This is a genomic window from Kribbella sp. NPDC050820 (genome assembly GCF_040653975.1).
In the GTDB taxonomy this organism is placed as follows: domain Bacteria; phylum Actinomycetota; class Actinomycetes; order Propionibacteriales; family Kribbellaceae; genus Kribbella.
The window spans coordinates 1-55,274 of the sequence record NZ_JBFAHB010000059.1; the positions used below are offsets into that span (position 1 = coordinate 1).

Below are 55,274 nucleotides of genomic sequence, written 5' to 3' on the forward strand. Positions count from 1 at the left end.
TCAACCCACCGGGGCGCTTCTCGTTCAGTGCTGGGTGGGGGCGAAGAGCTCCAGTTGGATGTTGTCTTGGTCGCGGAAGACGAGAACCGCGGCGTAGGGCTCGTCGGCGATCGGTGACTGGGTCAGGGGCTTGTCGGCGGTGTCTGCGCGGACGACGCCGTGGGCCTCGAGGTGGTCCTGCCACAGCTCGAGGTCGGCGCGGGTCGCGACGGCGAAGCCGGCGTGGTCGAGGCCGGTGACGGTCTCCTTGCACAGGGCGCCGTCGTTGGTGTCGTGGTGGTGCAAGGCGATCATCAGCTGCCGGCTCTCGTCGGCCAGGATCCGGCCGACGCCGCCCTCGTGCGGTACGTCGAGCACGGGTCGCACCCCGAACACTTCGCCGTACCACTGGACGCTGGAGTCCAGGTCGGTCACGGTCAGGGCGAGGTGGTGCAGTCTGGGCTGGGTCACGCTGGTCATGGTTTCCCCCTTGTCTCACTGGCGTCCCCGCGCGCGAACTGGGCGAGGAACATCCGGGTGACGTCCTCGGCGAGACGGCTCCACCGGTCGCCGCCAGGGTCGTTGGAGACCTGCTGGTCGACCAGGCCGGTCATCACTGCCGTCCAGATGTCGAGGTGCCGCGGATCGTGCACGCCGTTGCGTGCGAGGAGCTCGCGGGTGGCGTCGAGCGCCTGAACCGCCAGCCCGTAGGACTCCGCCGACGGCGTGAACCCGGGCACCGCGTGCTGGAACAGCAGTTGGTACCGCGGTACGTCGGAGACGCAGAACTCGATGAACATCCGTACGTCGGCCAGCAGATCCTGCTGTGGATCGTCCGTGACCGGCAGCGCGGCCTTCTGGTCGACGAACTCTCGCGCCGCTTGAGCGAACATCGCGTCCAGGATGGCGTTCTTGGACTCGAAGTACGCGTACACCGTCGGCGTGGTGATGCCGGCCCGCTTGGCCAGCTCGCGCAGCGACAACGCGGCCAGCCCGTCCTCGCCGACCAGCTCCCAGGCGGCGGTCAGCACCGCGGCCCGGGCGTTCTCCCGCCGCGCCTCCCGCCAGTTCGCCGCCGGTTTCTTTAACACAGTTCGAAGTATTTGCACGCCGTATAAATCTTGTCAACGGCTCAGCACATGCGACGGCGGCCGGACAATGGTGTCCGGCCGCCGTCAGAGGAACTCAGTGACTGGTTGCGCTGCGGTACTTGCGGACTGCGAGTGGCGCGAAGACGCCGATGATCGCCGCGCACCAGATCAGCGACAGCCACACCGGGTGCTGCGCCGGGAAGCCGTCCGGGCTGGCGAACGGGGACGGGTTGCCGAACAGATGCCGGCAGGCGGCGACGATCGAGGAGATCGGGTTCCACTCCGCCACCGGTTGCAGGCCCTCGGGCAGGTTCGGCGTCGGGACGAAGGCGTTGGACAGGAAGGTCAGCGGGAACAGCCAGATCAGGCCCGCCGACGCCGCCACCTCCGGAGTACCGACCGACAGGCCGATCAGCGCGCCGACCCACAGCATCGCGAACGCGAACAGCAGCAGGATCCCGAACGCGGCCAGCGCCTGGCCGAACCCGTTGTGCCAGCGCCATCCGACGATGAAGCCGCAGATCACCATCACGACCATCACGAACGCGTTGAACACCAGGTCGCCGATCACCCGGCCGGAGATCACCCCGGAGCGCGCCATCGGCAGCGACCGGAACCGGTCGATCAGCCCCTTCGACATGTCGTCGGCCAGGCCGACACTTGCCGACGCGACCGCGAACGCCATCGTCTGGGCGAAGATCCCGGCCATCAGGAACTCCCGGTACGCCTGGGCGCCCGGGAACCCCGGGATCGGGATCGCGTTGCCGAACACATACGCGAACAGCAGCACGAACATGATCGGCTGGATGGTCGCGTAGATCAGCATGTCCGGCGTCCGCGGGATCCGTTTCAGGCTCCGCCACGCCAGCACCCCGGCATCCGTGATCGCCCTGCCGGCCGGATTCACCTTGTCCGGCCGCTCCACCGGCGTAGTCACACCGTCTCCTTCTCTGCGGCCTCGTGCCCGGTCAGGGTGAGGAAGACGTCGTCCAGCGTCGGCCGCCGCAGCCCGATGTCGGCGATCCGGATGCCGGCCCCGTCGAGGGTGCGGATCACGTCGACCAGCGAGCTCGAGCCGCCCGGCGCCGGCACGGTGATCCGCCGGTTGTGCTTGTCCATCGAGGTCGAGTCCAGGTCGGTGATCTCGAGCGCGCCGGTGAGCAGTTCGAGCGCCCGGTAGGTCTCCTCCGGGTCGTGGACGACGACCTCGATCCGCTCACCGCCCACCTTCATCTTGAGCTCGTCCGCAGTACCGCGGGCGATCACCGAACCGTGGTCGACCACGGCGATGCTGTCCGCGAGCTCGTCGGCTTCCTCCAGGTACTGCGTGGTGAGCAGGATCGTCACGCCTTCGCTGACCCGGTCCCGGATGATCTGCCACAGGTCGAGCCGCGAACGCGGGTCGAGACCGGTGGTCGGCTCGTCCAGGAACAGCACCTTGGGATGTGCGATCAGTGAGCCGGCCAGGTCCAGCCGGCGCCGCATACCGCCGGAGTAGGTCTTCAGGATCCGGTCCGCGGCCTCGGTCAGGTCGAAGACCTCCAGCAGCTCCTCGGCCCGCTGCTTGGCCTGCTGGCTGCCCAGCCGGTACAGCCGGCCGAACATCCACAGGTTCTCCCGGCCGGTGAGGAGCTCGTCGACGGCGGCGTACTGACCGGAGAGCCCGACCAGTGAGCGGACCGTGTCGGCCTCCTTGACCACGTCGTGCCCGAGCACCCGGGCCGACCCCTCGTCCGGCGCCATCAGCGTGGTGAGGATCCGGACCGTGGTGGTCTTGCCCGCGCCGTTGGGCCCGAGCAGGCCGAGCACACTCCCTTCCGGCACGTCGAGGTCGATGCCGTCGAGCGCCTTCACCGTGTTCTTCCTGGACCTGAACGTCTTCACGAGGCCGGTCGCCTCGATTGCTGCCATGCCGCACGTCCCCCTTCTGGATGTGACGCAGGCCACCCATCCTTGCCGAGGCCGCCGACAGTTTCGACACCTTTATCCCTGAGCAGAAACTTGAGTCCAGGCGACTCAACTTTGTTGATAGTTGAGTCGACACCGCTCAACTATGCCCTTACCGTCCGGATATGACGCCCAGCGAGAGCATCCTCAGACACCCCGACTTCCGCCGCCTGTGGATCGCCGACCTGCTCAGCCAGCTCGGCACGCGGCTGAGCATGATCGCGATCCCGCTGCTCGCCGTGATCACCCTGGAGGCGACCACCTTCGAGGTCTCGCTGCTCCGCGCGTGTGAGACCGCGGCCTGGCTGCTGCTCGGTCTGTTCGCGGGTGCGTGGGTGGACCGGGTCCGCTGTCTGCCTGTGCTCGTCGTCGCCGACCTCGGCCGCGCGGTGCTCTTCGGCTCGATCCCAGTCGCCGCCCTGTTCGGCGTACTGACTCTCACTCAGCTGTACGTCGTCCTCGTGTTCACCGGTGTCCTCACAGTGCTGTTCGACGTCGCACACAGCTCCTACCCACCGCGATTGCTGGAGCCAGAGCAACTGCTGCCCGGCAACGCCAAGCTGGCCGCCAACCACTCCGTGGCCGCAGTGCTCGGCGCAGGCGCAGGCGGTGTGCTCGTCCAGTGGCTCAGCGCCGCAGTGACGATCGGAGTGGACGCTCTGAGCTTCCTGTGGTCGGCAATCTGGCTCCGCTCGATCCGTACGCCGGAGCAGCAGCCGGCCAAACCGGAGAAGCCGAACCTGCGCCGGGAGATCGCCGAGGGCATGCGCTACGTGTTCGGCCATCCCCTGCTGCGGCCGATCGCGCTGAACACGGCGACCACGATGCTGTTCCAGGCCGCCGCCGGCGCGGTGATGATCGTGTTCCTGGTCCGGGAGATCCACCTGCAGCCGAGCACGATCGGCGTACTGAGCATGATCGGCCTGGTCGGCGCCATCGTCGCGTCCGCGGTGACAGAGAAGATCAGCAACCGGTACGGCGATGCACGCATGCTGCTCGTGTCGTCGATCGGCATCGGCGTGGCTTTCACCGTGCAGGCGCTGACGGGCACTGGCTGGCAGGTGAGCTGGTATGTCGTGGCCATGCTGGTCGCGGGCTTCTGCATCATCGTCAGCTACATCCTGCAGGTCAGCACGCGGCAGCGCGTGTGCCCGCCGGAGCTGCAGGGACGCGTCAGCGCCACCATGAGCTTCGTCAGCTGGGGCGCAATGCCGCTCGGCAGCCTGCTCGGCGGCGCACTCGGTACGGCGTTCGGACTCCGCGCCACCCTCTGGGTCTCGGGCCTGGCAACTCTCGCCGGGACCGCGTTCCTGGTGTTCTCGCCGTTCCGCACCCTGCGCACGGTCCCCGCGACAGAGCAACGCCAGGCAAACCCGCAGGATCTGCCTGGCGCTCGAAACGACTAGTCGGAGACGATCTGGACCGTGCCGACCAGGACCTCGACGTCCAGGGCGGCGCGGCCGCGGCCGATCTCCACGTCCTTGGACTGGCCGGTGACCGCGCCCGTCCAGGCGACTCGGCCGAGCTGGGACTCGGTGTGCACGCGGACGTCGGACCCGCGGCGCAGGTTGACGTTCGCGGCGCCGGACTCGACCCGGACCCGGGACCGGCCCTTGGTGATCTGGGCGTCCAGGTTGGCCGAGCCTGCCTGGACCAGCAGGTCGATCGGCCCGGCGACGTCCGCGACCTTCGCCGTACCGGCGGTGACGCGGACCCGGGTCAGGCCGGGCAGGCGCTCGGCGTTGACGCTGCCGCCGGTGACCTCGACCTCGACCTGCAGCGCGGGGTTGACCCGGATGGACAGCTCCTTGGCCAGGCCGTTCACGTGCGACTTCAGGTCGGTCGGGTTGCGCAGCATGCTGAAACCGTCGATCGAGACGCCCATGTCGCCGTCGCTGCTGATCGCGAGCGTGTCGCCGTCCCGCTTGATCACGTGCGGCCCGTCCACTGCGACCCCGTTGATGGCCGGCTCGCCGATCAACCGCACCCGGCGGCCGATCGCGCGCACAGTCACCCGCTGCACCCCGGCCGGCATCGGCACATTGCTGTGCTCCTCCTCGACGTCCTCGACCTCGGCCTCGACCGGCGCCTCGTCGACCACGCTCTCCTGGCCCCCGTTCTGCTGAGCAACGGGCTCCGCCACAGGCTCCGCAGCGGGCTCGGCCGCGTGCCGGCCGGTCGGCGCATCCTCGGGGATGGCGGCATCCGGGGAGTCGACCGCATCCGCCCACACCGACGGCGACGGCAACTCGTCCGCAGCCGGCCAGCCGGTCTTGTCCTTGGTCGCCTCAGCAACCGGCTCCTGCTCGACCGGGCCGTCAGCAGGCGCGCTGCTCGAGTCGCCGGCGGACGCCGGCTGGAGGGCGGCGATCAGCGTGGCGCCCTCCGCGGTGGACAGGTGGCCCTTGGCGACCCGGTCGAGGATGTCCTTGACCCGCCGGTCGTAGTCGCTCTCGTTGCTCATACAGACAGTCCAGCACCCCGGAGGTTCGAAACCAATCGGGGATCGCCCCGAATACAGCAGTGCGGGCCACCTGAGTGACCCGCACTGCTCCATATCGACAACAGCCCAGAGCGGCTGGTTGTTGTCACGCGGCCGGGGTCATCTCCTCCTCGGCCAGTTCCTTCTGTACGGCGGCCAGCTCAGCCGCCTCGACTGCCTCAGCCTCCCGGCGAGCCCGCAGCCCCCGCAGACCGGTCAGCGCGATCAGCAGACCGAGCGCGGAGATGCCGGTCACGACGGCCAGACCCGGCTTGTACGCCGACAGCATCCCGGCCGGCGTGGTCACGCCCACCGACTGGCTGCTGATCACCGCGGTCACGATCGCGAGGACCACTGCGCCGCCGACCTGGTTCGACGTGTTGAACAGCCCGGAGGCCAGTCCCTGCTCGTGGTCCGGGACACCGGACACCGCCTGGATGTTCAGCGCCGGGAACCCGATCGCGAACCCGAGGCCGAGCAGCATGATGGTCGGGAACACCGTCGAGAAGTACGCCGCCTCCGGGCCGATCCGCAGCGACAGCGCGTATCCGGCGACGAACAGCGCCATCGCGGTGATGATCATCGTCTCGGTCCCGAACCGGTCCGCCAGCTTGCCAGCGTTCGGCGACAGCGTGGCCACCAGCAGGCCGGCCGGCAGGAAGGCCAGCGCGGTCTCGAAGGACGACCAGCCGAGCAGGTTCTGCAGGTACAGCGTGCCGATCAGCTGGAAGGCGACGTACGAGCCGAACACGGTCAGGATGGCCAGGTTCGCCCGCCGCAGCGAGGCGTTGCGCAGGATGCCGAGCCGGACCAGCGGGTGCTTCGACCGGAGCTCGATCGCGACGAACCCAGCCAGCAGTACGACGGCCAGCGCGAACATCCCGATGGTCTGCACCGAGACCCAGCCGGCGTGCTCGGCGCCGACGACCGCGTAGACCAGCGACAGCATGCCGGCCGTGACGGTGATCGCGCCGGGGATGTCGTACCCGCCGGCGGCGTTGTCGCGCGGGCTGTTCGGGATCAGCTTGATCGCGAACAGCAGCACGATCAGGGCGACCGGGCCGGGCATCAGGAAGGTCCAGCGCCAGCCGACCTCGGTCAGCGCGCCACCCAGGATCAGGCCCATCGAGAAGCCGCTGGCGGCGCAGGTGGTGAAGATGCTGAGGGCGCGGTTGCGGTCCGGGCCCTCGTGGAAGGTCGTGGTGATGATGGACAGGGCGGCCGGCGCGGTGAATGCGGCGGCGACACCCTTCACGAACCGCGCGGCGATGAGCAGTTCGGGGCTGGTGGCCAGTGAGCTCAGCATCGAGACCACGGCGAACACGCCGAGGGCGATCAGGAACACCCGGCGGCGGCCGAGCAGGTCGGCGGCGCGGCCGCCGAGCAGCAGCAGGCCGCCGTACCCGAGCACGTAGCCGGTGACCACCCACTGCAGGGAGGAGAGCGGGACGCCCAGGTCGGCGCCGATGGACGGCAGGGACATACCGACCATGGACACGTCCAGGCCGTCGAGGAAGATCACGCCGCAGACCACCAGGAGGGCGCCCCAGAGGCGCGCGTCCCAGGTCATGCGAGCCGGCGCAGTATCGGCTGGTGATGGGGTGTGCGTTGTCTGTGTCACAAGGGGAGACTATTCCATGCACATGCATCTAATGTCTAGGCATTAAATGCGCTTGCATAGATTGCGCATGCATGATAACGTCGCCTCCATGACCGCCACGAAGGTCAGCGCAGGTCCTGGTGAGACCCGCGCCGATGTCAGCACCGATGTCAGGGAGTGGCGCGAGCTGCTGGCCCGCCACGCCGACCTGACCTGCGCCCTCGACCGGGCGCTGCAGACCGACCACTCGCTGGGCATGAGTGAGTACGAGGTGCTCGAGCGGCTCGCCGAGCTGCCGGAGCAGTCGGCCAAGGTGGCCACGATCGCCAAGTCCGTGCACCTGAGCCAGAGCGCGCTGTCCCGCGTGATCGGCCGGCTGGAGACGGCCGGCCTGGTCGAGCGGCACATGTGCCCCGAGGACCGCCGGGCCGTGAACGTCCGGCTCACCGAGGAGGGCCTGCTCCGTCAGACCGAGGCGCAGCCGACCCAGCGCCGCGTCCTCGCCGAGCGCCTGCACGCGCCGCTGGTCAAGAGCTGCCAGCCGCTCTGATCACTCCCGTACGGCGCCTTCCAGCATGCCCGCGATGAAGTGGCGCTGCAGGAAGGCGTAGACGAGCACGACCGGCGTGCCGACGATCACCGCACCGGCAGCCAGCAAGGTGAACCCGGACGTGTACTGCCCGGAGAAGAAGGCCAGGCCCAACGGCGCCGTACGTAAGGACTCGCTCGTGACCATCACCAGCGGGATCAGGAACTCGTTCCACGTCCACATGAACACCAGCACGATCAGCGTCACCAGCGCGGGCCGGGCCGGCGGCACCAGCACCTGCCACAGCGTCCGCCAGTGCCCGGCGCCGTCCAGCCGCGCGGCCTCCACCAGCGACCGGGACGCGGACCGGAAGTACGCCCGCATCCAGAAGGTGCCGAAGGCAACGGACTGCGCGACCTGCGGGAGCGCGACAGCCCAGAAGGTGTCGGTCAGGCCGAGCGTGCGCAGATCGAAGTACAGCGGTACGACGATCGCCTCGGTCGGCATCATGATCCCGAGCAGGAACAGGTAGAACAGCACTCCGGCCCCGCGGAACCGCATCGTGCCGAACGCGTACCCGCTCAGGATCGACAGCAGCACGCTGGCCACCACGACCGTCACCGACACCGCGACGCTCATCCGCAGGTAGGTGCCGAAGTGGCCGATCTGCCACGCCTCGCCGAAGTTCCCGAACCCGCTCGTCCCGCCGCCGGCGTCGTCCGGGCCGAGCGCGGCGACCAGGATCGTCACGATCGGGCCGAGCGCGAACAACCCGAACACGGTCAGCAGCGCGTAATTCCCGATCCGCTCGGCCGCCGAGGCCCTCACGCCGTACTCCGATCTGCCAGCCGGTTGACGCCGAGCGTGATCACGAAGATCAGGATCGTCAGGCACACCCCGATCGCCGCCGCCGAACCGACCTGGCCGAGCTCGAAGGCCCGGTGGTAGACCTCGTACGACGGGACGCTGGTGGACGTCCCGGGACCGCCGCTCGTGGTGATGTAGACCAGGTCGAAGGTCCGCAGCGCCGCGATCACCGTCAACGTCACCGCGACCGCGATCTCGCCCCGGACCGCGGGCAGCACCACCGCGAAGAACTCCGCCACCGGACCGGCGCCGTCCAGCCGCGCGGCCTCGTAGCGCTCGCGGGGAATCCGCGACATCCCGGCCAGCAGCAGCACGGTCACCAGTCCGGTCTCGAACCACGTCCCGATCACGCCGACCGCCGGCAGGGCGAACGTGTAGTCCCCCAGCCAGCCCCGCGCGAGCCCGCCCAGCCCGACGGCTCGCAGTACGTCGTTCAGTGGGCCGTCGGGAGCGTAGATGTGCCGCCAGGCGAAGGCCACCACGACCATCGCGATCACCTGCGGCAGGAACACGACGGTCCGGAAGAAGCCGAGTCCCCGGACCCTGGCGCGCTGCAGCACCGAGGCCAGCGCGAGCCCGATCAGCACCGGAAGCACCGCGTAGAAGACGATCAGCACCAGCGCGTGCCCGAACGCGGCCCGCAGCCCGGCGTCCCGGACCACGTCCGCGTAGTTGCTCAGGCCAACGAACTTCCCGAGCGTGATCCCGTCCCACTCGAACAGCGACAGGTGCACCGACCGGACCAGCGGGTAGAGCAGGAACGCGCCGTACACGAGCAGTGCCGGCAGGATGTAGAGGTACCCGATCCGGCGCGGCTCGCCGGGCGGTGAGCTCACTTGCCGGCGAACTTGCTGTAGTCGGTCTCCAGCGTGGTCAGGAACTGTTGCGGGGTCGCCTTCTTCGCCAGCAGGTCCTGCAGCGCGGCGCCGATGGTGTCGTACATGGTCGGGGTCGCGTAGTCCAGGTACGGAACCATTGCCTCCTTGCTGACCGCCGTACCGAAGCTGCTGAAGATGTCGCTGGCCAGGCCGGGCGGCGCCTGCTGGGCCGAGGTGTCGGCGATCGGCAGGTTGCCGGTGCTGGTGAGGACCTTCATCGCGTCCGGGCTGGTGATGAAGTTGATGTACGCCGCGGCCGCGTCCGCGTTCTTCGCCTTGTTGGTGATCGCGAACGGAAGGCCGGTGCCACCGGTCACCACCGGCTTGGCGTCGGCCGACTCACCCGGCGGCAGCATGAAGCCGACCTTGTCGCCGAGCGCCTTCTGCAGGTCGGCCTGCAGCCAGGTGCCGGCGATCAGGAACACCCCGTTCCCCTTGCCGAAGTCCTGCCAGGCCGGGTCGTACCCCTGCCCGTTGAAGCCCTGGTTGAAGTAGCCCTTGTCCACCCACGACACCAGACCCTCGGCGGCCTTGGTGTTCTCCGGCGTGTTCCAGGACGCGCCCGGACGGCCGAACGCGAGCGTGGTGATCTGGTCGGCCGGCACGAAGTGGTCCTGCACGGTGCCGAACACGTGGATGGCCGGCCACTTGTCCAGGTTGCCGAACTGCATCGGCACCTCGCCGGCCGCCTTCGCCTTGGCCAGCGCGTCCTCGAACTCGGCCCATGTCTTCGGCGGCTGGACGCCGAGCTTGGTCAGCTTCTCCTTGTTGTAGTAGAGCCCGACCACCTCGCCGACCTGCGGCAACCCGTACAGGTTGCCCTCGCCGAACGTCTTGCCGTCGGCGGAGTAGCGCGAGTACTGCAGCACCGAGTCCGGGTAGCGGCTGCCCCAGTTGTAGGCCTTCGCCCACTCGTCCAGCGGCACGAGCTGACCGGCCTTGACGAACTCGCCCATGTCCGAGCGGCCGTTGTTGGCCTGGACGACGTCCGGCGCGTTGTTGCCGGACAGCGCCAGCCGCAACGTGGTCTTCAGGTCGTCGAACGAGCGGGAGACCCGGTTGACCTTGATGTTCGGGTACTTCGCCTGGAACTGCTTGACCAGCTCGGCCATCTGGGCCGCCTGACCGCCGCGGACCTCCTGGTCCCAGACCGTCAACTGGACCTCGCCGAGCGCGGCGGCATCCGTCTTCACCGTGCTCGGCGCGCTGGTGCTCCCGCTCGGGCTGTCGGATCCCGGCGCACAGGCGGTAGCCGTGAGCAACAAGGCCGCGGAGGCGGCGACGATCGTCTTCAACACGTCGAACTCCTCAGTTCAGCGGGTACCCATACCCGTTGCCGGTCAGACCGATCAATACCCGCGCGTTGTCCTCCTCACCCTACGGCGGCGACTGCTCACGCGCCGATCATTTGTGCAGGACTGCGAGGTGGTTGCGCATGACTCGGCGGACGGGTGGGTCGAGGTGGCGGTCCCAGGTCGGGTGGCGTTCGCCGCGGAGCCGGGCGTAGTAGGCGAGGGCCTCGGACAGGGCCTGCTCGCGAAGGTAGCCACGAGCCAGTGGCTGCTTGCCGCGGCCGTTCAGCCTGGGGCGACGTTCGTACGCCGCGTTGGCCGTGAAGATCCCGAGTCCGTAGAACACGGTGAGCAGGTCGGTCAGCGACTCGTGGTCGGGGCGGTGCAGGAACGAGATCCGGCCGGCGCCGAGCAGCAACTCGTGACCGGCCTCGTGGGCGAAGATCGCAACCAAGGCGACCGGGTCGGCGGCCAACGCGGGCGCGAGCTGGATCTCGTTGCGCTCGGCACCGCGGATCCACCGGCCGGACGGTTCCTTCACCACTCCTCGGTACGCCGGTCGCCGGACGCCGTCCGCGACGAGCCCGAAGCTGAGCGCGCACTGCTCTGCCGGCAGGTCCATCCGCTCGGCGACCCGCGCACACAACCCCGCCGCGGCTGCGACGCTGCCGTCGTACCCGGCCGGGATCAGCTCGGACGGCACCACGATCGGCCGGAGCAGGACCTCACGCCCGAACTCAGCGACCATCCAGTCCATCGACGACCTGATCCACCGCCGCCGCCCGCCCGGCAACCGCTCCCGCGGCGCCTTCAACTCGGCCCGCCGCCGCAACACCCCCATCGGATTCCTCACTCGCCGGATCATGCCAATCCGACGCCGGCATAAACACACCGGTTCCGGTTCGTTACCGTGCGCTACTTGAGCAGGAGCTTGCCCAGGCGGCGGGAGGCGACGTACATGCCGAGGGTGCCCATGGCCGCGAGGTAGAGGGCGTTGAGGAGGAGGGACCAGCCGACGACACCGGTGGTGAAGGCTCGCTCGAGGACCACGCCCTGGTAGAGCGGGGTGATCTCGACCAGCCAGCGGATCGCCGGCGGGTAGGTCTCGACCGGGTAGAAGGTGGCCGAGAACAGGAACATCGGGATGATCGCCAACTGCACGAACTCGAAGTCCTGCCAGCTGCGCATGAACGTGGTCAGGGCCATCCCGGCGCCGGCGAAGGCGAACCCGATCAGCACCGAGGCCGGCAGCGCGAGCAGCGCCCACCACGACGACACCAGGCCCATCCCGAGCATGACGAGGATGAACATCGCCGAGTAGCAGGCTCCGCGGAGCAGCGCCCAGGTCACCTCACCGGTCGCGACGTCCCACGGCCGCAGCGGCGTCGCCAGCATCGAGTCGTAGAGCTTGGCGTACTTCATCCGGAAGAAGATGTTGTACGTCGAGTCGAAGACCGCGCCGTTCATCGCCGAACTGGCCAGCATCGCCGGCGCGACGAAGGCGGCGTACCCGATCGTCGTGCCGTCGGACAGCGTGAAGTCGCCGACCAGCTGGGCGACCCCGATGCCGATCGACAGCAGGTAGAACACGGGCTCGAAGAAGCCGGACAGGAAGACGATCCAGGACCGCCGGTACATCACGAAGTTGCGCTCCACGATGTGCCGGCCGCCGCCGAGCCGCAGCGGGACCGGGACGACCCGCGTCGTCAGTGTCGCCATCAGCCCACCAGCTTCCGGGTGAAGCCGCGGACTGCGAGCCACGTGCCGACCACGAACCAGGCGAGCAGGTACCCGACGTTGAGCAGCGCCATCCAAGGATCGACCGTGCCCAGGCTGAGGTCGCGAGACAGCTCGACGCCGTGCCACAGCGGGCTGACGTAGGCGAGCCACTCGATCCAGTCGGGCAGCTGCGACACCGGGAAGAACGCACCCGAGAACAGGAACGCCGGGACCACACCGAACCGGAAGATCATCGCGAAGCCCGCGTCGTTCTCCAGCTTGGTCGCGTACGCCGCCACCGGAGCGGCAGCCGCCATCCCGACCAGCACCGCGACCGGCAGACCGAGCAGGCCCAGCGGCGACTCCAGCCCGCCGAACGCGGCGATCACCAGCAGGAACACCAGGCAGGTGCTGGTCACCCGGAACGCGATGAACGTGAGCTGCCCGTAGACGACATCCGCCGGGCGCAGCGGCGTCGCGATCATCGAGTGGTAGAACTTCTGCCACTTCAACCCGCTCATCACCGGGTACGTCGCCTCGCCGACGGCGATCTGCAGTCCGGTCGAGGCGAGCAGCCCGGGCGCGATGTACTGCAGGTAGCTGACGCCGCCCAGCGCGCCGGTCCCGTTGCTGTCCACGAAGGACCCGAGCCCGATCCCCATCGCGGCCAGGTAGAGCAGCGGCAGCAGGAAGCTGCTGACCAGCGTGCCCTTCCAGGTGCGTTTGTAGACGGTCAGCCAGTAGTCGAACTGGCGTCGCCCGTTCTCCAGTGCGAGGGCCATCAGTCCACCAGCGTCCGGCCGGTGAGCCGCAGGAACACGTCCTCCAGGGTGGAGCGCCGTACCAGAACTGCTGCCGGCTCGAGGCCGCGCTCGTGGACGGCGGCGACCGCGCGCTCACCGTCGTCGGTGTAGAGCAGCAGGCGGTCCGGCAGCACCTCGATGCGCTGGGCCAGGTCCTCCACCTTCTCGGCGAGCGCGTCGTGGTCCGACTGCATCACCTCGGGGCCGAAGCGCAGCTCGGTCACCTCGCGGGTCGAGTAGTCCCTGATCAGCTGGGCCGGCGAGCCTTCGGCTGCGATCAGGCCGCCGTCCATCACCACCAGCCGGTCGCAGAGCTGCTCGGCCTCGTCCATGTAGTGCGTGGTGATGATCAGCGTCACGCCGGCCTGCTTGAGCCGGAACAGCTTGTCCCAGAGCAGGTGCCGGGCCTGTGGGTCGAGGCCGGTCGTCGGCTCGTCGAGCAGCAGCAGGTCGGGCTTGCTGACCAGCGACCGGGCGATGGTCAGCCGCCGCTTCATGCCGCCGGACAGCTCGTCGACCTTGACCTTCGCCTTGTCGGTCAGCGCGACGAACTCGAGCAGCTCGTCGGCCCGCAGCCGGCACTCGGCCCGGCTGAGACCGAAGTACCGCCCGTAGATGACCAGGTTCTCCCGGACGGTCAGCTCGGTGTCGAGGGTGTCGTCCTGCGGGCAGACGCCCAGCCGGGCCCGGATCGACGGGCCCTCGGCCGCCGGGTCCATGCCGAGGATCCGCAACGTGCCGCCGCTGGCCGGCGAGACTGCGCCGATCATCCGCATCGTCGACGACTTGCCCGCGCCGTTCGGCCCGAGGAACCCGAACGCCTCCCCGCGCCACACGTCCAGCTCGATCCCGCGCACCGCCTCGAAGTCGCCGTACGACTTCCGCAGCCCGCGGACGTGGACCAGGGACTCCCGTTGCTCACTCACGGCTCCGACCCTAGTCCCGCCTCCCGACAGTTTCTTGTTGTTTTGGGCGCAATCAGCCGCGACCGACGTACCGCATCCCGGCGGCCATCACGGTGAGCGCCGGTACGGCGACCGACGTCGGCAGCTGCGCGATCCGGACCACGAAGTCCGCGACGACCTTCGGGTCGAACGTCGGCTCGGGCGCGATCGACCCGTCCGCCTGCAGCACGCCCTGCCCCATCCGTTCGGTCATCGGGGTGGCGGCGTTGCCGATGTCGATCTGGCAGGCGGTGATCCCGTGCCCCCGGCCTTCCAGCTCCAGGCCCTTGGTCAGGCCGCTGATCGCGTGCTTGCTGGCGGTGTACGCGATCCCATGCGGGCGCGGCACGTGCGCGGAGATCGACCCGTTGTTGATGATCCGGCCACCCTTCGGATCCTGTCGCAGCATCAGCGCGAACGCCGCCTGCGCACACAGGAACGAGCCGGTCAGGTTGGTGTCCACCACTCGCCGCCAGTCCTCCTCGCTGACGTCCTGCACCGGCGCGGCCGGCGCACCCGTCCCCGCGTTGTTCACCAGTACGTCGACCCGCTCGAGCCCACCGAACAGGCCGCGCACCGCGGCACCGTCGGCAACGTCCAGCACCGCAGGCACGACCCGCCCACTCGCCGCCGCGGCGGTTTCCTGGAGCTTCGCCTCGGTCCGTCCCGTGATGATCACCTCGAAGCCGGCGGCCGCCAGCGCGAGCGCCATCTCCCGGCCGAGCCCCGAACCGCCACCGGTCACCACTGCCACCTGCGTCACAAAAGCCACCTCTCCGACGTCGAGTACGTGTCCGCAGATTCTCCTCCACTGCGATCAGTGACCAGCCCGCGACGGAGAGCAAATGAGTGGCGACTCAGTCAGGATCCTTGGAAACTCATTTGCATGCATCACGCAAGCATGTATATGCTTGCAGCATGCAAGTAAACGACGCGTACTCTCCGCAGACCCCGATCGAGGGTGTGCTGCACGCGTTCACCAGGGTCGGCCGGCGCCTGAAGGGCAAGCAGCCCGGCGACACGCTCGACCACAGCGCCCACGTGGTCCTGTTCGTGCTGCGCTGCAGCGGCGCCCTGCGGTTGTCCGACCTGGCCGCCCGGATGGAGCTCGACGCCTCCACCACGAGCCGGCACGTCCGATCGCTGGAGCAGCTCGGGCTGGTCCGCCGCTCCCCCGACCCGGATGACGGCCGCGCGTTCCGGGTCGAGCTGACCGAGCAGGGCATCGAGCAGTGGGAGGCCGGCGCGCGCCGCCGGATGGAGCTGCTCAGCGCGGCCATGGAGGGCTGGTCCGAGGACGATGTGCTGACGTTCGAGCGGTTGATGACCCGGTTCGCCGACGGTGTCGCGAACCTGACCGACACCGGCGCCGACAACCGCGCCTGGGCCGACAAGGGCTGGGCCGCCGTCGCCCCACGGATCCGGCCGGCCGCGGCGGACCGCCGTACCGAAGACCTCGCGCCCCGTGGGGACCCCGCCGCCCGCGAGAACACCGAGAAGAACCTGGAGAGCACCAGATGAGCACCACCGAGCCCGCCACCACCGGCGGCGCTGCGCCTGACGACGCCCCGAACTACCTGTCCCACAAGCAGATCCTGGTCGTCCTCGGCGGCCTGATGGCGGGCATGTTCCTGGCCGCGCTCGACCAGAGCATCGTCGGGACCGCACTGCCGCAGATCGTCAGCGAGTTCAACAGCCTGGACAAGCTGTCCTGGGTGGTCACCGCGTACCTGCTGACCTCGACCGCCTCCACCCCGCTGTGGGGCAAGATCTCCGACCTCTACGGCCGCCGCCCGCTGTTCATCGCGGCGATCGTCACCTTCCTGGCCGGCTCGGTGCTGTCCGCGATGGCGCAGAACATCGAGATGCTGATCGGCTTCCGGGCCGTCCAGGGTCTCGGCGCCGGCGGCCTGATGTCGCTGGCCTTCGCCACCATCGGCGACGTGATCCCGCCCCGCGAGCGCGGTAAGTACATGGGGTACTTCGGCGCCGTCTTCGGCCTGTCCTCGGTGGCCGGCCCGCTGCTCGGCGGCCTGCTCACCGACGGCCCGGGCTGGCGCTGGATCTTCTGGATCAACCTGCCGATCGGCCTGGTTGCCCTGGGCATCGTCGCCGCCGTGCTGAAGCTGCCGCACGTGCGGCGGTCGCACAAGATCGACTACCTCGGCGCCGCCGTGATCACCGGCGCGGTCACCACGCTGCTGCTGGCGATCTCGTGGAGCGGCCCGACCTACGGCTGGGGCGACACCACCACGATCGCGCTGCTGGCCGCGGCCGTCGTACTGGCCGTCGCGTTCGTCTTCGTCGAGCTGAAGGTGGCCGAGCCGATCATCCCGATGGACCTGTTCAAGGGCCGGATCTTCTCCGGGTACGCGGGGTACGCGTTCCTGCTCGGCTTCGCGATGTTCGGCGCGCTGATCTTCCTGCCGCTGTACCTGCAGGCGGTCAAGGACATGTCGCCGACCCGGTCCGGGCTGGCGCTGCTGCCGATGATCGTCGGCATCTTCTCCGCCTCGATCCCGAGCGGCCAGCTGATGAGCAAGAACGGCCGGTACAAGGCGTTCCCGATCATCTCCGCGGTGCTGGTCGGCGGCGCGATGGTGCTGCTGTCCACGCTCAGCATGACCACGCCGTACTGGCAGCTGGCGATCTACATGTTCGTGATGGGCGCCGGCCTGGGCCTGTCGATGCAGATCACCGTCACCGCGGCGCAGAACAGCGTGCCCCGGCAGCACATGGGCAGCGCGACCTCGACGATGACTTTCTTCCGCTCGATGGGTGGCGCGATCGGCACGGCGGTGTACGGCGCGGTCCTCACCAGCCGGCTGAAGGAGCACCTGACCGACATCGTCCCGCACGCGACGCAGTCGATGGTCGACGGGCTGGCCAAGGCGGCCAACAGCGTCGACGCGCTGCACGCCCTGCAGCAGCCGATGAAGGGCTGGGCCCTGCAGGGTCTGGTCCAGGCGATGGACGACGTCTTCCTGGTCTCGCTGCCGTTCCTGGTGATCGCGCTGATCATCGCGGTGGTCACCCCGGAGCAGCGGCTTGCCGGCCGCTCCGACGGCGCCAAGCCGGACGAGTCCGTGGAGAGTTCCACAGCCGCCGCGATGCACTGACGGCGGCCATATGAACGAAGTGCCCCCACCGGGAAACCGGTGGGGCACTTCGCGTTGGTGACCGGCCTGTACTGCGGTGTGAGACAAAGGCCTGTCGTGACCCTGCGGAGCCCTAGGTTGCCCTGGCAGAGTGCCGCGTAGACGGGAACAGTCTGGGGATGAAAACACTCGACCGGCCGTTGGACGACGACGACCGCGCGATGGCCGACCTGGCCGAGGTTCGCGACTGGCGGCGGGTCGCCGGTCCGCACCTGGGCGCGACCGGCGGTGTCCCGGTGCGGAAGCTGATCCGCCGGGTCAAGTCCGCGACCGGCTGGAAACCGTGGCCGATCGACCGCAAGACCGTCATCGACGACCTGCTCGACGGCTGGGGCTTCCTCACCAGGCGCAACACCGAGATGGCCGTGTACGACGACCAGATCCTGCCGCACAGCCCGTTCAGCGGCTGGATCGCCTTCGAGATCGGCCGGGCCGACATGGCCGCCGCGGAGGCCGGCCTGGACCAGAACTGGCCGGCCAAGTTCGACCTGGCCCGCCGGCACTGGGGCGAACCGGCGTACGCGGGAACCGACAGTGGGTCGGATTTCGTCGATGAGTGGGCACCCGGTGCAGGTCTCGACCGCCGCCACCTCGCGGTCTGGACCCCGCCGGGCGCCGAGATCCACCTGTACAGCAACAAACCGAGAAAGGATCCCTTGTCCGTGTCGGTCGGGATTCACTATGCGGTCTACCTCAACGAGGAGGGGACATGACGACAGCAGCACCCGAGGTCACGGCCCGGAGGAATCTCCGGTCCGCCCTGCGTGACCAGGCGACGTTCCGCGAAGGCGGCCCCGGGATCGGAGCGAACAGCTCCGTCTCGCCAGAGGCCCTGACCCGGGTCGCGCACAGCGCCGCCGCGGTCGCTGCTCCGAGCGCCCGGCCTTCGACCGCCCTGTCGGGCGACCTGGCGGCCAGCTTCCGGGCCGCCGCGGTTCCGCAGGCCGGTCCAGGCCAGAATCCACGCACCGTCAACGCCGGCGAGCGCCCCCAGACCGGCAGCGGCAAGGCCGCGAAGGGCAAGGACAGTCCGGCGCTCTAGGCCGGGCCGGCTGACCCTGATCGGCACCTACTGTTTCGACCGCGGGCAGCACGCCTACGACGAAGGGGACGCACCCTGCGATGAAGATCAAGGACAGGCCGCTCGAGGACGACGCGGCCGCGATGGCGGATCTCGCCGAGATCGCCGACTGGACCAAGATCGCCGGTCCGGACACCGGTGAGACCGGGTACGAGGTCGTCAAGGCCCTGGTGCACCGGGTGACCACCGCGACCGGCTGGAAGCCCTGGCCGGACGAGGGCCCGAGCGAAGGGTTCGAGAAGCTGCAGTCGTGGGGCTTCGAGACCCAGCGCGGCATCACGATGATCGTGTTCAACGGCCTGGTGCTCGCGGACGTGCGGGACAGCGGCTGGTCGGCGTACGACCTGCAGCCGGAGGACATCCCGCAGGCCGAGGCCGGCCTCGACGAGAACTGGCCGGCGGCGTTCGCCCTGGCGGTCGAGAAGTGGGGACCGCCGGTCTACGCCAGCGACTACCGCAACCCGAACTTCCTCGACGAGTACTGGCCGGGTGCGGGCTTCGACAAGCGCCACCTGGCGGTCTGGCCGCGGGTCGGCGCGCAGTTCCACATCTACAGCGACCTGCCCGCCGCGGACCCGCTGTCGCCGTCCGTCGGCATCAACTACACGGTCTACCTCGACTAGGAGCGAATGTGACCAACCCATCCGAAGGTCCCGGGTCGGCGGATGCCATGCGCGCGGCGCTTGCCCAGCGGGGAATCTCGGCGGAGCAGGCCGACGTGTTCGTGGACTTCGCGGAGCACTATCGTGCGGTGTTTGCGGAGCAGCAGGCGCGGCTGGAAAGCCTGCAGCAGCAGCTCGCAGCGCAGCAGAGCGGCCGCGCGCGCCGGGCGGCGCCGTACGTCGCAACTGCCGCCGGAGCAGCCGCGATCGCCTCGGACCAGGGTCAGTCCGTGATCGGCGATGTCGGCCGCTGGACGGGCGACCAGGCCGTTGCGTTCGGGCAGTACGCCAGCGAGCAGTACACCGCCGCGAAGGAGGGGCTGCAGGCGTTCGGCCAGGACGTCTCGCGGGAGGCCGGGCAGATGTGGGACTCGGCGGTCGCAGGCGCCCAGCAGTTCGGCCAGGACGTCTCGCGCGAGGCCGGGCAACTGTGGGACTCAGCGGTCGCAGGCGCCCAGAGCGCAGCCAGCGCGGTGTCCGGCTGGACGGTCGAGACCTGGCACAACATTGCGGACCCGGTGTCCAACGCCGCTCAGTCCGTCGGCGCGTGGGCCGGTCAGTACGCCGACTCCGTGGCTGCGAACCCAGGAAACGCCGCCGCGACCGCTGCGCTGGCGGCCGGCGTGGTCGTTGCCGCGACACCGCAGTTGCGGCAGGGAGTCGCGCAGGCAGCCAACGCTGCCAGCCGGTGGGGCAAGGCGGCCGTCCAGGCGACGACTGACGCCGTACGGAACGCTCCGTCGCGGCTGGCGCAGTTGGGCCGGAACGCCATGGAGGGTGCGAAGAAGTTCTACGACCACGCTCGGACGGACCCGCGGGTGGACTACGCCCTGACCCGGCTCGGCATCCCGCCGCGGCAGGTCAACGAGGCCGCGACCGAGGCCGCCAACGGCGTTACCTCACCCGAGTCGACGCTGCCGAAGGCCGCCGAGGTGCAGATGGGACTGGAGCAGAAGGCACTGGGGCAGGACGGATCCCAGGCGTCTGCCAGCCGCGCCGTGGTGGCAGCAGAAGCCGCCAAGACGACCGGCGCGACTGCGGAGCAAGGGGAGGCTGCGACCGCGCAGGGCAAGGGACTCAACACGAAGGTGGAGCGCGGCGGCCAAGGCCAGGGCCGCTGACTCTGGGTCTCACGACAGCGCCGCTGGGGCTTCCCCGGCGGCGCTTCGTCGTACCTGGGGCTAGCCGTCGACCACTTCGGGGGACGGCTGTCTGCGCCGGGGTAGCTGGCGGCGGGGTGGTTCGGGGTCGACGTCGTTGCCGGCCAGGTGGTTGACGACAGCATTGAGGACCGCGGCCGTCGGTACGGCGATCAGCGCGCCGACGATCCCGGCGACGACGACACCGGTCGCGATCGCCAGGATGATGGCCAGCGGGTGCACGGCGACCGCGCGGCCGAGCAGGAACGGCTGCAGCACGTGCGCCTCCAGCTGCTGGACGCCGATCACCACCGCGAGCATGATGATCGCGACGATCGGGCCCTTGGCAACCAACGCGACCAGGACGGCGACGCTGCCGCTGATCAGCGCGCCGACCACCGGGATGAACGCGCCGACGAAGACCAGGATCCCGATCGCGCTGACCAGCGGCAGGCCGAGGATCGCCGCGCCCAGCGAGATCCCGATCGCGTCGGCGGCCGCGACGACGACGGTGGCCCGGACGAACGCGGTCAGCGACACCCACGCCTTCCGGCCGGACGAGTCGGCCTTCTGCCGCGCCTGCCGCGGGAACAGCCGGATCAGCCAGGCCCAGATCTGGTCGCCCTGGTAGAGGAAGAAGAACAGGCAGAACAGCGCGATGAACAGGCCCGCGAACACATGCGTCGCGGTGGTCCCGACCTCGGCCGCGCGCTGGCCGAGCGCGCCACCGGAGGTGATCTCGTCCCGGACCGTGTTGAACGCGCTGGTGATGTCCTGGTCGTCGAGGCCGAAGTTGATCCGGAGCAGGTCACGCAGCTTCTGCACACCTTCGCCGACCTGCGTCGACAGGCTCTCGAACTGGCTGGCGATCTGCGTGCCGACCAAGGTGAGCAGACCGGCCACCACGATGATGGTGGCGAGCACGGTGATTCCGGCCGACGGGCCGCGCGGGATCCTCAACCGCTGCAGGCCGTCCGTCACCGGCACCAGTAGCGCGGTGAGCAGCACGCCGACCGTGACCGGAACCACCACCTCGGACAGGTAGCGCATCCCGTACCCGACCACGAGCACCGCGGCCACGATCACCAGGAACCGCCAGGACCATGCAGAGGCGATCTGCATCGCCGGCGTCACCCCGGTGTCCACCCGCCCGCCACTCGACGAGGCCACTAGGTGATCCTCCGTGCTCGCCGACTCCAGCACGTCGTTGTCCGCCACCGGACTCGGCTTGTCACTGCCCAACTCAGGAACCTCGGCCTGAGGTACGCCGGTCTCGTCGTCCCGCCCCGCCTCGCTCATCACACCTCCGCAGCTCGCCGTGCTGCTGAGACTAGTGCCCGGTGCGGACCGTTCCATGAATGCGGGCTGCCAGGCCCTTGGCGGCCTGGGGTTCGAGGTCGGCGAGGAGGCCGACGCCGGCCAGCACGTAGTCCTGGTCGACGGCGATCGCCGCGCGCTCCGGGACCAGCCAGCCCTCCGCCTGCGCGTTCACCGCCACGGAGCCGAGGATCCGCTCGGCCACCTCCGGGCCGTTGTGCCGCAGTACTCCCCCGGATCCGACCAGCAGGTCCACCTCGCGCAGGTCCTTCCCGGACCGCTCGATCACCCGTCCGCCCGGCCCGAACACGATCCGCTGCCGGCCCGCGTGCCGCCTGATCGCGACCGTGGCCGCGATCCGCGCGAGTGTCTCGTCGTACGACGTCTCGGTCCGGGAGTCCGGCAGGTACGACGGGTCGTCGTGCCGGCGGATCGCGGCGGCCCGGAGGCCGTCGTCCTGGACGAGGCCGGCTTCGACGCCGGCGGCCACCACCGGGACCGCGCTCCAGCGCATGCCGAGGTCGCCCTCGACGGTGCGCGTGACCGGGTGCGTCGCGACCACCTCGCGTCCGAGGTTCGCGTCCTCCGGGTCGAGCTCGATCACCGAGTGCACGTCGGTGGTCGCGCCGCCGATGTCCACGACCGCCACGTCGCCGTGCAACCCGGCCAGCACTTCGACTCCCCGCAGTACGACGTCGGGCGTGGCGGCACGGACCATCCGCGCGAAACCCGGGTCCTTGGAGAGGTTCTTGCCGCCGATCACGTGCTTCAGGAACATCTCCCGGATCGCCGCTCGCGCCCCGTCCGGCGCGAACACGCCGATCTCCGGCACCACGTTGTCCGCCAGGACGTGCGGCACGTCGGCGAGGATCCCGGCGACCTCCGGCTGGGCGTCGACGTTGCCGGCGACAACGACCGGTCGGCGCCAGCGGTACTTCGCCAGCGTCTCGGCCGCCTTCAGCAGGACGGCCGAGTTGCCGCCGTCCGTACCGCCCAGCAGCAGTACGACGTCCGGCCGGTCCTTGCGCAACGCCTTGAGCGACATCGCGGTGAGCCCACCGTTGACCACGGCAACCACTCGCCCGCCGCTGGACAGCGCGACCCGGCGGCCGGCCTCCGCGGTGACGAGCTCCTCGTTGCCCACGACACCGATCCGGAGACCGCCGCCGGCGCTGGAGCAGGCCAGCACCTCAGCCTTGGCGACCCCACGATCGACGTCCTCGAGCACGGCCCGGCAGGCGTGCCAGCCGTCCATCACGTCGGTGCCGATCGTGGTGCGGTGCTCGGCTCGGGCGACCAGGTCACCCGAGCCGGAGTCCACCGCGATCGCCTTCGTGTACGTCGACCCGAAGTCGACCGCGACCAGAAGGCCCATCGATCAGGACATCGCGCGGTCGAGGTCCTGGAGGAGGTCGTCGATCGTCTCGATGCCGACGCTCAGCCGGATCAGGTCGGCCGGCACCTCGAGCGGCGTACCGGCGACCGAGGCGTGCGTCATCTTGCCCGGGTGCTCGATCAGCGACTCCACGCCGCCGAGCGACTCGCCCAGCGTGAAGACCTCCGCCTTGTTGCAGATGTCGATCGCTTGCTGCTCGCCGCCGGAGACGCGGAACGACACGATGCCGCCGTACCGCTTCATCTGCTTGGCGGCGGTTTCGTGACCAGGGTGGCCGTCGATCCCCGGGTACAGCACCTGGGTGACGGACTGGTGCCGCTGCAGGAACTCGACGACACGCTCGGCGTTGTCGCTGTGCCGGTCCATCCGGACACCGAGGGTCTTGATCCCGCGCAGCACCAGCCAGGAGTCGAACGGGCCGGCGACCGCGCCGATCGCGTTCTGGTGGAAGGCGATCTTGTCGGCGAGGTCGGTGTCGCGGACGATCAGCGCGCCGCCGACGACGTCGGAGTGGCCGCCCATGTACTTCGTGGTCGAGTGCACGACCACGTCCGCGCCGAGCTCCAGCGGCTGCTGCAGGTACGGCGAGGCGAACGTGTTGTCGACGACCAGCAGCGCGCCCGCGTCGTGCGCGATCTGCGCCACGATGGCGATGTCGGCGACGTTCAGCAGCGGGTTGGTCGGGGTCTCCAGCCAGACGACCTTGGTCTTGCCCGGGCGGATCGCGGCGCGGATCGCCTCCGGGTGGGTGACCGCGGCCGGCGTCATCTCGACACCCCAGGTGCCGAGGACGCGGGCGAACAGGCGGAACGTGCCGCCGTACGCGTCGTCGGGGAACACCACGTGGTCACCCGGCACGCAGAGCGAGCGGATCAGGGTGTCCTCGGCGGCGAGGCCGCTGGCGAACGCGAACCCGCGGTTGCCGCCCTCGATCGCGGCCAGACACTCCTCGAGCGCGGTCCGGGTCGGGTTCGCCGACCGGGAGTACTCGTAGCCGTTGCGCAGCCCGCCGACGCCGTCCTGCTTGTAGGTGCTGGTCGCGTAGATCGGCGGAACCACCGCACCGGTGGTGGGGTCGGGCTCGTTCCCGGCGTGGATGGCGAGCGTCTCGAAGCCGTAGTGGTGTTTCGTGTTCACCGGACCAGCGTACGGCCTGGTCTGGTAATGCTCGCGCCCGCCGTCCAAGCGATGGATCCAGGTTGTCCACAGCCGCGTCGAACCCGCTGGCGACTGACCCGTGCCGGGCTCTACCGTTGCGGTCAGTGATTGCCCTGGTCAACACGTGGAACGGGAAGGACGACCGCGCCGGATGAAGACACAAGCCAGGCCGCTCGACCAGGACGACCTGGCGATGGCGGACCTCGCCGAGATTCGGGACTGGACCGTCATCGCCGGTCCGGACAACGACGACTCCGGCCCGCAGGTCGTCCGCGCGCTCGTGAACCGCGTGATGAGGCACACACCCTGGCAGCCGTGGCCGCTGCAGCCGGGCGAGGTGATCGCCGACGAGATGGTCTCGTGGGGCTTCACCACACCTCGGGGTACGACGATGATCGTGTTCGACGGCCTGGTCTTCTCCGACTGCCCGGACAGCGGCTGGTCGGGGTACGAGATCGGCCCGGACGACATCGCGGCGGCCGAGTCCGGTCTGGACGCGCACTGGCCGGAGCACCTCGCGCTCGCGACCCGGCACTGGGGACCGCCGGACTACGTCGGCTCCGACGACAGCCCGACGTTCGCGGACGAGTGGGAGCCCGGCGCGGGGAGCGGCCGGCGGCACCTGGCGGTGTGGTTGCGGCCGGGGGCGCAGCTGCATCTGTACAGCAACAAGCCCAGCAAGGACCCGCTGACGACGTCTGTCGGGGTCAACTACGCGGTCTACATCGACTAGGAGAGCCGATGACCACGCCTGCCCCCGAGTCCCGGCTCCGTCGTACGTCGAACAACATCTCCCGCTGGCGCGACACCCGGCGCGGCACCAAGCAGATGAAGGCCGGGCTCGCGCTGGCCGCCAACACGGCCGCTCGGACGAACCCTGCGCTCCGTGAGCAGATCGGGCGCGCGCGGCTGACGCAGTCGCAGTTGCAGGAGCTGGTCGAGAGCCACTATGCGGCTTCGTTCGGCGGCCAGCGGGGGCAGGACCGGTCTGCGGCGATCCAGCAGACCATCTCCGACCGCATCCAGGCTGCGGGTCCGGGGCGGAGGAACCGGATCTCGCGCTGGTTCGACCGGCGCCGCGGGACGAAGGCGCTGAAGGGCGCTCTCACGCAGGCGGCGAAGGACGTCAAGAACATGGACGCCAACGTCCGCCAGCACGCCGGCCAGCGCCGCTTCACCGCCGCGGACCTGGCCGACATGGCGACGGACCGCATCCGAGAAGTCATCCGCCCCGAGGGCATCCCCGGCACAGCTCCGCCCGGCGCGCAGCAGCAACAGCAGCAGCAGCAACAACAACCTGACCTCGACCCGCTGCAGCAGGCGCAGCAACAGGTCGAGCTCGCCCGCCTCCAACACGAACAAACCCGCCTCCAACTGGAATCCCTGCAAATGCAGGTCGCCATCCAGTCCCTACAAACCCAACTAGCCAACCAAGCCGCCCACACCCAACAACACGGCGCCCAACAGCCCCAGGCCCAGCAACCCCAAGCCCAGCAACCGCAGGCGCAACAACCCCAGGCCCAACAGCCGCAGGCCCAGCAACCCCAAGCCCAGCAGCCGCAGGCACAACAGCCCCAGGCCCAGCAGCCGCAGGCCCAGCAGCCCCAAGCCCAACAACCCCAGGCGCAGCCGCAGGCCCAGCAGCCGCAGGCCCAGCAGCCGCAGGCGCAACAGCCGCAGGCCCAGCAGCCTCAGGGGCAGCAGGTGGTGGCTTCGGGGCAGGGGGTTGACGGGCAGACTCCTAGCCGGCGAGGAGCGTGGGTCGACAGGGGCTTCGGGAACGGCATCAACCAACCCGTCCCGCTCCAGCAACCCGCAGCCCAGCAGGCCGACCCACAGCTGGCAACCGACGGACTGCAGCACGACCCGGAGCAAGGCCCACCCACCCAACTGGTGCGCAACCTCTCCGAGCCGAGCGAACAGCAGCAGCCCGCCCCCTCGCAGCAAGCGCCCACCCAGGAAGAGGCCGCCGCGGCAAACCAGAACTGGCAGGCCCCCGCCGAGTTCCAGACCTCCGGCGCATCCCCCCAGAACCAAGCCGACCTCAAGGGCGACGTAAGCCTGGCCGCCCACGTAGCCTTCTCCGGCCGACCCGAACCAAGACTGACCACCGAAGAACAGTCCTCCGGCACCGGCGAACGCCCCGCCGGCCAAGAACACCACCGCACCCAAGGCCACTCCCCCCGCAACCCCACCCAAGAACGCTGACCCCACCAACCACCCACCCCTTCGGCCACCCCAACGCCCCGGCGCACGTCACCGCCACCCCGTGGCCAACCCCTGCCACCCGCGGCCGCCCATGCGGCCAACCCACGGCCCGCCCCACGGCCCACCCCCACTGCCACCCCGCGGCCAGCCCCGTGCCCACTCCCGCTGCAAGTTCGCCCCCGGCCGGGGATATCCACTCAGCTCGGGGGTTGCCCCCTGAAATTCCCAGTGGGTAACCCCCAAGCTCGGTGGGCAACCCCATGGCCCGTGCCTGCGCACACGCGGTCGGCCTCCCCCTCTCCTGCCACCCCGCGGCCGACCCTGCAGTCAGCCCACGGCCCGCCCCGCCGGCCCACCTCCGCTGCCACCCCGCGGCCAGCCCCGTGTCCACTCCCGCTGCAAGTTCGCCCCCGGCCGGGGTTATCCACTCAGCTCGGGGGTTGCCCTCTGAAATTCCCGGTGAGCAACCCCCAGGCTCGGTGGGCAACCCCGAAGTCAGCGGGCAACCTCGGGGACCCTTCGCCCAAACCGTTGCCACCTGCTGCCGGCTCGGCTCCCCCGCTGCCAACTCGCTCCCAGTTCGGGGGATATCCACTCGCCTCGGGGGTTGCCCCCTGAAATTCTCGGTGGGCAACCCCCGAGCTCGGTGGGCAACCCCAGGGCCTGTGCCTGCGCGCATGCGGTTGGGGGCACCCACCTCTGGGCGCGGGCAGTCGGGCGCACTCTCCGCTGCGCGGGGACTGTCACGCCAGGCGCATCACCGCCCTCGGCAGCGGCGGCGCCGAGGCGGGCCGGGGTGGGGTGGGGTTGGGGCAAGGTTGGGGTGGGATTGGAGTGTAGGGGTTGACGCAACCGGGGGGTTGCTATAAGTTTGTAGCAACCTAGTGGTTGCTATTGGAGGTTGTGATGGGGTTTCCGGATCGGATTGAGCGGACTGTGGAGATTGGGCATCCGCCGGCGAAGGTGTGGGCGGCGCTGACTACGGCGGAGGGGCTGGGGACGTGGTTCGGGCAGCAGGCGACGATCGACCTGCGGCCGGGTGGGTCGGCGCAGATGTCGTGGACCAGTGGTGATCAGGCCGAGATGCGGATCGAGCGGGTCGAGGAGCCGACCACGTTCGGGTTCACCTGGCACATCTACGGGCTGCCGGCGGAGGACCCGCGCCGTACGTATGTCGAGTTCACGCTCGAGCCTGTAGGCGCCGGCACCCGGCTCACCGTCGTCGAGACCGGGTTCGCGCAGCTCCCGGAGGACGAGTACCGCAAGGCGTTCGAGGCGAACACCCAGGGGTGGGCGTCCGAGATCGACGAGCTGATCGAATACCTCGATGCAGCCTGACAGTCAGCACCCCGAGCCGACCCCTCCATCCGGCGGCCTGAGCCGAGCCGACATGGAGGGGGTGGCCGAGCAGGTGTTCGTGGCGCTGGGCGACCCGAGCCGGCGCAGCATCCTGGCCGCGCTGGCCTCGGGTGGTCCGGCGACGGCTACGGATCTGGCGAATCGCCTGCCGATCACCCGGCAGGCGATCGCCAAGCATCTGACGTTGCTGTCCGACGCCGGCCTGGTGATCGCGGAGCACGGTGAGCGCAGGCGGGTGCGGTTCCGCCTGCACTCGGCGCCGATGCAGGTCGCCCAGCAGTTCCTGGCCGCGATGGCCCGCGACTGGGACTCCCGCCTCGACGCACTGAAGGATCACCTGGAGCGCTGACCCAGGTCGACCCGGCCTGGGTCCTCAGTGCCGACCCGGAGTACGTACGTCGACCCAGACCAGCCGGTGGTCGCTGGTCGGGAACGGGAAGACCCCGGTCAGCCGGAACAGCGGATCCGCCTGCACCGGCCAGAACACGCCCGCGCCCACCGGCCGCAACTGCCGCGACGGCAGCACGTAGTCCGCCCGCAGGTTCCCCGGCGCCGGGTTGTCGTTGAAGTCGGCGGTGTCGTACTTCGGGTCGCCGTTGTGCGTCAGGTTCGCCCCACCCTGCAGTACGGCGGCCTCCGCCGCGCCGGCCGAGGACGGCAGCGGGTCGATGATCCGCGGGTGCTCGATCAGCTGCTGGATCGAACCCGGCACCGAGTCGCCGTCGACCGGGTCGCTGTTCTGGTCGCCCGCGATGACGAACGCGCTCCCCGGCCGCAGCCCGCCGTACCGGCCCTTGTCGTCGTAGATGTACGACGACCGCTTGCCGGGCTGCACGTAGTCGGCCCAGAACCGGATCTCGTCGTGGTTCCGCCGGCCGTTGCGGTCCTCGGCGCCGTCGAAGGTCGGCGGCGTCGGGTGCGAGACGAGGAAGTGCACGGTGCGGTTTCCGATCTTGATCGGCAGGTCCCAGTGCGACTTGCTGGACAGCCGGAAGACGTCGAGCTCCGCGGGCGAGTACCAGTCGGCCGGCGCCGTCGTCGCCGGGTCGTCCGGCAGCAGCGCGCCCGGCATGTCCTTCCACCTGAACAGCTGGAAGGTCCGCACGTGCCGGGTGTCGATCGGGTAGCGCGAGTACACGACCATGCCGAACTGGCCCTCGAACGCACCGAACCCGAACGCGTCGTCGCCGCCCGCGATCTGGCCGTCGTTGTTCAGGTCGAACCCGCTCGGGATCCCGGTGTTCGACGGCGCGACGTACACGTACGGGTACCGGATCGGCTGCGCGCCGGTCTGCCCGATCTCCAGGTAGTTGGTCCGGAACAGGTTGGCCGCCTGCTGGTTCGGCACGAAGTCGAACTCGTTGATCAGCAGTACGTCGGGCCGGGTCCGCTGGATCACCTCGGCGACAGCCTTCGCCTGCGCGTTGTTCGGGGTGCTGAGATCAGCGACCAGTTGGCCGGCCGCAGCCCGGTTCAGGCTCGCGTTGTACGTCGCGAACCGCACCGACTCGTGTCCGCCGCCGGCATCCGCCGGCACCACCCCCGCCGTACCGGCACCTAGAAGCACTCCAAGCGCGACCAGCAATCTGCGCGTCCTCCGCATGACACCCCTCCACTCAGACCGAATGCCCCAAACGCTAACCACCGCAGCGTCCACCCCATCTGAACGCCAAGTGAACTCTCCTGAGCGCCCGGCGGCTACAACTCGGCCAGCTTCAACCGGGTTTCGACGTCGGCGCCGGGGCTGAGGTGCTCGGCGATGCGCACGGGCTTCTTGACCGGCAGGAGGTACGTCCCGGACTTGCTGTCCGGGAAGACCGACGTCTGCCAGGTGGTCGAGCCGATGGTCGCGATCACGCGGACCGAGCCGAAGCCGTGCCGGCTCGCAGCCGTCAGGTGGGCGATGTCGTCGCTGATCTCCGGCGGCACGGAGATGAAGTGCCAGCCGCTCTCCCCCGGGTACTGCCACAACGGCGCCGAGAACTGGAAGCTGCTCACCGGCCGACCGTAGCGCCGGCCACCGACAAGGTGGACTACGCGGGCGTCCCGCGGCGGGCCAGGATCGCGGTGGCGGCGTCGATGAGGACGGCGCGGATCTCGGCGTCGGTGACGCCGAGGTCGAGCTCGACGGACATGGCGGCGCCGACGGTCTCGACCGCGGCGGCGGCGCGGAGGCGGTCGGCGGGGGTCGGGTCCGGACCGGCCAGCCACAGCTGGAAGCGCCGGCTCTGCGCGATCAGCTTGTCCAGGTCGTCCCCGAACGCGGCCAGTACGGCGGCGATGTCCCGCAGCAGCGTGGGTCCGGTCGAGCGGTGCGCGATCACGACGTCGACGTACGCGCCGAGCAGCTCGCGCTCGGACTCGGGTGACCACGGCACCTCCTCGACCAGGCTCAGCACCCGCGAGATGTCGTCCAGAAACGTCCCGACGATCGCCCGGAGCAGCTCCTGCTTCGACGAGTAGTGGTAGTACAGCGACGCCTTGGTGATGCCGACCTGCTCGGCGATCTCGCGCAGGCTCGTCTTCTCGTATCCCTGGGTCGAGAACAGCTGCACCGCCGCCTGGTGGATCTCGGTCTTGGTGTCCCGCACCCGCTCGCGGGGATTCGTCGCGTGCTGCACGTGACCACCCTCTCACTGATCCTCGGGCCGGGCAGCTTCACGCACCTACCGACCGGCAGGTAGTCTACCAACCGACCGGCAGGTAGACAGACCCTCAGGAGGGGTTCGGGGTGTTCACCAAACTCGGACGATTCGTCGTCCACAACCCGTGGAAGGTGATCGCCGCCTGGGTGATCGCGGCCGTGGCCGTGGTCGCCTTCGCGCCGACGCTCGCCGACGTGACGAACAAGGACCAGGCGGCCTTCCTGCCTGACAAGTACGAGTCGGTGCAGGCGCAGAAGCTGGCCGCCGACGCGTTCGGGCAGACCAACGACGCGACCGCGAGCATCGTGGTCAAGCGCGGCGCCGGCGGTGAGCTGACCGCAACCGACCAGGCCAAGGTCACCGAGCTCGCGACGAAGATCACCGCGGCGAAGATCGACCGCGTCACCGGCGCGATCACCGGCCCGCAGGCGGTCTCGCCGAACAAGCAGGTCCAGATCGTCAGCGTCGGCCTCAAGGGCCTGCCGGACGACCAGGCCGTGCTGGACGCGGTCCAGAAGGTCCGCGACGTGACCGGGTCCACGCTGACCGGCAGCGATCTCGAGTACGGCGTGACCGGCGACGCGGCGTTGTTCCTCGACAACCAGGACGCCTTCGAGAACGCGTTCGTGGTGGTCGGCATCGCGACCGTCGTCCTGATCATCGGCCTGCTGCTGCTCATCTACCGCAGCCCGGTCGCCGCGTTCCTGCCGATCCTCACAGTCGGCCTGGTCGCCTCGATCGCGCCCGGGCTGATCGCGCTCGCCGCGAAGGCCTTCGACCTGCAGGTGACGCAGGACCTGCAGACCATCCTCACCGTCGTGCTGTACGGCGTCGGGACGGACTACATCCTGTTCCTGCTGTTCCGCTACCGCGAGCGCCTCCGCGCCGGCGAGCCGTCGAAGGAGGCCCTGGTCAACGCGACCGCCCGGGTCGCCGAGGTAATCGTTTCGGCGGCGGGCGCGATCATCGTCGCGTTCAGCGCCCTCCTGCTGGCCGTCTTCGGCGGGTTCAAGAGCCTCGGCCCAGGGCTGGCCATCGCGGTGGCGGTGATGGCGTTCGCCGCGATCACACTGATCCCGGCGGTGGTGTCGCTGCTCGGCCCGAAGGTGTTCTGGCCGTCGAAGTCGTGGCAGAAGACGCCGAAGGGCGCGATGTTCAAGCGGTTCGGCCGGTTCACCGCCCGCCGCCCGGCCGTCGTGGCCACAGTGTCCGGCGGCCTGATGGTCGCGCTCGCGCTCGGCGCGCTGGGGATGAAGGTCGACTACGACGCGTTCAGCCAGCTGCCCGACGGCACCGAGTCCGCCCGCGCGATCAAGGACCTGCAGGCCGGCTTCCCGGCCGGCGCGCTCAACCCGACCACGGTCTACGTGCGCAGCACCGACGGTACGCCGCTCGACCCGGCCGAGCTCACGACGTACGCCGGGAAGCTCGCCAAGGTGGAAGGTGTCGGAGCCGTGCTCCCGGCCGGCGCGGACGGCAGTCTGGCGCTGCTCAACCCGGACAAGACGGTTGCCCAGATCAACGTTGTGCTGAGCGATCCGCCGTACGCGAGGTCGTCGCTCGACCTGGTCGACGGGAAGCTCCGCGACGTCGCGCACGCCGAGGCGCCGGACGGTACGACGACCTTGCTCGGCGGGGTCACCGCGAGCTACACCGACATCCGGGACGCGAACAGCCGGGACCTCTCAGTGATCTTCCCGGTCGCCGGTGGGCTGATCGCGATCATCCTGGCGCTGCTGCTGCGGTCGCTGCTGGCGCCGCTCGTCCTGATGATCGCGGTGGTGCTGAGCTTCTTCAGCTCGATCGGCGCGACGGTGCTGGTGTTCCAGGGCGCGGCCGGGCACGCGGGCGTGACGTTCTCGCTCCCGATCATGCTGTACCTGTTCGTCGTTGCCATCGGCACCGACTACAACATCCTGATGATCGCGCGATTGCGGGAGGAGGCCGAGCAGGGCACGTCGCCACGGGAGGCAGCGGACCTGGCGATCGAGCATGGTGGCCCGTCGGTGGCGGCGGCCGGACTGATCCTGGCCGGCACGTTCTCGTCGCTGATGCTGGCCGGTATGGCACTGCTCACCGAGATGGGCTTCTCGGTCGCGGCCGGCATCGTGATCTCGGCGTTCCTGATGTCGATCTTCCTGGTCCCGAGCGTCACCGCGCTGCTCGGCCACAAGGCCTGGTGGCCGCGGCGGATCAAGCCGCACGCCGACGCCGTGCAGGATCGGGAGCTGGAGCCGATCGGCTGATCCCCTCTGGTTTCGCAGGCTGAGGGGTCCTGCGGCGGCGTGCCCCGGACTCGATGGGTCCGGGGCACGCTGGTGTCTCAGGGGGTCTTGAGCCGGACGGTGAAGATCGGCAGCAGGAAGTGGACCAGCGGGCCGATCGACAGCGCGTAGACCACGGTGCCGACGCCGACCACGCCGCCGAGCAGGAAGCCGACCGCGAGCACGGACACCTCGATCGTGGTCCGGACCAGGCGGACGCTGAGGCCGGTACGCCGTACCAGGCCGGTCATCAGGCCGTCGCGCGGACCGGGACCGAACTGGGCGCCGATGTAGAGCGCGCCGGCGAGCGCGTTGACCACGACGCCCGCGAGCATGAACACGATCTTGACCCAGAGCTCGTCCGGGCGGTCGACCGTGGCCAGCGTCAGGTCGGTGACCAGGCCGATCACGATCGCGTTGCTGATCGTGCCGAGCCCCGGCCACTGCCGCAGCGGGATCCAGGCCAGCAGGACCACGAAGCTCATCGCGATCACGACGGCGCCGAAGCTGAGCGGCAGGTGTTTGGTGATGCCCGAGTGCAGCACGTCCCACGGGTCGAGTCCGAGGTTGCCCTGGATCATCAGGCCCATCGAGAAGCCGTACAGCGTCAGGCCGACGTACAGCTGGACCAGACGGCGGGGAAGGTGGCCTGCCTTCAGCTGCTGGATCGGGTTCAGCGCGGCGAGCTGGCGTGGCGGGGCATCGGAAGTGGCGGTCACGTTCTTCAGTTTGCGAGCAACTGGCCTGGTGTTCGATAGCCAATTGCGCAATAGTGGACTGCATGAAGGGGCAATATCTCCCGGCCAGCACCCTCTCCGGCCTGCTCGATGCGTGGGCCGACGGGTCCGGTCCGGCGTACCGGCTGCTGGCCGAGCGGCTCCGGCTGCTGATCGCGGACGGGCGGATCATGCCCGGGTCCCGGCTGCCGAGCGAGCGTGAGCTGACGGAGGCGCTAGGGGTCAGCCGTACGACGGTCGCGTCGGCGTACCGCGAGCTGCGCGACAGTGGGTACCTGCTCTCGCGCCGCGGCTCGGGCAGCGTGACCGCTCTCCCGTCCCGGGTCGAGCCGGAGCTCGGCCGGCACCACGCTCCGGGGATCGACACGGACGGGCTCTACGACTTCACGTGCGCTGCGCCCAGCGCCGTACCGGGGATCAGTACGGCGGTGGCGTCGGCCGCCGCGGATCTGCCGGCACACCTGGCGACGCCGGGGTATCACCCGCAGGGGTTGCCGGAGCTGCGGGCGGAGATCGCGGCGGCGTACGAGGAACGCGGGCTGCCGACCACGACCGACCAGATCATCATCACCGGCGGCGCGCTGGCGGCGACCTCGATCGCGGTCCGCGCGATCACCCAGATCGGCGACCGAGTGCTGACCGAGAGCCCGACGCACCCGAACTCCGTCGACGCGATCCGGCGCAGCGGGTGCCGGGTGGTGGCGGTGCCGATGAGTCCCGGCGGCTGGGACCTGCCCTTGCTGGAGGCGACGATTCGTCAGACTGCGCCGCGGGCCGCGTGGATGGTGGTCGACTTCCAGAACCCCACCGGATGGTCGATGTCCGCGGCCGACCGGCAGCGGCTGGCGACCGCATTCGCGCGGGCCCGGACGACGGCGATCGTGGACGAGACGCTGTTCGAGCTTTCCTTGGACGGACAGGAGATGCCGCCGCCGTTCGCGTCGTACGACCCGGTCGGGGTGATCACGGTCGGGTCGGTGAGCAAGTCGTTCTGGGGCGGCCTGCGGATCGGGTGGATGCGGGTGCCGGAGGCGCTGATTGCGCGGGTTCTCGACGCGAAGGCGTCGATGGATCTGGGTGCTCCGGTGCTCGACCAACTGGTCGTCGCGGAGTTGCTGCGACAGCGGTCGACGATCCTGCCCGAACGCCGGGCCGACATCGCGCTTCGCCGGGACGCCCTGGCTGCGGCGTTGACGTCGTACTTGCCGTCGTGGCGCTTCCAGGTGCCGGCGGGCGGGTTGTCACTGTGGTGCGAGCTGCCGGAGCCGGTCGGCTCGTCGCTGGTGGGGGTGGCGCAACGGAACGGCGTACTGCTGGTCGCCGGGTCTCGCTTCTCCCCGGACGGCGGTCTGGAGTCCTTCATCCGCCTCCCGTTCACGTTGGACCCCGAGTCCCTCCACAACGGCGTCCGCCACCTGGCCGCCTCCTACGCCAGCCTCACCACCACCTCCCCCACCCGCCAACCCGCCGCCATGATCGCCTGACCCCACGCGCCCTGCTCCGCCCGCTCCGACGTCGCGTGCACGCGCCTGCTGCAACTGCCTCAGGGGTCAGACGGTGACCCGATCAGTTCCGATGGCCCCGGTGAGCCGTGGGGCCTGCAGCGCGGGCCGCCGCGCCGCCGACCTCATGAGCAGAGCGGGCGGGGCCCACCCGGCACCACCTCCCCCACCCGCTAAACCGCCTGAACCCGCTCAACCCGCAGGCCGGCCGGGTACAGATCGACAGGACGTATACGCCCACTGCCCGCTACCACCCGCCGACCCGCGCCGCAGATCCGGCTCGATCGCCGGACACCTCCTGTCGAGATGCACCACGTTCGCTTCCCGTAATGCGTCGGGGGAAGGTTCGCCTGAGAGGGGGCGTTGGGAGACTATGAGAGTCATTCTGCGAGAGGCGTGAGATGTCGTTCTTCAAGCGCAACACTGCTCTGGTCGAGCCCGAGGCCGCACTGCCGGGCCGGCCTTCGCCCGGATTCGCCGTGCCGGACGAGAACATTGTTCTCGGTACGCCGCAGACCGCCGCCGCACCCGAGGGGTTCGAGGAGGTCTGGTTCGGCACCGGGTGTTTCTGGGGCACCGAGGAGATCTTCTGGCAGCAGCCCGGGGTCTACACGACCGCGGTCGGCTACGCGGGTGGGTACACGCCCAACCCGTCGTACGAGGAGGTCTGCACCGGCGGCACCGGCCACACCGAGGCGGTCCGGATCGTCTACGACCCCACCAAGACCACCTTCACCGACCTGCTGAAGGTCTTCTGGGAGACCCACGACCCGACCCAGGGCATGCGCCAGGGCAACGACCTGGGCTCCCAGTACCGCTCGGCCATCTACTACACCACCGACGCCCAGCGCGCCGAGGCCGAGCGCACCCGTGACCTCTACGCCCCGGTCATCAAGCCCCTCGGCTACGGCGACATCACCACCGAGATCGCCCCCGCCACCACCTTCTACTACGCCGAGGCCTACCACCAGCAGTACTTGCACAAGGTGCCGAACGGCTACCGGTGCCACAGCAACACCGGCGTCCCGTTCCCGGCTGACGCCTGAGTCTTCTGACAAGCGAGGGCCCCACCATTGGTGGGGCCCGCGACTCATGTGCTAGTAGCAGCGGCGGGCGAGGTGGGCGTGGATCTCGGCGTTGAGTTCCACAGTTTCGGGGAGGACCTGGAGGATTCGGTGGAAGACCTGGTCTCGGTCGGCGGGCTGAAGCATCACGTACGCCGAGACCGTCGAGAGTTGCCCGATGTAGTCGTCGGCACTCATCGTCAGGCGCCTGTCGATCACCGACTGCCGAACATCGGTGAACCATTCGGACTGCTGGAGCTCCGTGCCGGGCCACTGCATCGGGCGATCCGCGGGTGTGCCGTCGGGCGACGGGACGCCGTCGTCCTCGAGGTACGGCGCACGGGCCGCGCGTACGGCCTCCTTGAGGGCCGGGTCGGCCAGCTGGATCGGTGCACCGAACGAAGCGAACACACCGCCCGGTCGGACGAGTGCGGCCATGCGGTCCCAGCGGCCTTCAGGATTCGTCCAATGGAGCGCGGCGGCCGAGTACACCAGCTCGTACGACGAATCCAGCGGCAGGTCCTCGAACGCGGATTGCACGGTGGTGACGGTCGCAGGGAGGTGTTTGCGCAGCTCCGCAAGCATGGCCGCATCAGGGTCTGTCGCCGTGACCGCGATCCCTCCCTGCGCGAACAGCCGCGTTGCCTTGCCTGTCCCTGCGCCGACCTCGAGGGCGGTCCGGATCGGCCCACCGGCGTACGCCAGCACCAGATCGAAAAGTTCCTTGGGATACCCAGGCCGGAACCGCTCGTACGCCTCCGCTACCGTCCCGAAGCTCAGTGCGCGCACAACCATGCCCGCATCCTGGCACCTTCCACGTCCCGGCGCTCATCATTACCGGGACGGGACGTTCAGTCGGGAGACCGGCCCGGGTCGATCTGCTGGGCGAGGTACTGCTGGACGCCGACGCGTTCGATCGCGTCGAGGTGGGACTCGAACCAGTCGACGTGCTTCTCCTCGTCGCGGACCATCTCCTCGAAGACGGCGGCCGTGCCGTGGTCGCCGAGGTCGTGGCACTCCTTCGCGGACGCGTTGAACTGCGCCACCGCGGCATGCTCACTCTCGAGCCCCAGCCGGAGCATCTCCTGGGCGTCCTCACCGACGGTGACGGCGCCGAGCTTCTGCAGGTTCGGGTGACCGTCGAAGAGCAGGATGCGGTTGATCAGCGCGTCCGCGTCCTTCATCTCGTCGATGGACAGGTCGTAGAAGACCTTGCCCAGCCGGCTGAATCCCCAGTTCTCGAGCATCCTGGCTTCCAGGAAGTACCCGTTGATGACCGTCAACTCGAGCGTCAGTGCCTCATTGAGCAGTACGACGACCCGTGGGCTAACCGGTTGCACCTGCCACCTCCGTGAACGGGGCTGACGAGACCGACCTCCCATGCTCGCACAACAACCGCTTCACCGAGAAGACACAGCCGCCACAGTTCCGCCCTGCCCCGGTCGCCCCGCACACCTGCGCGACCGTACGCGCGCCGCGGTCGATACTCTCGCGGACGTCGCGGTCGCTGACGACCTCGCAGTGGCAGACGATCATGAGGTGAGGCTACCCTAACCGCCCCGCACTCACGCACAGCCGTCTCAACACGAGACACCTTCGGCCGCTAGGTGGCCGAGCGGAGGCCGAGGAGGCTGTGTTCGATGAGTCCCGCGGAAAGGTTCGCTTCACGCGATCGCGCTCGCATCAGCTTCACGAGTTTCGCTCGGAGCTCTTGGGCCGGTTCGCCGAGGACGATCGCGCTGAGGACCAACTCCAGCATCACGCACTTGAACTCGTTGTCACCGCGGGAGCGCCCGGACAGCAGTCGCCTGATCGCACCGGAACGCTTTCGCGGCACCACCGCCTTGGAGATCTGCCAGCCACCGCCTACCGGCCTGAAGGTCGCTTCATAGACGCACAGGCCAGTCCAGCTCCGGTGCACGAACACGACGTCACCCTCGGCGAAGACGTTCCACTTCTCATCCATGTCCTGGGACGCGTAGCCGAGCTGGATCCGCTGCCAATCCTCGTCCGACCAGACCCTGCGCGGCAGAATCGGCAGCCGCCGGGGCCGCGAGATCGGCTTGATATGCCCGGCCAACGCCGACCGGGTCACACGCTCGGGATCGGCCATACCGCGATCCTACGAAGACCTGCACCACTGGGAAGCCGCAAATCCTTGCAGGAAGTGGCAATCGGGGGGCAGGTGTCGCATGTCGTTGTACGTGAGGATTGAGGACGGGCGGCCAGGCGTGTAGCGGAGGACGGTCAGGGCGGCGTTGCAGTGCGTGAGGGTGAGCCAGCGCCACTCGGGCGCGTCCATGGCGTGCCGGACGAGCCAGGCAATCAGGAAGTTGTGGGTCACCAGCAGTTCGTGCTGTTCGTTCTTGCTGTCCACCGGCCCCGTGAAGCGCTCTAGTGCCAAGCGGCCTAGCTCGGGTCCGCGTTCGAGTTCTTCGGCTGTGGACTGGTGGACGAAGCTGAGCAGATAGTCAGCCGAGTCCGCTGGTAGCTCGTCCTTCGTCGGCACGTGGGGGACGTAGTCTCCGGCAGCCTCTGAGACCTCCAAGCGGGCTGCCGTATGCAGTTGGTCGTGGACCAAGCGTGCTGTCTGGGCTGCTCGTGGAAGCGGGCCGTGATGGATGGTGGAGAAGGAGACATCTTGTAGTCGCTGGCCGAGGAGGACCGCCTGGCGACGGCCGCGCTCGGTCAAGCCGCTCCCGTCCGGCAGGGCCTCGGCGTGTCGGGCGAGGTAGAGGTAGCGGGTGGCTGAGCCGGTCATTCGATGCTCCGTCCGATTCGTCCATCGTGTGGTGGACGCCGGCCGTTCTCCCCCGGTTCGAGACCGCGGTAGCGTGGCGGCGGAGGTCGCCGGGAGAATTTCTGCGGGGAGTTGTCGGATCTGGGGTCGGGGGATCGTTGTGGGGGTGAGGGTGGCCGGCGGAGGCTGCCCGGACAAGGAGTGGTGGGATGACGCAGTACTTGATCTCGTTCGAAGACGGAGCGATGGACGTCACGGAGGAGGAACTCCCGCAGGTGGCCGAGGAGGCGCATGCGGTGGTTCAGGCAGCCAAGGACGCTGGTGTGTTCGTCTTCACCGGTGGGGTGGACTACCGCCAGAAGCACGCGCGCGTGGACATCGACGGGATGATCACCGACGGACCGTACCCGGAGAGCAAGGAGCTCATCGGCGGCGTCTTCGTCATCGACGTACCCACCCTCGACGACGCGTTGGAGTGGGCCGCAAAGGTCGCGGTCGCCTGCCGTTGCGCCCAGGACGTCCGCGAGTTCTTCCCGTTCCGCCGGACCGACTGGGGCACACCAAGCTGAACTCAACTGGTGGCTGCCCGGGCGGCCTGCTCGACGCGGGCGTGAAGGGATCGCCACCAGTCGGGGTCTTGGTCGGGCATGTTGGCGTTGGGTTCGGCGTCGTCGTCCCAGCAGGGCAGGTGCTCCTGGAACGGGCGGCCGAAGGTCTCACCGAAGTACCCGGAGGTCGGTGCCGGTCGGGGTCAGCGGGCGTCTTCCATCACGGGCGAAGCTTGCCAGCCGGGGTGAGGGATTTGCTGAACATGAGGATCGCGTCGTCGTCGTTGCGGACCATCTCGCCCGGTGGGACCTGTTGCAGGTTGTAGAGGATGCCGCGGCCGTCGGGGATGTAGCCGCGGCGGACGTACATCCGTTGGGCCGTGCCGTAGTCGGCGTACAGACCGACGCCGATCGCGACCACGTCGGACCGCTCGGCGACGAGCGCCTCGGCCGTGTCCATCAGGCCACTGCCGATCCCGCGCCGGCGGAACTTCGGCAGCACGTTGAAGTCCTGGATCTCGGGGATCCCGTGGAAGGGCTGGTACGGCGACTCCCACCGGACCGTGACGTATCCGGCGTACTCCTCGTCGACCGTCGCCACCAAGACGTCCCGCACCCCGTCCCGCTGCTCGGCCAAGTACTTCTCGTACTGCGATACCGGCTTGTCCCACCCGATCGCAGCCATCGCCCCCGAGATCACTTCCGGGTCGTCGTCCCGCAACGCCCTGATCGCGTAGCCCACGCAGGCCCTCCAATCCAACCGTCCGCAGGCTAGCTCCCCCGACTACGACAGGTCACCGGGTTTTCACGCTGCCGTCGGCTTGATGTGAGCAAACGCGCTGCGGGCGTTCCAGGTCGGGAACGCTCGTACGAGCCAGGAAGGACCGTGCAACTGGATGCGGCGGTCGCGAACGGCTTCGGCCCAGCTGACCCGGCCGGCGTGCCACTTGACGAAGGCTTCGGCCTCCGCCGTGACGTAGAGGTCCTCGTCGAGACCCGGATACGTCTTGCAGATCTCGGTCTCGCCGCGCTCGACCAGCAGCCAGTACCGCTCCGGACGCGGCCCGCCGGTGAAGTCGAAGCGGATCACGACGCGCCGGTCCGGGAGCCGGTCCAGGCGGAGCAGGTTGCACATCGACCACAGCGCCACGAAGGGATCCAGGTGCTCGGGGGCGATCTCGAGCCAGGCGGCACCCCACTCGCCGAGCGACATGCAGACCTTGAAGAGGTCCTCCCCCGCGGGCGTGAGCTCGTAGTGGTGCCCACGCCGGTCGGACTTGAGTTCCGACCGGACGATGCCGAACCGTTCGAGCTGCTTGAGTCGCTGCGAGAGCAGCGTGCGCGAGAGCCCGGGCGCGCCCTCCAGGATCTCGCTGAAGCTTCCGCAGCCCAGATGCAGGTTGCGGATGATCAGCGGCGTCCAGCGCTCGGCGAAGATCTCCGCGCCGCGCGCGATGGGGCAGTACTGGCCGTATGTCCTCACACCGCCAGTGTCTGGCTGCGTCCTTCGAGTGTGAAGTACAGATTCTTGACTTCACCGCTCGCGCCAACGGCGATGCGATGGGGCTGACAGCGAGGAGGTCCCGCGATGAAGATCCAAGGTTTCCAAGGCCGGCTGATCACCGCTGACCAGGCCGGCTACGACACCGCCCGAGCCGTGTGGAACGGCGCCGTCGACAGGCGCCCACGGCTGATCGCTTGCTGCGTCGACACCGCCGACGTGGTCGCGGCGGTCCGTTTCGCCCGCGACCACGATCTGGAGATCGCCGTACGCGGCGGCGGCCACAACGTCGCCGGTACGGCGGTGTGCGACGACGGGATCGTGATCGACCTCTCGGCGATGCGGGCTGTGTCGGTCGACCCGGCCGGTCGCACCGTCCGGGTGCAAGGCGGCGCCCTGTGGAGCGACGTCGACCATGCAACGCAGGCCCATGGCTTGGCCACCACCGGCGGCATCGTGAGCCACACCGGCGTCGCCGGGCTCACCCTCGGCGGCGGTATCGGCTGGCTCATGCGCAAGTACGGGCTCGTCGTCGACAACCTGCTGGCTGCTGAGGTGGTCGACGCCGACGGCAGCGTCGTACAGGCGTCCGCGGACGAACACCCCGATCTGTTCTGGGCGCTGCGCGGCGGTGGCGGCAACTTCGGCATCGTCACGTCGTTCCAGTTCGCACTGCACCGCCTCGGTCCGGACATCCTCGCCGGTCCCGTGTTCTGGGCTGCCGAGGACACCGCCGAGGTACTGCGCTTCTACCGCGACTTCATCGCGGAAGCGCCGGACGAGCTCGGCAGCGTGATCCGGCTCGGCACCATCCCGCCGTGGCCGGCCGTCCACGAGCACCTGCACTGGCGACCGGCCGTCGCCGTCGCCTGCTCGTACGCCGGCGCCGTGGACGATGGTGAGCGCGTGGTGCGGAGCCTCCGACGGTTCGGGCAGCCACTCGTGGATCTGGTCGGACCGACGCCGTACGTCGCCCATCAGCGAGCCATCGACGACACCGTCCCCCACGGCTGGCACTACTACTGGAAGGCCACGAACCTCGCCGGCCTGTCCGACGACACCATCGCCGTCATCGCCGACCACGCCTACGCCGCCGGCTCGCCCCGGTCGTACGCCGCGATGTTCCACCTGGGCGGAGCTGTCGCCCGAGTCCCCGCGGACGCCACTGCCTACGCGAATCGGACCACGCCCCACAACATCGTCGTCGAAGCGGTCTGGCGGCCCGACGAAGCCGGCGAGCACGCCGTCGCCGAGCCCGCGTGGGCACGACGATTCCTCCAAGCCGTCCAACCGCACCGAGCCGCCGGCGTCTACGTCAACTTCCTCGACGCCGACGACACCACCCGCACCCGGGAGGCGTACGGCGACCACACCTACCGGCGACTCGCCGACATCAAGTCCAAGTACGACCCCGACAACGTGTTCCACCACAACCGGAACATCCGCCCTGCCTGAGTCAGCCCATGGTTTTCTGGCCGTCGATGGACTCGCGGATGATGTCGGCGTGGCCGGAGTGCTGGGCGGTCTCGGCGGCGATGTGCAGGAAGACGCGGCGGACGGACCAGAAGACGCCCGGGGGTTGCCAGGGGGCGGCGGGGAGCTCGTAGGCGGTGTCCAGGTCGAGGGTGCGGACGAGGTCCTCGGTCGCGGCCGCGACCTTCTCGTACTCGGCCAGTACGTCGGCCAGCGTCTCGCCCTCGGTGAGGCGGAACTGGTTCTCCCACTCGGCGATCACCTCAGGGGTGAACTCGATCTCCGCGGGCACCTCGTCGCCACCGCCGCCCTGGGCGAACTCGGCCCACTTCCGCTCGACCGCGGTGACGTGCTTGATCAGGCCGCCGACCGTCAGCGCGCTGACGGTGCTGCGGGTGTTCGCCTGCTCGTCGGACAGGCCTTCGGCGGTGTACCGCAGGAAGTACCGGTGCTTCCCGAGGAAGTCCAGAAGATCGGCCCGCTCACCGGTCACACTCTGCTGCTCGTTCGCTGTCATGCTTCGAGCCTAGAAGAGTTGGCGGCCAGTTCATGTCCGCTACTCGATCAATCCGAGACTCGACGGCGTTGCCAGGGTTAGGGTGGCGTGGGGCCGCCCGAAGCCGTTGTACACAAGGGTTTCTCGAAGCGAGGGGGCAACACCGTGGGTACTGTCACGACCAGCGACGGGATCGAGATCTTCTACAAGGACTGGGGCAGCGGTCAGCCGATCGTGTTCAGTCACGGGTGGCCGTTGTCGGCCGACGACTGGGACGCGCAGCTGCTGTTCTTCCTGCAGCAGGGGTACCGCGTCATCGCCCACGACCGCCGTGGGCACGGCCGGTCGACGCAGACCGCCGACGGGCACGACATGGACCACTACGCCGACGATCTCGCGGCCGTCGTACAGCATCTCGACCTGCACGACGCCATCCACATCGGCCACTCGACCGGCGGCGGCGAGGTCGCCCACTACCTGGCCCGGCACGGCGAGTCCCGGGCCGCCAAGGCCGCGCTGCTCTGCGCCGTACCGCCGCTGATGGTGAAGACCGACGCGAACCCGGAGGGCCTGCCCAAGGAGGTCTTCGACGACCTCCAGGCGCAGCTGGCCGCGAACCGGTCCGAGTTCTACCGCGGGCTGGCGTCCGGCCCGTTCTACGGGTTCAACCGGCCCGGCGTGGAGTCGTCCGAAGCGGTCATCGCCAACTGGTGGCGGCAAGGCATGATGGGCGGCGCGAAGGCGCACTACGACGGCATCGTGGCGTTCTCGCAGACCGACTTCACCGAGGACCTCAAGAAGATCACCATCCCGGTCCTGGTGGTGCACAGCGAGGACGACCAGATCGTCCCGTACGTCGCCTCCGGCCCGAAGTCGGCCGCGTTGCTGAAGAACGGCGTGCTCAAGACCTACAAGGACCTCCCGCACGGCCTGCCCACGACCCACGCCGACACACTCAATGCGGACCTCCTGGATTTCCTCCGGTCCTAGCACCCATCGCTGTCAGTGCTCATCGGGTAGCCGGTGGCAACCATCGTCCGGTTGCCCCGGCATCCCTTTACCTGCAGGGATTCGCGATCTAGTACTGCGTTCCTCCCGGGCGTACTGTGCTGGAACAGTCCACTCGAAGGAGCGTGCGACTCATGCGGAACCTGTTACGCAGTTGCGCCGTCCTGGCCGGCCTGGCCCTGCTGGTCACCTCGACCGCGCCGGCCGGCGCGATCGTCGGCGGCGCGCCCGACAACGGAGAGCACCCGTACGTCGGTCAGTTGCTGTTCTACGTCCCGGACGCGATCGACCCGCGGTTCGAGGATCCCGGCGCCTGGTTCAACTGCACCGGCACCCTCATCGACGCGGACACGGTCGTCACCGCCGGCCACTGCACGTTCGCGGTCGGTGTCGAGGGCGAAGTCCCGGACAACCCGCTGTTCGGCGGTACCGACGTGTGGTTCTCGGTGTCCGAGGCGCCGGACTACTCCGTGCTGCCACCGAGCTCCACGTTCGTGCCGGATCGCAACGACGAGCGGTACGAGACCTGGTCGGCGATCCTCGACGCCAGCAGTGAATGGGCCGAGGCGGAGTCGACGTTCACGCATCCGGAGTACGTCGACGAGGTCTTCCTGCTGCACGACCTCGGCGTCGTCGAGCTGTCCGAGCCGATCGAGCTCGACGAGTACGGATCGCTGCCGTCGCCCGACTACCTGGACCGGTACGCCGGGAAGGCCAAGCAGCGCGCTCTGTTCGAGTCCGTCGGGTACGGCCTCGAGGACAGCGGACCGAAGTTCTCCCTCGGCGGCGACACCCGCCGGAAGGCGGACCGCCGGCTGATCAGCTTCAGGGGCGCGTACGGCCTGCGCGACATCGCGGTGATGTTCTCGCACGCTCAGGGCGGATCCACCACCGGAGGAACGTGCTTCGGCGACTCGGGCGGTCCGACCTTCGACATCACCTCGCCCGCGATCGCGGAGCAGAACATCATCGTCGCGGTCACGTCGTTCGGCCTGAACTACAACTGCAACGCCAGCGGCAGCTACCGCATCGATCAACCCGACGACCTGGCGTTCCTGCTCGATCCGGCCGGGTCCTACTGATCCACACCAGCAGACAGCCCGGGGCGTTCAGGCCCCGGGCTGTCGTTCGGTCGGGTGTTACGGGATGGCTGTCAGGTTGAAGGCGAACCTGGCGGTGGAGTCGGCGATGGCGTCGGCGTTGACGTCCAGCGCGGTCAGGTTCGGGTTGGCGATGGTGTCGCACGCCTGGTGGTAGCAGACGTCGTACGCGACGCCCGCCGTACCGCCGAACAGGACTGCCTCTTCCGCTGTCTTGATGCCCTCGGCGCCGGTGAAGATGCCGCCCGCCGGGATGCCGGCCGCGATGAACGGGCCGTAGTCGGACCGGCCGTCGAAGTCGGTGCCGACGGTGGCCAGGTTGCGGCTGGTGAAGAACGCCTCGAGCTGGTCCTCGATCTGCGCCGAGCCGGGCGGTCCGGCCGGGAAGCCGGTCGCGTCGGAGTCGTCACCGTCGTACAGCTTGTAGGCGTAGTTCGGCGAGGCGACCATGTCGAAGTTCAGGTAGACCCTGATCTGGTCCCGTTCGGCCTGGGTGAGGTCTTCGACGTACTGGTCGGAGCCGAGCAGGCCGACCTCCTCGGCCGCCCAGAACGCGAAGCGGACCTTGTTCTTCACCGGGAAGTTGTTGATCTGCAGCGCGGTCTCGAGGATGGCCGCCGTACCCGAGCCGTTGTCGTTGATACCCGGTCCGGCCTCGACGCTGTCGAGGTGGGCGCCGATCATGACGACATTGTTCGGGTCGCCCTTGCGGCTCTCGCCGATCACGTTGTGGTCGGTCCCGAGGGTCAGCGTGGAGTCGACCTTCAGGTGGACGACCGCGCCCGGGGTGTTGGCGAGCTCGTTGCCGACGGCGAAGCTGGCGAAGACCATCGGCACGCCGGCCCGCCACTCGCCGATGTCCAGCGGGAACGGATCGGTCCGGCCCGGCTGGCCCTCGTTGAAGATGATGATCCCGCCGGCCTCGGCGAACCCGGCGTTGCGCACCTTGGTGGCGAACGGGCAGGTGCCGCGCTGGATCAGCGCGATGTTGCCGGGGACGAACCCCGCGAAGTCGGACATCTCGCAGCCGCTGGTCGACGTCGGTGTCGGCGTGGGCGGCAGGGTCACGTCTACTGCCTGCACCGCCGCGGTCACGTCACCCGCAGGCGAGGGCTGGAAGGTGAAGAGGTCGACGCCGGGCGTGTAGGTCTTCTGCGTCGGCGCGGTCAGCTCCAGGACGGGTGGGCTGTTCTCCACCCAGCTCTCGACGAAGTTGATCGGGTCGAGCGTGACGCTGTACCCGGCCTGTTCCAGCTGCGCCGCGACGTACGCCGCCGACTGGTCGTAGCCCGAGGTGCCGACGGCCCGGTTGCCGCCGTTCTGGTCGGCGATCGCCTGTAGCGCGACCATGTGCTTCTGGGCGTTCTGCCCGGTGACCTTCTTGGTCAGGAGCTTGGCGTACGTCTCCTCGATCGGGACGGCCCCTGCCGGTACTTGTTGGGCTGCGACCAGAGCAAGGGCCGCAGCGAGACTGATTGCGCCGATGGCGCCACGACGGAACACACGCATCGTTCCCCCACAAGCGAGTAGACCAATCCCCCAGGCCTGACGCCCTGGCAATGTAACCCGGCCGGCTGCATGCGACCAGAGGTCAGCTTTCCGGAAGTGGAACGTCCGGAACCTGTTCTACCGTGAGGACATGGGGTTCATGGACGAGTTGACCGGGAAGCATCTCGAGCGGGTGGATCTGAGCGGCGCGCTGCTGCGGCACGTCGATCTGCGCAACGCGCGGTTCGACCAAGTGACATTGACCGGGACGCGGATGCGTGGCGTGGAGCTCGGCCATGTCACGATCGACGGCGACATCGAGAACCTGGTCATCAACGGGGTCGACGTCGCGCCGTACGTGTACGCCGAGCTCGACCGCCGCTACCCGGACCGGGCCAAGATGCGGCCCACCGACCCCGAGGGGTTCCGGACGGCGTGGGACATCCTCGAGCGCCTGTGGGACGGGACGGTCGCGCGCGCCCGGTCGCTGCCGCCGGAGCGGCTGCACGAGAGCGTCGACGGCGAGTGGTCGTTCATCCAGACGCTGCGCCATCTGTTGTTCGCCACGGATTCCTGGGTACGGCGGGTCATCCTCGGCGACCCGCATCCGTGGGACGCCCTCGACCTCCCGTTCGACGGGATGGGCGACGTCCCGGGCGTGCCGTGGGATCGCGCCGTCCGCCCGGACCTCGACGAGGTGCTTGCCTTACGCAAAGACCGGATGGCGACCGTACGGCGCTACCTCGACGAGCTGACTGTGGACCGGCTCGACGCGCACACGACTCCCGTCTCCGAACCCGGCTGGCCCGGCCCCGACCGCTATCCGATCCGCGAGGTCCTCCTCCTCATCCTCAACGAGGAATGGCAACACCGCCTCTACGCCGAACGCGACCTCGACGCCCTGTGAGGGGACACGTCTGGTTGCTGGGAGCAAGCTCTCGGTGACGGGCCAGGTTGCGCTTTCGGGCAAGGTGTTTTGCGAGGGGTTGCGGTGCGGCGGTCGTGGGGTGACCGTCGGGTCAGGGGTGGTCGTGATGTTGCTGGTGGTCAGTGGGACCGGGAAGCTCGGCGGGCGGGTTGTGCGGTTGTTGCTCGCCCGGGGTGCTGACGTGCGGTGCCTGGTCCGGGCGGGGTCGGACGGCGCGCGGCTCGAGGAGCTCGGGGCGAAGGTCGTTCGTGGGGATCTGACGGATCCGCGGAGCCTGGTCGAGGCGTGTCAGGGTGTCGAGACGGTGATCGCGACGGCGACCGTGATCAACCGGCGGCTGGCCGGGCTACCGAGTCCGTCGATCCGCGACGCCGACGAGTTGGGGATGGCGTCGCTCGTCCACGCGGCCGAGTCGGCCGGCGTAGAGCGCTTTGTCTACATGTCGTTCCCGGGAGTGGAGTCCGCCCTCGGCACGCCGCTCGAGAACGCCAAGCTGGCCACGGAGAAGCGGCTCGAGCGGTCGAGTCTGCGGCGCGTCGTCGTACGGGCGGATGCCTTTCACGAGATCCATCTCGCGCCGCCGGCCCGGTTCGATCTTGCCGCCGGCAAGGTGTCGGTGATCGGCAAGGGTGACAGCAAGCAGCGGTGGATCAGCACCGATGACGTGGCGGCTCTCGTGGCAGCGCTGGCGGTCGAGCCGGATCCACCGGCGGTGGTCACGGTCGGCGGGCCCGAGGCGCTCAGCAAGAACGAGGTGATCGCGATCGCGGAGGAGCTGACGCACCGCAAGCTGAAGGTGCAGCGGATGCCACGCGGCGTCGCCCGACTCGCGATCCGGATGCTCAACAAGCGCAAGGACGGACTCGCGTCGGCGTTCGGCGCGGGCCTGCTCCAGGATCTGCGCGCGGCCGACTGGGACGACGAGCCCTTACGTCAAAGGGGAATCATGCCACGCTCGACCACCGACTACCTCCGCGAGCAGGCCCGCCGCCTGCCTTAGCCGGCCGTCGACTGCAGCGCGTCCGCGTGGCGGTGGAAGACCTTCCACTCGCCGTCCTCCCGGCGGTAGAGCTGCGTGACCCGGAGCGTGTACCTGCGCGGCTCACCCTGCACGCTCGCCGCCGTGTGCTCGTAGCCGACCGTGTACGCGAGGTCGCCGGACACATCCGCCGAGATCACCTCATGCGTGTACGACGTGCAGTCGGCGAAGCTGTCCTCCAGCTTCCCAAGACCTAGCGAGCCTGGAACAGGCCGGTGGCTTGGTACGCGTCGTACAGCTCAAGGGCCAGTCGGGTTGGGGGATGCAGGTCTTCGGGGGGCTCGGCGAGGAAGGCGAGGGCGGTGACCTCGGACGGGTCTGCCGTCAGGTCGCCCGTCCAGCGGCGGGCCTCGAAGCACAGGGCGAAGCAGTGCAGGACGTCGCCGTTGGGGTAGGTGAGGGTGTGGAGGTCCGCCTCGGACAGCGTGGCGAACGGGACGAGGTCGTCCTCGGCGACCGACAGACCGGTTTCCTCCTGTAGTTCGCGTGCGGCGGCGCGGCGGAAGCTGTCGCCGGGTTCGGCTGCGCCGGCGGGGAGTTCCCAGCGGCCGGTGTCGCGGCTTCGCTGGAACAGGATTCGGTCGGCGTCGTCCACCACCAGGACCTGGGCGCCCGGCATCAGCAACAGCCGGGAGCCGACGTGCTGCCGGAGCTCCCACAGATAGGAGCCCTCGTACGCCGTCATGTTCCAACTCTAGGAACTTAAGGACAGGAGGTGTGCGCCGTGGCGGGAGGATCCGGGCGGCGACCGAGCGTGGGACGGGCTGGGATATCGGAGTACCTCCTGTCGTTCTGCACCCGATGAGAGGGTTGAGGGGTGAAGAAGCGTGCGGGGACTTTGTTGGCGGTGGGGCTGGCGCTGGGGCTGGGGTGGGCGGTCATGGTTAGTGCCGCGATGCCCAGTTGGTTTGATCCGGATGAGGCATGTGCGATGCGGTTCGGTGGGGCGGACAGTGCTGGGGTGGACGTGGAGACCGGTTGGTTCCCGCCGCGCGCGACCTGTGATTTCGGGGGCGGGGATGTGCGGGACTTCATCTCGCCGACCAAGTCGGTGGTGTTCTCCGTGACCGGCGTCCTGATCGCGATCCTGCTGGCCGTCGGGCTGATTCTGACGGTACGGCGACTGAGCGGCGACCCCGGTCCGACCAGGACCGCGGACGGCGTCGACCTCGGCAAGCGCCGGCGCAACCACCTCATCTTCGGGACCCTCGACATCGCAGTCGTCGTCGCCGTACTGACGGCGGGCAACGTGATCGCGATCATCCTCGGCGACCTCCCCGGCGGGATCCTGTTCGGGCTCGCCTCGGCGGCCGGCCTCAGCGCGCTGGCCGCCGTACTCGATCGCCACACCGGCCCACTCCCGAGTACGGCGCTCGACCACCGCCGGCGCGGCACCGCAGCGGGCTTGATCGTCCTCGGCGTGATCTTCGCGGCGACCGCGATCACCGGGCAGATGCCGTTCCTCCGGCTCTGGTGCGTGCCGCTGGCCGCGGCGACGTACGCGGCCGTCACCGCCGTCCAGTGGTCCCGCCTACCCCACTACAAACGGGACCACCGGACGGCGCATCACTCAACCCGCTGAGCTGTCCGGCCAGCCGGGGAGGATGTTCTGGTTGAGGTGGAACACGTTCTCGGGGTCGAACTCGCACTTCACCCGGGACAACCGGTCGTAGTTCTCCTGCCCGAACCCGGCGACCACCCGGTCCTGGCCCTCGTTCCCGATGAAGTTCAGGTACACGTACCCGGTCGCCCACTCCTGCAGCTCGGCGCACAGGTCCCGCGACCACTGCCGCCCGCGGGCGTCGTCCGCCGGATCGGACCACAGCCCGAACGGGTGCACCACCCACGCCGCCTTCCGGTGGGGCAACGGCCAGTCGTCGGCGCCCCGCAGTACGGCGCCACCCCACGGCAGCGCGATCTGCTGGGACGGCGACGGCGCCGGCATGTCCTCCGACCGGTCGCAGAACAGCTGTACGGCGGGATCCGGGAACGACGCCAGGTGCTCGGCCGACCAGTAGTTGCGATACCCCGGCGGATCGTCGAGGGCCGAGTTCAGCTCGGCGTACGGCAGCTCCGCGACGAACTCACCGGCCGGACCGAGCGCGAACATCGGCGCGAACGCGTCCCGCGCCTCCGCCTCGGGCCCGGCGTACATCGCCCCGGCCGCCACGATCCGCTGCCCCTGCAGATGCTCCGGCACGAACGGCTCCGGCGGCCCGGTCAGGTAGAGCACGCCGCCGCCCAGGTCCTCGGACGCCCCGGCCTCGATCATGTCCCGGTACGCGCGGGTCACCGCCGGACCGGCCTCGGCGGGCCAGAGCAGCATCGCCAGCGTGGTCGTCGGGAGCTCCTCCAGGCGGAAGGTCAGCGACGTGGCGACCCCGAAGTTGCCACCGCCGCCGTGCAGCGCCCAGAACAGCTCCGTGTTCTTCGTCTCGTCGGCGATCAGCAGCCGGCCGTCCGCGGTGACGAGCTCGACCGAGACCAGGTTGTCGCAGGCCAGCCCGAACTTCCGCTCCATCCATCCCGACCCGCCGCCGAGGGTCAGGCCCGCGACCCCGGTCGTCGACACCCGGCCACCCGTGGTCGCCAGGCCGTACGGCTGGCAGGCCCGGTCGAAGTCGGCCCAGGTCGCGCCGCCGCCGACCCGGGCGATCCGCGCGTCCGGGTCGACCTGGACGCTGTTCAGCCGGCGCAGGTCGACCACCAGGCCGCCGTCGCTCACGCCGGTCCCGGCGACACTGTGGCCGCCGCCCCGGACCGCGATCTCGAGCTCCCGCGCGACGCCGTACTTCACCGCCGCCACCACGTCGGCCGCGGACTCGCACTGCGCGATCATCGCCGGCCGCTTGTCGATCATCGCGTTGAAGACCGTCCGGGCATCGTCGTACGCCGGATCCCCGCCGGTCAGCACGACGCCGCCGAAACCTTCCGGTCTCGCCCCCGCCGGCCGCTCGATGGTGTCGGACATGGTCGTCCCCCCTCGCTGCTCAGCCCACCCCAGCTGCCACCGCCGATCGTGCGCCCGGAGGCGGCCCGGGGTCAACCACTCGATCCCTTACCTGCCGATGACACGATCCCTTGTCCACCAAGGGTTTCTCCGCGGTCACGACTCGGAACCGCGGGCGACAGGGCCTAGGGTGGATGTCATGGATGCAACCGTGATCGGTGGAGCCGGCCAGGTGCTGACCGACGACGAGGTGACCAGCTTCATCGGCGATGCGTTGAGCGGGGCCGGGCTGGAGGGGCGCAGCGTCTGCGTGATCGTCCCGGACGCCACCCGCAGCTGCCCGCTTCCGCTGCTGCTGAAGGCGGTCCACCAGGCCCTCGACGGCCGGGTCGCCAAGCTCACGATTCTGGTTGCCCTGGGCACCCACGCGGAGATGACGCCGGATCAGCTCCGCACCCACCTCGGCGGCGAGTACGACGGCGTCCTCAACCACGAGTGGTGGAAACCGGACACCTTCGCCGACCTCGGCACGATCCACGCGGACCGGGTCGGCGAGATCTCCGACGAGATGCTCCGCGACGAGGTGCCGGTGAAGCTCAACCGCGCGGTGGTCGAGCACGACGTCGCCCTCGTCGTCGGCCCGGTGTTCCCACACGAGGTGGTCGGCTTCTCCGGCGGCAACAAGTACTTCTTCCCCGGCGTCGCCGGTCAGGAGGTCATCGACTTCTCGCACTGGCTCGGCGCCCTGATCACCAGCTCGAGCATCATCGGCACACCCGGAATCACCCCGGTCCGGGCGCTGATCGACGAGGCCGCCGCGATGATCCCGGCGGAGAAGCTCGCCCTGTCGGTGGTGGCGCAGTCGGGCACCAACGCCCTGCACGCAGTCGCGTTCGGCGACACGGTCTCCTCGTGGCGCGCGGCCGCGGAGATCTCTGCGCAGACCCACGTCCGCTACCTCGACCACCCGGTCAAGCGGGTCGTGTCGGTGATGCCGCCGAAGTACGCCGACATCTGGACCGCGGCGAAGGGCTTCTACAAGGTGGAGCCGATCGTCGCCGACGGCGGCGAGGTCATCCTCTACGCGCCGCACGTCACCCAGCTGGCCGCGATGCACCCGGAGATCGAGGAGATCGGCTACCACTGCCGCGACTACTTCCTCGGCCAGTGGGACCGCTTCCGCGATCTGCACTGGGGCGTCCTCGCGCACTCCACCCACCTCCGCGGTGCCGGCACGTGGGACCCGGCGACCGGCGAGCACCTCCGGGTCCATGTCACGCTCGCGACCGGCATTCCCGAGGACGTCGTACGGCGGGCCAACCTCGCCCATCTCGACCCGGCCGACGTCGACCTGGAGGCGTACGAGAAGGACCCGGACACCCTGGTCATCCCGAACGCCGGCGAGATCCTGCACCGCCTCAGGCACTAGCCGGGCCACGTGACTCGTCGGTAACCTACGCAGCTATGACTGAGGCTGAGGTCGTCATCGTCGGATCCGGGTTCGCCGGGCTGTGCATGGGGATCAAGTTGCGGCAGGCGGGCTGCGAGAACTTCGTCATCCTGGAGAAGGCCGAGCAGCTCGGCGGCACCTGGCGGGACAACACCTACCCGGGCTGCGCCTGCGACATCCCGTCGTACCTCTACTCGTTCTCGTTCGAGCAGAACCCGCGCTGGACCCGGATGTTCGCGCCCTGGGACGAGATCCTCGCCTACCTCGAGCACTGCGCGGACAAGTACGGCGTCGCCGAGAAGATCCGGTACGGCGCCGAGGTCACCGAAGCCGTGTTCGACGAGGCCGCCGGCCGCTGGACCGTCACCGTCAACGACGCCGAGACGATCGAGACCCAGGCCCTGGTCGCGGGCGTCGGCAGCCTGCACCAGCCCAAGCTCCCGCAGATCCCGGGCCTCGACGCTTTCGCCGGTACTGCGTTCCACTCGGCGCAATGGGATCACTCGGCGGACCTGCGCGGTCGGAACGTGGCCGTGATCGGGACCGGCGCATCGGCGATCCAGTTCGTGCCGCGGATCGCCCCCGAGGTCGCGCAACTCGACGTGTACCAGCGGACGCCACCGTGGATCACGTCCAAGCCGGACCGCGCGATCGGCCCGTGGGAGCGGCGGCTGCACGAGCGCTTCCCGGCCGGCCAGCGGGCGATCCGCAACGCCATCTACTGGGGACTCGAGGGCCGCGGCGCCGGGTTCGCGGGCAACCCCAAGCTGATGAAGGGCCTCGAGATCCAGGCGAAGCGCCACCTGCACAGGCAGGTCGCCGATCCCGAGCTGCGGGCCAAGCTGACCCCGGACTACCAGATCGGCTGCAAGCGGATCCTGATCTCGAACGACTACTACCCCACCCTGGCCCGGCCGAACGTGGACCTCGTCACCACCCCGATCGCGCGGATCACGCCGACCGGCGTGGTCACCTCCGACGGGACCGAGCGGGCCTGCGACACGATCGTGCTCGGCACCGGGTTCGACGTCTCGGCCAACCTGACCCGGATGCCGATCCTCGGCAAGGACGGCGTCGACCTGGCCGACCACTGGAAGCGCGCCGGCATCGGCGCCCATCTCGGCATCACCGTGGCCGGCTACCCGAACCTGTTCCTGCTGGTCGGCCCGAACACCGTCCTCGGGCACTCGTCGATGGTCTTCATGATCGAGGCCCAGGTCCGGTACGTGATGCAGGCGCTGCACCTGCTGCGGCGGCGCGGAGCGTCGTACGTCGAGGTCCGCGAGGAGGCCCAGGAGCGGTTCGTCGGCGGGATCCAGGGCGAGCTCGGCGACACCGTCTGGCAGTCCGGCTGCACCAGCTGGTACCTGGACGCCGCGGGCCGGAACTCGACCATCTGGCCGGAGTGGACCGTCTCCTACTGGCGCCGCACCCGCCGCCTCGACCCCGCGGACTTCGTGCTGGTCCATTAGGGGTTTACCCGCACTCCCGAAGTAGGAGCGGGGACGGGCGGGGGTACGACCTTGGGATGAAGGCAAGACCGGTCCTCGGGCCGATGTCCGGGCGGCTGCGCCGAAGGATTCTTGAGGTATGGAAATCCTTCAGATCGCCGGCGCAGCGGCCATCGTGATCGGCATCGTGGTCACGGTCCTGCTCGCCATCGTGCCTTCGGTCGTGGACCGGTAAGTCTCCCGCGTCGGGGTCCTTGCGACTCCGGTGTGAGGGTCAGTCGGCGGACAGGTGGACCAGCAGGTCCTGCCGGGTCAGTACGCCCACCGGCTTGCCGTCGTCCAGCACCATCAGGGCGTCCCGATCCTCGAGCAGCTGCACCGCCTTCGCGACCGGCTCACCGGCGCCCAGTGACGGCAGCGCCGGATCCATGTGCTGCTCGACCATGTCGGCCAGCCGCGCCTTGCCGGAGTACAGGGCGTCCATCAACGTCCGCTCCGACACCGCGCCGGCCACCTCGGCCGCCATCACCGGCGGCTCCGCCCGGACAACGGGCATCTGCGACACGCCGTACTCCCGCAGGATGGCGACTGCCTCGGCAATCGTCTCGTGCGGGTGGGTGTGGACCAGCGGCGGCATGCTGCCGTCCTTGCGGGCCAGGATGTCGCCGAGCGTGGTGCCCTGGCGCGCGCCGAGGAAGCCGTACTGCGCCAGCCATTCGTCGCTGAACACCTTGGTCAGGTAGCCGCGGCCGCCGTCCGGCAGCAGCACGACGATGACGGCGTCCGGGTCGTCGAGCTCATGGGCGAGCCGGATCGCCGCCGCGGCGGCCATCCCGGCCGAGCCGCCGACCAGCATGGCCTCCTCGCGGGCCAGCCGCCGGGTCAGCGCGAACGAGTCCGCGTCCGACACCTCGATGACGCGGTCGCAGATGGTCTTGTCGTACGTCTCCGGCCAGAAGTCCTCACCGACGCCCTCGACCAGGTACGGCCGGCCGGTGCCGCCGGAGTAGACCGAGCCCTCCGGGTCGGCGCCGATGATCTGCACCTTCCCGCCGGAGACCTCCTTCAGGTACTTGCCGGTGCCGCTGATCGTGCCGCCGGTGCCGACGCCCGCCACGAAGTGCGTGATCTTGCCCTCGGTCTGCTCCCACAGCTCCGGACCGGTGGTCTCGTAGTGCGAGCGCGGGTTGTTCTGGTTGGCGTACTGGTTCGGCTTCCAGGCGCCCTCGATCTCGCGGACCAGGCGGTCGGAGACGTTGTAGTACGAGTCCGGGTGCTCGG

Annotated in this window: 58 protein-coding genes (1 of these 58 running past the window's edge); 24 read left to right on the plus strand and 34 right to left on the minus strand. The window is 69.3% G+C overall.

Annotated features, from left to right (window positions below; genetic code table 11):
* Positions 1-24: 24 nt before the first annotated feature.
* The 4 genes from AB0H36_RS35395 to AB0H36_RS35410 form a co-directional block, all read right to left on the minus strand.
* Complete coding sequence (locus AB0H36_RS35395) at positions 25-459, minus strand: VOC family protein (RefSeq protein WP_360533999.1); 435 nt, start codon at positions 457-459, stop codon at positions 25-27.
* On the minus strand, positions 456-1,070 hold the full coding sequence (locus AB0H36_RS35400) for a TetR/AcrR family transcriptional regulator (protein WP_360534002.1): 615 nt from the start codon (positions 1,068-1,070) through the stop codon (positions 456-458). Before AB0H36_RS35400 ends, AB0H36_RS35395 begins: the two co-directional genes overlap by 4 nt.
* 94 nt (positions 1,071-1,164) lie before the next feature.
* Complete coding sequence (locus AB0H36_RS35405) at positions 1,165-2,007, minus strand: ABC transporter permease (protein ID WP_360534005.1); 843 nt, start codon at positions 2,005-2,007, stop codon at positions 1,165-1,167.
* Positions 2,004-2,981, minus strand: a complete 978-nt coding sequence (locus tag AB0H36_RS35410; RefSeq protein ID WP_360534008.1) for an ATP-binding cassette domain-containing protein — start codon at positions 2,979-2,981, stop codon at positions 2,004-2,006. Before AB0H36_RS35410 ends, AB0H36_RS35405 begins: the two co-directional genes overlap by 4 nt.
* 161 nt (positions 2,982-3,142) lie before the next feature.
* Here AB0H36_RS35410 and AB0H36_RS35415 point away from each other — a divergent pair, with 161 nt between their 5' ends.
* On the plus strand, positions 3,143-4,423 hold the full coding sequence (locus tag AB0H36_RS35415; protein ID WP_360534011.1) for an MFS transporter: 1,281 nt from the start codon (positions 3,143-3,145) through the stop codon (positions 4,421-4,423).
* Here AB0H36_RS35415 and AB0H36_RS35420 read toward each other — a convergent pair.
* Positions 4,420-5,481 (minus strand): hypothetical protein, encoded by a 1,062-nt coding sequence (locus AB0H36_RS35420; RefSeq protein WP_360534014.1) that lies wholly within the window; start codon positions 5,479-5,481, stop codon positions 4,420-4,422. The two genes, AB0H36_RS35415 and AB0H36_RS35420, sit on opposite strands and share 4 nt — an antisense overlap.
* A gap of 124 nt (positions 5,482-5,605) precedes the next feature.
* Complete coding sequence (locus AB0H36_RS35425) at positions 5,606-7,069, minus strand: MFS transporter (RefSeq protein WP_360534017.1); 1,464 nt, start codon at positions 7,067-7,069, stop codon at positions 5,606-5,608.
* A gap of 139 nt (positions 7,070-7,208) precedes the next feature.
* Between AB0H36_RS35425 and AB0H36_RS35430 the strand changes: the two genes are divergently transcribed.
* The gene (locus tag AB0H36_RS35430) at positions 7,209-7,649 is read left to right on the plus strand and encodes a MarR family transcriptional regulator (protein ID WP_360534020.1); all 441 of its coding nucleotides are present in this window, start codon (positions 7,209-7,211) and stop codon (positions 7,647-7,649) included.
* Here the strand turns inward: AB0H36_RS35430 and AB0H36_RS35435 are convergent, their stop codons facing one another.
* The 8 genes from AB0H36_RS35435 to AB0H36_RS35470 form a co-directional block, all read right to left on the minus strand.
* A complete protein-coding gene (locus AB0H36_RS35435) occupies positions 7,650-8,456 on the minus strand; it encodes a carbohydrate ABC transporter permease (protein WP_360534023.1) in 807 nt (268 codons plus the stop codon). It lies immediately after the preceding gene.
* Positions 8,453-9,331, minus strand: a complete 879-nt coding sequence (locus AB0H36_RS35440; protein ID WP_360534026.1) for a sugar ABC transporter permease — start codon at positions 9,329-9,331, stop codon at positions 8,453-8,455. The genes AB0H36_RS35435 and AB0H36_RS35440 overlap by 4 nt, the downstream gene beginning before the upstream one ends.
* Positions 9,328-10,671, minus strand: coding sequence for an extracellular solute-binding protein (locus tag AB0H36_RS35445; protein WP_360534029.1), 1,344 nt, complete (start codon positions 10,669-10,671; stop codon positions 9,328-9,330). Before AB0H36_RS35445 ends, AB0H36_RS35440 begins: the two co-directional genes overlap by 4 nt.
* A 106-nt stretch (positions 10,672-10,777) precedes the next feature.
* Positions 10,778-11,518, minus strand: a complete 741-nt coding sequence (locus AB0H36_RS35450; RefSeq protein ID WP_360534032.1) for a hypothetical protein — start codon at positions 11,516-11,518, stop codon at positions 10,778-10,780.
* Positions 11,519-11,580: 62 nt separating this feature from the next.
* Entirely contained in the window at positions 11,581-12,384 is an 804-nt protein-coding gene (locus AB0H36_RS35455) for an ABC transporter permease (protein ID WP_360534034.1), read from the minus strand.
* Positions 12,384-13,166, minus strand: coding sequence for an ABC transporter permease (locus AB0H36_RS35460; protein ID WP_360534037.1), 783 nt, complete (start codon positions 13,164-13,166; stop codon positions 12,384-12,386). The genes AB0H36_RS35455 and AB0H36_RS35460 overlap by 1 nt, the downstream gene beginning before the upstream one ends.
* Positions 13,166-14,113 (minus strand): ATP-binding cassette domain-containing protein, encoded by a 948-nt coding sequence (locus tag AB0H36_RS35465; RefSeq protein WP_360534040.1) that lies wholly within the window; start codon positions 14,111-14,113, stop codon positions 13,166-13,168. The genes AB0H36_RS35460 and AB0H36_RS35465 overlap by 1 nt, the downstream gene beginning before the upstream one ends.
* A 52-nt stretch (positions 14,114-14,165) precedes the next feature.
* On the minus strand, positions 14,166-14,894 hold the full coding sequence (locus tag AB0H36_RS35470) for an SDR family oxidoreductase (protein WP_360534043.1): 729 nt from the start codon (positions 14,892-14,894) through the stop codon (positions 14,166-14,168).
* Between the two features lie 155 nt (positions 14,895-15,049).
* On the opposite strand from AB0H36_RS35470, the gene AB0H36_RS35475 reads away from it, so the two are divergent.
* The 6 genes from AB0H36_RS35475 (at position 15,050) to AB0H36_RS35500 (ending at position 20,153) form a co-directional block, all read left to right on the plus strand.
* Positions 15,050-15,652, plus strand: coding sequence for a MarR family transcriptional regulator (locus AB0H36_RS35475; RefSeq protein ID WP_360534046.1), 603 nt, complete (start codon positions 15,050-15,052; stop codon positions 15,650-15,652).
* Positions 15,649-17,250 (plus strand): DHA2 family efflux MFS transporter permease subunit, encoded by a 1,602-nt coding sequence (locus AB0H36_RS35480; protein WP_360534049.1) that lies wholly within the window; start codon positions 15,649-15,651, stop codon positions 17,248-17,250. The genes AB0H36_RS35475 and AB0H36_RS35480 overlap by 4 nt, the downstream gene beginning before the upstream one ends.
* 158 nt (positions 17,251-17,408) lie before the next feature.
* A complete protein-coding gene (locus AB0H36_RS35485) occupies positions 17,409-18,002 on the plus strand; it encodes a hypothetical protein (RefSeq protein WP_360534052.1) in 594 nt (197 codons plus the stop codon).
* Positions 17,999-18,331 carry a hypothetical protein gene (locus AB0H36_RS35490; RefSeq protein ID WP_360534055.1) on the plus strand — a complete coding sequence of 111 codons (333 nt, stop codon included), beginning with the start codon at positions 17,999-18,001 and terminating at the stop codon, positions 18,329-18,331. Before AB0H36_RS35485 ends, AB0H36_RS35490 begins: the two co-directional genes overlap by 4 nt.
* Positions 18,332-18,411: 80 nt before the next feature.
* Positions 18,412-18,993 (plus strand): hypothetical protein, encoded by a 582-nt coding sequence (locus AB0H36_RS35495; protein WP_360534058.1) that lies wholly within the window; start codon positions 18,412-18,414, stop codon positions 18,991-18,993.
* Between the two features lie 8 nt (positions 18,994-19,001).
* A complete protein-coding gene (locus AB0H36_RS35500) occupies positions 19,002-20,153 on the plus strand; it encodes a hypothetical protein (protein ID WP_360534061.1) in 1,152 nt (383 codons plus the stop codon).
* A gap of 60 nt (positions 20,154-20,213) precedes the next feature.
* Here the strand turns inward: AB0H36_RS35500 and AB0H36_RS35505 are convergent, their stop codons facing one another.
* From AB0H36_RS35505 to AB0H36_RS35515, 3 genes are read right to left on the minus strand one after another with little or no spacing between them, the layout of a single operon-like run.
* Complete coding sequence (locus AB0H36_RS35505) at positions 20,214-21,470, minus strand: AI-2E family transporter (protein ID WP_360534064.1); 1,257 nt, start codon at positions 21,468-21,470, stop codon at positions 20,214-20,216.
* A 31-nt stretch (positions 21,471-21,501) separates the two neighbouring features.
* Positions 21,502-22,863 carry a glutamate mutase L gene (locus AB0H36_RS35510; RefSeq protein WP_360534067.1) on the minus strand — a complete coding sequence of 454 codons (1,362 nt, stop codon included), beginning with the start codon at positions 22,861-22,863 and terminating at the stop codon, positions 21,502-21,504.
* Between the two features lie 3 nt (positions 22,864-22,866).
* Positions 22,867-24,021, minus strand: coding sequence for a cystathionine gamma-synthase (locus AB0H36_RS35515; protein WP_360534070.1), 1,155 nt, complete (start codon positions 24,019-24,021; stop codon positions 22,867-22,869).
* 172 nt (positions 24,022-24,193) lie between these two features.
* Here AB0H36_RS35515 and AB0H36_RS35520 point away from each other — a divergent pair, with 172 nt between their 5' ends.
* From AB0H36_RS35520 to AB0H36_RS35535, 4 genes are all read left to right on the plus strand, one after another.
* A complete protein-coding gene (locus AB0H36_RS35520; RefSeq protein WP_360534073.1) occupies positions 24,194-24,775 on the plus strand; it encodes a hypothetical protein in 582 nt (193 codons plus the stop codon).
* 8 nt (positions 24,776-24,783) lie between these two features.
* Complete coding sequence (locus AB0H36_RS35525) at positions 24,784-26,250, plus strand: hypothetical protein (RefSeq protein WP_360534076.1); 1,467 nt, start codon at positions 24,784-24,786, stop codon at positions 26,248-26,250.
* A gap of 906 nt (positions 26,251-27,156) precedes the next feature.
* Entirely contained in the window at positions 27,157-27,588 is a 432-nt protein-coding gene (locus AB0H36_RS35530; protein WP_360534079.1) for an SRPBCC domain-containing protein, read from the plus strand.
* A complete protein-coding gene (locus AB0H36_RS35535) occupies positions 27,578-27,958 on the plus strand; it encodes a metalloregulator ArsR/SmtB family transcription factor (RefSeq protein ID WP_360534082.1) in 381 nt (126 codons plus the stop codon). Before AB0H36_RS35530 ends, AB0H36_RS35535 begins: the two co-directional genes overlap by 11 nt.
* Positions 27,959-27,982: 24 nt before the next feature.
* Here the strand turns inward: AB0H36_RS35535 and AB0H36_RS35540 are convergent, their stop codons facing one another.
* The 3 genes from AB0H36_RS35540 to AB0H36_RS35550 form a co-directional block, all read right to left on the minus strand.
* Positions 27,983-29,212, minus strand: a complete 1,230-nt coding sequence (locus tag AB0H36_RS35540) for an endonuclease/exonuclease/phosphatase family protein (protein ID WP_360534085.1) — start codon at positions 29,210-29,212, stop codon at positions 27,983-27,985.
* A gap of 95 nt (positions 29,213-29,307) precedes the next feature.
* A complete protein-coding gene (locus AB0H36_RS35545; protein WP_360534088.1) occupies positions 29,308-29,607 on the minus strand; it encodes a DUF1905 domain-containing protein in 300 nt (99 codons plus the stop codon).
* A gap of 35 nt (positions 29,608-29,642) precedes the next feature.
* Positions 29,643-30,230 (minus strand): TetR/AcrR family transcriptional regulator, encoded by a 588-nt coding sequence (locus tag AB0H36_RS35550; RefSeq protein WP_360534091.1) that lies wholly within the window; start codon positions 30,228-30,230, stop codon positions 29,643-29,645.
* A 110-nt stretch (positions 30,231-30,340) separates the two neighbouring features.
* On the opposite strand from AB0H36_RS35550, the gene AB0H36_RS35555 reads away from it, so the two are divergent.
* A complete protein-coding gene (locus AB0H36_RS35555) occupies positions 30,341-32,500 on the plus strand; it encodes an MMPL family transporter (RefSeq protein WP_360534094.1) in 2,160 nt (719 codons plus the stop codon).
* Positions 32,501-32,577: 77 nt separating this feature from the next.
* Here the strand turns inward: AB0H36_RS35555 and AB0H36_RS35560 are convergent, their stop codons facing one another.
* A complete protein-coding gene (locus tag AB0H36_RS35560; protein ID WP_360534097.1) occupies positions 32,578-33,237 on the minus strand; it encodes a hypothetical protein in 660 nt (219 codons plus the stop codon).
* A 62-nt stretch (positions 33,238-33,299) separates the two neighbouring features.
* Here AB0H36_RS35560 and AB0H36_RS35565 point away from each other — a divergent pair, with 62 nt between their 5' ends.
* The gene (locus tag AB0H36_RS35565) at positions 33,300-34,739 is read left to right on the plus strand and encodes a PLP-dependent aminotransferase family protein (RefSeq protein WP_360534100.1); all 1,440 of its coding nucleotides are present in this window, start codon (positions 33,300-33,302) and stop codon (positions 34,737-34,739) included.
* A gap of 419 nt (positions 34,740-35,158) precedes the next feature.
* Complete coding sequence (gene msrA, locus AB0H36_RS35570) at positions 35,159-35,803, plus strand: peptide-methionine (S)-S-oxide reductase MsrA (protein WP_360534103.1); 645 nt, start codon at positions 35,159-35,161, stop codon at positions 35,801-35,803.
* Between the two features lie 51 nt (positions 35,804-35,854).
* Here msrA and AB0H36_RS35575 read toward each other — a convergent pair whose 3' ends face one another.
* The 5 genes from AB0H36_RS35575 to AB0H36_RS35595 form a co-directional block, all read right to left on the minus strand.
* The gene (locus AB0H36_RS35575; RefSeq protein ID WP_360534106.1) at positions 35,855-36,616 is read right to left on the minus strand and encodes a class I SAM-dependent methyltransferase; all 762 of its coding nucleotides are present in this window, start codon (positions 36,614-36,616) and stop codon (positions 35,855-35,857) included.
* Between the two features lie 56 nt (positions 36,617-36,672).
* Entirely contained in the window at positions 36,673-37,161 is a 489-nt protein-coding gene (bfr, locus tag AB0H36_RS35580; protein WP_360534109.1) for a bacterioferritin, read from the minus strand.
* Positions 37,148-37,357 (minus strand): (2Fe-2S)-binding protein, encoded by a 210-nt coding sequence (locus AB0H36_RS35585; RefSeq protein WP_360534112.1) that lies wholly within the window; start codon positions 37,355-37,357, stop codon positions 37,148-37,150. The genes bfr and AB0H36_RS35585 overlap by 14 nt, the downstream gene beginning before the upstream one ends.
* A 67-nt stretch (positions 37,358-37,424) precedes the next feature.
* Positions 37,425-37,934 (minus strand): hypothetical protein, encoded by a 510-nt coding sequence (locus AB0H36_RS35590; RefSeq protein ID WP_360534115.1) that lies wholly within the window; start codon positions 37,932-37,934, stop codon positions 37,425-37,427.
* A gap of 9 nt (positions 37,935-37,943) precedes the next feature.
* On the minus strand, positions 37,944-38,582 hold the full coding sequence (locus tag AB0H36_RS35595; protein WP_360534118.1) for a histidine phosphatase family protein: 639 nt from the start codon (positions 38,580-38,582) through the stop codon (positions 37,944-37,946).
* A 188-nt stretch (positions 38,583-38,770) separates the two neighbouring features.
* Between AB0H36_RS35595 and AB0H36_RS35600 the strand changes: the two genes are divergently transcribed.
* Entirely contained in the window at positions 38,771-39,130 is a 360-nt protein-coding gene (locus tag AB0H36_RS35600) for a YciI family protein (RefSeq protein WP_360534121.1), read from the plus strand.
* A 199-nt stretch (positions 39,131-39,329) separates the two neighbouring features.
* On the opposite strand, the gene AB0H36_RS35605 is transcribed toward AB0H36_RS35600, so the two are convergent.
* The gene (locus AB0H36_RS35605) at positions 39,330-39,851 is read right to left on the minus strand and encodes a GNAT family N-acetyltransferase (RefSeq protein WP_360534124.1); all 522 of its coding nucleotides are present in this window, start codon (positions 39,849-39,851) and stop codon (positions 39,330-39,332) included.
* 63 nt (positions 39,852-39,914) lie between these two features.
* A complete protein-coding gene (locus AB0H36_RS35610; RefSeq protein ID WP_360534127.1) occupies positions 39,915-40,592 on the minus strand; it encodes a helix-turn-helix domain-containing protein in 678 nt (225 codons plus the stop codon).
* 105 nt (positions 40,593-40,697) lie between these two features.
* Here AB0H36_RS35610 and AB0H36_RS35615 point away from each other — a divergent pair, with 105 nt between their 5' ends.
* Positions 40,698-42,065: an FAD-binding oxidoreductase gene (locus AB0H36_RS35615; protein ID WP_360534130.1), complete on the plus strand. Its 1,368-nt coding sequence runs from the start codon at positions 40,698-40,700 to the stop codon at positions 42,063-42,065.
* Position 42,066: 1 nt separating this feature from the next.
* Here the strand turns inward: AB0H36_RS35615 and AB0H36_RS35620 are convergent, their stop codons facing one another.
* Entirely contained in the window at positions 42,067-42,600 is a 534-nt protein-coding gene (locus tag AB0H36_RS35620; protein ID WP_360534133.1) for a DinB family protein, read from the minus strand.
* Between the two features lie 144 nt (positions 42,601-42,744).
* Here AB0H36_RS35620 and AB0H36_RS35625 point away from each other — a divergent pair, with 144 nt between their 5' ends.
* Together AB0H36_RS35625 and AB0H36_RS35630 are read left to right on the plus strand one after the other, a co-directional pair.
* Positions 42,745-43,569: an alpha/beta hydrolase gene (locus tag AB0H36_RS35625; protein WP_360534136.1), complete on the plus strand. Its 825-nt coding sequence runs from the start codon at positions 42,745-42,747 to the stop codon at positions 43,567-43,569.
* Positions 43,570-43,721: 152 nt separating this feature from the next.
* Positions 43,722-44,669, plus strand: coding sequence for a trypsin-like serine protease (locus AB0H36_RS35630; protein ID WP_360534139.1), 948 nt, complete (start codon positions 43,722-43,724; stop codon positions 44,667-44,669).
* 57 nt (positions 44,670-44,726) lie between these two features.
* On the opposite strand, the gene AB0H36_RS35635 is transcribed toward AB0H36_RS35630, so the two are convergent.
* A complete protein-coding gene (locus tag AB0H36_RS35635; protein WP_360534141.1) occupies positions 44,727-46,196 on the minus strand; it encodes a M28 family metallopeptidase in 1,470 nt (489 codons plus the stop codon).
* 130 nt (positions 46,197-46,326) lie between these two features.
* Between AB0H36_RS35635 and AB0H36_RS35640 the strand changes: the two genes are divergently transcribed.
* Complete coding sequence (locus AB0H36_RS35640; protein WP_360534143.1) at positions 46,327-47,082, plus strand: DinB family protein; 756 nt, start codon at positions 46,327-46,329, stop codon at positions 47,080-47,082.
* A gap of 127 nt (positions 47,083-47,209) precedes the next feature.
* Entirely contained in the window at positions 47,210-48,103 is an 894-nt protein-coding gene (locus AB0H36_RS35645; RefSeq protein ID WP_360534145.1) for an NAD(P)H-binding protein, read from the plus strand.
* Here AB0H36_RS35645 and AB0H36_RS35650 read toward each other — a convergent pair.
* The gene (locus tag AB0H36_RS35650) at positions 48,100-48,324 is read right to left on the minus strand and encodes a nuclear transport factor 2 family protein (protein ID WP_360534165.1); all 225 of its coding nucleotides are present in this window, start codon (positions 48,322-48,324) and stop codon (positions 48,100-48,102) included. The two genes, AB0H36_RS35645 and AB0H36_RS35650, sit on opposite strands and share 4 nt — an antisense overlap.
* An 11-nt stretch (positions 48,325-48,335) precedes the next feature.
* Positions 48,336-48,827 carry an NUDIX domain-containing protein gene (locus tag AB0H36_RS35655; protein WP_360534147.1) on the minus strand — a complete coding sequence of 164 codons (492 nt, stop codon included), beginning with the start codon at positions 48,825-48,827 and terminating at the stop codon, positions 48,336-48,338.
* Positions 48,828-49,103: 276 nt separating this feature from the next.
* Between AB0H36_RS35655 and AB0H36_RS35660 the strand changes: the two genes are divergently transcribed.
* Positions 49,104-49,724 (plus strand): hypothetical protein, encoded by a 621-nt coding sequence (locus tag AB0H36_RS35660; RefSeq protein ID WP_360534149.1) that lies wholly within the window; start codon positions 49,104-49,106, stop codon positions 49,722-49,724.
* On the opposite strand, the gene AB0H36_RS35665 is transcribed toward AB0H36_RS35660, so the two are convergent.
* Positions 49,713-51,113 carry an FAD-binding oxidoreductase gene (locus AB0H36_RS35665; RefSeq protein WP_360534151.1) on the minus strand — a complete coding sequence of 467 codons (1,401 nt, stop codon included), beginning with the start codon at positions 51,111-51,113 and terminating at the stop codon, positions 49,713-49,715. The genes AB0H36_RS35660 and AB0H36_RS35665 overlap by 12 nt on opposite strands.
* Before the next feature lie 178 nt (positions 51,114-51,291).
* On the opposite strand from AB0H36_RS35665, the gene AB0H36_RS35670 reads away from it, so the two are divergent.
* A complete protein-coding gene (locus tag AB0H36_RS35670; protein WP_360534153.1) occupies positions 51,292-52,521 on the plus strand; it encodes a lactate racemase domain-containing protein in 1,230 nt (409 codons plus the stop codon).
* Positions 52,522-52,556: 35 nt separating this feature from the next.
* On the plus strand, positions 52,557-54,014 hold the full coding sequence (locus AB0H36_RS35675) for an NAD(P)/FAD-dependent oxidoreductase (protein WP_360534155.1): 1,458 nt from the start codon (positions 52,557-52,559) through the stop codon (positions 54,012-54,014).
* 253 nt (positions 54,015-54,267) lie between these two features.
* Here the strand turns inward: AB0H36_RS35675 and AB0H36_RS35680 are convergent, their stop codons facing one another.
* Positions 54,268-55,274 carry the 3' portion of a cystathionine beta-synthase gene (locus AB0H36_RS35680; protein ID WP_360534157.1) on the minus strand. 364 nt of this gene lie beyond the right edge of the window, so only the last 1,007 of its 1,371 coding nucleotides appear in the window; its start codon lies beyond the right edge, outside the window; the stop codon is at positions 54,268-54,270.

Coding starts and splice junctions, on each gene's coding strand:
- AB0H36_RS35485 (WP_360534052.1), top strand. CDS start 17,409: ATGAAAACACTCGACCGGCCGTTGGACGACGACGACCGCGCGATGGCC.
- AB0H36_RS35415 (WP_360534011.1), top strand. CDS start 3,143: ATGACGCCCAGCGAGAGCATCCTCAGACACCCCGACTTCCGCCGCCTG.
- AB0H36_RS35575 (WP_360534106.1), bottom strand. CDS start 36,616: ATGGTTGTGCGCGCACTGAGCTTCGGGACGGTAGCGGAGGCGTACGAG.
- AB0H36_RS35460 (WP_360534037.1), bottom strand. CDS start 13,166: ATGGCCCTCGCACTGGAGAACGGGCGACGCCAGTTCGACTACTGGCTG.
- AB0H36_RS35475 (WP_360534046.1), top strand. CDS start 15,050: ATGCAAGTAAACGACGCGTACTCTCCGCAGACCCCGATCGAGGGTGTG.
- AB0H36_RS35410 (WP_360534008.1), bottom strand. CDS start 2,981: ATGGCAGCAATCGAGGCGACCGGCCTCGTGAAGACGTTCAGGTCCAGG.
- AB0H36_RS35595 (WP_360534118.1), bottom strand. CDS start 38,582: ATGACCGGCTCAGCCACCCGCTACCTCTACCTCGCCCGACACGCCGAG.
- AB0H36_RS35495 (WP_360534058.1), top strand. CDS start 18,412: ATGAAGATCAAGGACAGGCCGCTCGAGGACGACGCGGCCGCGATGGCG.
- AB0H36_RS35395 (WP_360533999.1), bottom strand. CDS start 459: ATGACCAGCGTGACCCAGCCCAGACTGCACCACCTCGCCCTGACCGTG.
- AB0H36_RS35540 (WP_360534085.1), bottom strand. CDS start 29,212: ATGCGGAGGACGCGCAGATTGCTGGTCGCGCTTGGAGTGCTTCTAGGT.
- AB0H36_RS35665 (WP_360534151.1), bottom strand. CDS start 51,113: ATGTCCGACACCATCGAGCGGCCGGCGGGGGCGAGACCGGAAGGTTTC.
- msrA (WP_360534103.1), top strand. CDS start 35,159: ATGTCGTTCTTCAAGCGCAACACTGCTCTGGTCGAGCCCGAGGCCGCA.
- AB0H36_RS35430 (WP_360534020.1), top strand. CDS start 7,209: ATGACCGCCACGAAGGTCAGCGCAGGTCCTGGTGAGACCCGCGCCGAT.
- AB0H36_RS35510 (WP_360534067.1), bottom strand. CDS start 22,863: ATGGGCCTTCTGGTCGCGGTCGACTTCGGGTCGACGTACACGAAGGCG.
- AB0H36_RS35480 (WP_360534049.1), top strand. CDS start 15,649: ATGAGCACCACCGAGCCCGCCACCACCGGCGGCGCTGCGCCTGACGAC.
- AB0H36_RS35590 (WP_360534115.1), bottom strand. CDS start 37,934: ATGGCCGATCCCGAGCGTGTGACCCGGTCGGCGTTGGCCGGGCATATC.
- AB0H36_RS35455 (WP_360534034.1), bottom strand. CDS start 12,384: ATGGCGACACTGACGACGCGGGTCGTCCCGGTCCCGCTGCGGCTCGGC.
- AB0H36_RS35645 (WP_360534145.1), top strand. CDS start 47,210: ATGTTGCTGGTGGTCAGTGGGACCGGGAAGCTCGGCGGGCGGGTTGTG.
- AB0H36_RS35425 (WP_360534017.1), bottom strand. CDS start 7,069: ATGACCTGGGACGCGCGCCTCTGGGGCGCCCTCCTGGTGGTCTGCGGC.
- AB0H36_RS35420 (WP_360534014.1), bottom strand. CDS start 5,481: ATGAGCAACGAGAGCGACTACGACCGGCGGGTCAAGGACATCCTCGAC.
- AB0H36_RS35520 (WP_360534073.1), top strand. CDS start 24,194: ATGAAGACACAAGCCAGGCCGCTCGACCAGGACGACCTGGCGATGGCG.
- AB0H36_RS35530 (WP_360534079.1), top strand. CDS start 27,157: ATGGGGTTTCCGGATCGGATTGAGCGGACTGTGGAGATTGGGCATCCG.
- AB0H36_RS35635 (WP_360534141.1), bottom strand. CDS start 46,196: ATGCGTGTGTTCCGTCGTGGCGCCATCGGCGCAATCAGTCTCGCTGCG.
- AB0H36_RS35630 (WP_360534139.1), top strand. CDS start 43,722: ATGCGGAACCTGTTACGCAGTTGCGCCGTCCTGGCCGGCCTGGCCCTG.
- AB0H36_RS35525 (WP_360534076.1), top strand. CDS start 24,784: ATGACCACGCCTGCCCCCGAGTCCCGGCTCCGTCGTACGTCGAACAAC.
- AB0H36_RS35565 (WP_360534100.1), top strand. CDS start 33,300: ATGAAGGGGCAATATCTCCCGGCCAGCACCCTCTCCGGCCTGCTCGAT.
- AB0H36_RS35655 (WP_360534147.1), bottom strand. CDS start 48,827: ATGACGGCGTACGAGGGCTCCTATCTGTGGGAGCTCCGGCAGCACGTC.
- AB0H36_RS35675 (WP_360534155.1), top strand. CDS start 52,557: ATGACTGAGGCTGAGGTCGTCATCGTCGGATCCGGGTTCGCCGGGCTG.
- AB0H36_RS35490 (WP_360534055.1), top strand. CDS start 17,999: ATGACGACAGCAGCACCCGAGGTCACGGCCCGGAGGAATCTCCGGTCC.
- AB0H36_RS35620 (WP_360534133.1), bottom strand. CDS start 42,600: ATGACAGCGAACGAGCAGCAGAGTGTGACCGGTGAGCGGGCCGATCTT.
- AB0H36_RS35535 (WP_360534082.1), top strand. CDS start 27,578: ATGCAGCCTGACAGTCAGCACCCCGAGCCGACCCCTCCATCCGGCGGC.
- AB0H36_RS35615 (WP_360534130.1), top strand. CDS start 40,698: ATGAAGATCCAAGGTTTCCAAGGCCGGCTGATCACCGCTGACCAGGCC.
- AB0H36_RS35585 (WP_360534112.1), bottom strand. CDS start 37,357: ATGATCGTCTGCCACTGCGAGGTCGTCAGCGACCGCGACGTCCGCGAG.
- AB0H36_RS35640 (WP_360534143.1), top strand. CDS start 46,327: ATGGGGTTCATGGACGAGTTGACCGGGAAGCATCTCGAGCGGGTGGAT.
- AB0H36_RS35505 (WP_360534064.1), bottom strand. CDS start 21,470: ATGAGCGAGGCGGGGCGGGACGACGAGACCGGCGTACCTCAGGCCGAG.
- AB0H36_RS35600 (WP_360534121.1), top strand. CDS start 38,771: ATGACGCAGTACTTGATCTCGTTCGAAGACGGAGCGATGGACGTCACG.
- AB0H36_RS35670 (WP_360534153.1), top strand. CDS start 51,292: ATGGATGCAACCGTGATCGGTGGAGCCGGCCAGGTGCTGACCGACGAC.